General features: G+C 62.4%; 47 protein-coding genes and 4 pseudogenes. 32 read left to right on the top strand and 19 right to left on the bottom strand.

All coding sequences use genetic code 11. From position 1 onward, the window contains the following. Positions 1 to 85: 85 nt before the first annotated feature. Positions 86 to 478 (bottom strand): tautomerase family protein, encoded by a 393-nt coding sequence (locus AWB82_RS14635; protein WP_086968237.1) that lies wholly within the window; start codon positions 476 to 478, stop codon positions 86 to 88. Positions 479 to 582: 104 nt separating this feature from the next. On the opposite strand from AWB82_RS14635, the gene AWB82_RS38980 reads away from it, so the two are divergent. Both AWB82_RS38980 and AWB82_RS38300 read left to right on the top strand, forming a co-directional pair. Beyond that, positions 583 to 867: a LysR family transcriptional regulator gene (locus tag AWB82_RS38980; RefSeq protein WP_327344799.1), complete on the top strand. Its 285-nt coding sequence runs from the start codon at positions 583 to 585 to the stop codon at positions 865 to 867. Further along, the gene (locus tag AWB82_RS38300) at positions 842 to 1,243 is read left to right on the top strand and encodes a LysR substrate-binding domain-containing protein (protein ID WP_235023288.1); all 402 of its coding nucleotides are present in this window, start codon (positions 842 to 844) and stop codon (positions 1,241 to 1,243) included. Before AWB82_RS38980 ends, AWB82_RS38300 begins: the two co-directional genes overlap by 26 nt. 27 nt (positions 1,244 to 1,270) lie before the next feature. Here AWB82_RS38300 and AWB82_RS14625 read toward each other — a convergent pair whose 3' ends face one another. After that, entirely contained in the window at positions 1,271 to 2,662 is a 1,392-nt protein-coding gene (locus tag AWB82_RS14625; RefSeq protein ID WP_086968235.1) for an aminotransferase-like domain-containing protein, read from the bottom strand. Between the two features lie 381 nt (positions 2,663 to 3,043). Here AWB82_RS14625 and AWB82_RS14620 point away from each other — a divergent pair, with 381 nt between their 5' ends. From AWB82_RS14620 to tnpC, 10 genes and pseudogenes are all read left to right on the top strand, one after another. Next, the gene (locus AWB82_RS14620) at positions 3,044 to 3,526 is read left to right on the top strand and encodes an MSMEG_0572/Sll0783 family nitrogen starvation response protein (protein WP_016348771.1); all 483 of its coding nucleotides are present in this window, start codon (positions 3,044 to 3,046) and stop codon (positions 3,524 to 3,526) included. A 5-nt stretch (positions 3,527 to 3,531) separates the two neighbouring features. Next, complete coding sequence (locus AWB82_RS14615; protein WP_200818110.1) at positions 3,532 to 4,539, top strand: Nit6803 family nitrilase; 1,008 nt, start codon at positions 3,532 to 3,534, stop codon at positions 4,537 to 4,539. Then, on the top strand, positions 4,532 to 5,602 hold the full coding sequence (locus AWB82_RS14610) for an MSMEG_0568 family radical SAM protein (RefSeq protein ID WP_086968233.1): 1,071 nt from the start codon (positions 4,532 to 4,534) through the stop codon (positions 5,600 to 5,602). Before AWB82_RS14615 ends, AWB82_RS14610 begins: the two co-directional genes overlap by 8 nt. Before the next feature lies 1 nt (position 5,603). Beyond that, positions 5,604 to 6,164, top strand: a complete 561-nt coding sequence (locus tag AWB82_RS14605; RefSeq protein ID WP_086968231.1) for an MSMEG_0567/Sll0786 family nitrogen starvation N-acetyltransferase — start codon at positions 5,604 to 5,606, stop codon at positions 6,162 to 6,164. Further along, complete coding sequence (locus AWB82_RS14600; protein ID WP_086968229.1) at positions 6,161 to 7,111, top strand: sll0787 family AIR synthase-like protein; 951 nt, start codon at positions 6,161 to 6,163, stop codon at positions 7,109 to 7,111. The genes AWB82_RS14605 and AWB82_RS14600 overlap by 4 nt, the downstream gene beginning before the upstream one ends. 48 nt (positions 7,112 to 7,159) lie before the next feature. Further along, the gene (locus AWB82_RS14595; protein WP_086968227.1) at positions 7,160 to 7,444 is read left to right on the top strand and encodes an MSMEG_0570 family nitrogen starvation response protein; all 285 of its coding nucleotides are present in this window, start codon (positions 7,160 to 7,162) and stop codon (positions 7,442 to 7,444) included. A gap of 25 nt (positions 7,445 to 7,469) precedes the next feature. Beyond that, on the top strand, positions 7,470 to 8,768 hold the full coding sequence (locus AWB82_RS14590; RefSeq protein ID WP_086968225.1) for an MSMEG_0569 family flavin-dependent oxidoreductase: 1,299 nt from the start codon (positions 7,470 to 7,472) through the stop codon (positions 8,766 to 8,768). Next, positions 8,768 to 9,592 (top strand): Pnap_2097 family protein, encoded by an 825-nt coding sequence (locus tag AWB82_RS38295; protein ID WP_235023297.1) that lies wholly within the window; start codon positions 8,768 to 8,770, stop codon positions 9,590 to 9,592. Before AWB82_RS14590 ends, AWB82_RS38295 begins: the two co-directional genes overlap by 1 nt. Next, complete coding sequence (gene scpA, locus AWB82_RS14585) at positions 9,589 to 11,706, top strand: methylmalonyl-CoA mutase (RefSeq protein WP_235023287.1); 2,118 nt, start codon at positions 9,589 to 9,591, stop codon at positions 11,704 to 11,706. The genes AWB82_RS38295 and scpA overlap by 4 nt, the downstream gene beginning before the upstream one ends. Then, positions 11,630 to 12,545 (top strand): annotated as a pseudogene (gene tnpC / locus AWB82_RS14580) (IS66 family transposase); the annotation flags it as partial. The gene scpA and the pseudogene tnpC, both read left to right, overlap by 77 nt. Before the next feature lie 269 nt (positions 12,546 to 12,814). Here the strand turns inward: tnpC and AWB82_RS14575 are convergent. The 7 genes and pseudogenes from AWB82_RS14575 to AWB82_RS14545 all read right to left on the bottom strand — a co-directional run. Continuing rightward, a complete protein-coding gene (locus AWB82_RS14575) occupies positions 12,815 to 13,540 on the bottom strand; it encodes a GntR family transcriptional regulator (protein WP_086968221.1) in 726 nt (241 codons plus the stop codon). A gap of 75 nt (positions 13,541 to 13,615) precedes the next feature. Further along, entirely contained in the window at positions 13,616 to 14,518 is a 903-nt protein-coding gene (locus AWB82_RS14570) for an allantoinase PuuE (protein ID WP_200818109.1), read from the bottom strand. Between the two features lie 29 nt (positions 14,519 to 14,547). Continuing rightward, positions 14,548 to 15,306, bottom strand: coding sequence for an SDR family NAD(P)-dependent oxidoreductase (locus AWB82_RS14565; protein ID WP_086968219.1), 759 nt, complete (start codon positions 15,304 to 15,306; stop codon positions 14,548 to 14,550). A gap of 34 nt (positions 15,307 to 15,340) precedes the next feature. Continuing rightward, positions 15,341 to 16,261, bottom strand: coding sequence for an NAD-dependent epimerase/dehydratase family protein (locus AWB82_RS14560; protein WP_086968217.1), 921 nt, complete (start codon positions 16,259 to 16,261; stop codon positions 15,341 to 15,343). Continuing rightward, positions 16,258 to 16,956, bottom strand: a pseudogene (locus tag AWB82_RS14555) (ABC transporter ATP-binding protein); the annotation flags it as partial. The gene AWB82_RS14560 and the pseudogene AWB82_RS14555, both read right to left, overlap by 4 nt. Before the next feature lie 73 nt (positions 16,957 to 17,029). Beyond that, positions 17,030 to 18,100 carry an SDR family oxidoreductase gene (locus tag AWB82_RS14550; RefSeq protein WP_086968215.1) on the bottom strand — a complete coding sequence of 357 codons (1,071 nt, stop codon included), beginning with the start codon at positions 18,098 to 18,100 and terminating at the stop codon, positions 17,030 to 17,032. A gap of 128 nt (positions 18,101 to 18,228) precedes the next feature. After that, positions 18,229 to 18,699: pseudogene (locus AWB82_RS14545) on the bottom strand (maleylacetate reductase); the annotation flags it as partial. 204 nt (positions 18,700 to 18,903) lie between these two features. Between AWB82_RS14545 and AWB82_RS14540 the strand changes: the two are divergent. Together AWB82_RS14540 and AWB82_RS14535 are read left to right on the top strand one after the other, a co-directional pair. Beyond that, the gene (locus AWB82_RS14540) at positions 18,904 to 19,809 is read left to right on the top strand and encodes a LysR family transcriptional regulator (protein ID WP_159462588.1); all 906 of its coding nucleotides are present in this window, start codon (positions 18,904 to 18,906) and stop codon (positions 19,807 to 19,809) included. Between the two features lie 196 nt (positions 19,810 to 20,005). Further along, a complete protein-coding gene (locus AWB82_RS14535) occupies positions 20,006 to 20,335 on the top strand; it encodes a YciI family protein (protein WP_086968211.1) in 330 nt (109 codons plus the stop codon). 507 nt (positions 20,336 to 20,842) lie between these two features. Here the strand turns inward: AWB82_RS14535 and AWB82_RS14530 are convergent. From AWB82_RS14530 to AWB82_RS14515, 4 genes are all read right to left on the bottom strand, one after another. Continuing rightward, on the bottom strand, positions 20,843 to 22,381 hold the full coding sequence (locus AWB82_RS14530) for an efflux transporter outer membrane subunit (protein ID WP_086968209.1): 1,539 nt from the start codon (positions 22,379 to 22,381) through the stop codon (positions 20,843 to 20,845). After that, positions 22,378 to 23,454, bottom strand: a complete 1,077-nt coding sequence (locus tag AWB82_RS14525) for an HlyD family secretion protein (RefSeq protein ID WP_086968207.1) — start codon at positions 23,452 to 23,454, stop codon at positions 22,378 to 22,380. The genes AWB82_RS14530 and AWB82_RS14525 overlap by 4 nt, the downstream gene beginning before the upstream one ends. 12 nt (positions 23,455 to 23,466) lie before the next feature. After that, on the bottom strand, positions 23,467 to 25,086 hold the full coding sequence (locus AWB82_RS14520) for an MFS transporter (protein ID WP_086968205.1): 1,620 nt from the start codon (positions 25,084 to 25,086) through the stop codon (positions 23,467 to 23,469). Positions 25,087 to 25,483: 397 nt separating this feature from the next. Further along, a complete protein-coding gene (locus AWB82_RS14515; RefSeq protein ID WP_086968203.1) occupies positions 25,484 to 26,158 on the bottom strand; it encodes an antibiotic biosynthesis monooxygenase family protein in 675 nt (224 codons plus the stop codon). A gap of 355 nt (positions 26,159 to 26,513) precedes the next feature. Between AWB82_RS14515 and AWB82_RS14510 the strand changes: the two genes are divergently transcribed. Next, complete coding sequence (locus tag AWB82_RS14510; RefSeq protein ID WP_086968201.1) at positions 26,514 to 27,461, top strand: LysR family transcriptional regulator; 948 nt, start codon at positions 26,514 to 26,516, stop codon at positions 27,459 to 27,461. A gap of 5 nt (positions 27,462 to 27,466) precedes the next feature. On the opposite strand, the gene mug is transcribed toward AWB82_RS14510, so the two are convergent. Further along, the gene (mug, locus tag AWB82_RS14505) at positions 27,467 to 28,003 is read right to left on the bottom strand and encodes a G/U mismatch-specific DNA glycosylase (protein WP_086968199.1); all 537 of its coding nucleotides are present in this window, start codon (positions 28,001 to 28,003) and stop codon (positions 27,467 to 27,469) included. 24 nt (positions 28,004 to 28,027) lie between these two features. After that, entirely contained in the window at positions 28,028 to 29,056 is a 1,029-nt protein-coding gene (locus AWB82_RS14500; RefSeq protein WP_086968197.1) for a GlxA family transcriptional regulator, read from the bottom strand. A 230-nt stretch (positions 29,057 to 29,286) separates the two neighbouring features. Here AWB82_RS14500 and AWB82_RS14495 point away from each other — a divergent pair, with 230 nt between their 5' ends. From AWB82_RS14495 to AWB82_RS14475, 5 genes are all read left to right on the top strand, one after another. Then, positions 29,287 to 32,085, top strand: coding sequence for a 2-oxoglutarate dehydrogenase E1 component (locus tag AWB82_RS14495; protein WP_086968195.1), 2,799 nt, complete (start codon positions 29,287 to 29,289; stop codon positions 32,083 to 32,085). Between the two features lie 368 nt (positions 32,086 to 32,453). Beyond that, entirely contained in the window at positions 32,454 to 34,256 is a 1,803-nt protein-coding gene (gene ilvB / locus AWB82_RS14490; RefSeq protein ID WP_086968345.1) for a biosynthetic-type acetolactate synthase large subunit, read from the top strand. A gap of 18 nt (positions 34,257 to 34,274) precedes the next feature. After that, on the top strand, positions 34,275 to 34,571 hold the full coding sequence (locus AWB82_RS14485) for an ArsR/SmtB family transcription factor (protein ID WP_086968193.1): 297 nt from the start codon (positions 34,275 to 34,277) through the stop codon (positions 34,569 to 34,571). Between the two features lie 177 nt (positions 34,572 to 34,748). After that, a complete protein-coding gene (locus AWB82_RS14480; protein WP_086968191.1) occupies positions 34,749 to 35,780 on the top strand; it encodes an alpha/beta fold hydrolase in 1,032 nt (343 codons plus the stop codon). Positions 35,781 to 35,795: 15 nt separating this feature from the next. After that, positions 35,796 to 36,188 carry a DUF3331 domain-containing protein gene (locus AWB82_RS14475; RefSeq protein WP_086968189.1) on the top strand — a complete coding sequence of 131 codons (393 nt, stop codon included), beginning with the start codon at positions 35,796 to 35,798 and terminating at the stop codon, positions 36,186 to 36,188. Between the two features lie 23 nt (positions 36,189 to 36,211). On the opposite strand, the gene AWB82_RS14470 is transcribed toward AWB82_RS14475, so the two are convergent. Next, entirely contained in the window at positions 36,212 to 36,985 is a 774-nt protein-coding gene (locus AWB82_RS14470; RefSeq protein ID WP_086968187.1) for a response regulator transcription factor, read from the bottom strand. Between the two features lie 604 nt (positions 36,986 to 37,589). On the opposite strand from AWB82_RS14470, the gene AWB82_RS14465 reads away from it, so the two are divergent. The 8 genes and pseudogenes from AWB82_RS14465 to AWB82_RS38290 all read left to right on the top strand — a co-directional run. Beyond that, positions 37,590 to 38,267: a type 1 glutamine amidotransferase domain-containing protein gene (locus AWB82_RS14465; protein ID WP_086968185.1), complete on the top strand. Its 678-nt coding sequence runs from the start codon at positions 37,590 to 37,592 to the stop codon at positions 38,265 to 38,267. 27 nt (positions 38,268 to 38,294) lie between these two features. Continuing rightward, positions 38,295 to 39,134: an enoyl-CoA hydratase/isomerase family protein gene (locus AWB82_RS14460; protein WP_086968183.1), complete on the top strand. Its 840-nt coding sequence runs from the start codon at positions 38,295 to 38,297 to the stop codon at positions 39,132 to 39,134. 135 nt (positions 39,135 to 39,269) lie between these two features. Continuing rightward, positions 39,270 to 45,230, top strand: a complete 5,961-nt coding sequence (locus AWB82_RS14455; protein WP_086968181.1) for an AAA family ATPase — start codon at positions 39,270 to 39,272, stop codon at positions 45,228 to 45,230. Positions 45,231 to 45,396: 166 nt separating this feature from the next. Further along, on the top strand, positions 45,397 to 45,756 hold the full coding sequence (locus AWB82_RS14450; RefSeq protein WP_086968179.1) for a BON domain-containing protein: 360 nt from the start codon (positions 45,397 to 45,399) through the stop codon (positions 45,754 to 45,756). Between the two features lie 42 nt (positions 45,757 to 45,798). Continuing rightward, positions 45,799 to 46,365 (top strand): VOC family protein, encoded by a 567-nt coding sequence (locus tag AWB82_RS14445; protein WP_086968177.1) that lies wholly within the window; start codon positions 45,799 to 45,801, stop codon positions 46,363 to 46,365. A gap of 75 nt (positions 46,366 to 46,440) precedes the next feature. Continuing rightward, positions 46,441 to 47,763, top strand: coding sequence for an epoxide hydrolase family protein (locus AWB82_RS14440; RefSeq protein WP_086968175.1), 1,323 nt, complete (start codon positions 46,441 to 46,443; stop codon positions 47,761 to 47,763). An 84-nt stretch (positions 47,764 to 47,847) separates the two neighbouring features. Continuing rightward, positions 47,848 to 48,783, top strand: coding sequence for an aldo/keto reductase (locus tag AWB82_RS14435; protein WP_086968173.1), 936 nt, complete (start codon positions 47,848 to 47,850; stop codon positions 48,781 to 48,783). 117 nt (positions 48,784 to 48,900) lie between these two features. Beyond that, positions 48,901 to 49,092: pseudogene (locus AWB82_RS38290) on the top strand (hypothetical protein); the annotation flags it as partial. Positions 49,093 to 49,228: 136 nt separating this feature from the next. Here the strand turns inward: AWB82_RS38290 and AWB82_RS14430 are convergent. The 3 genes from AWB82_RS14430 to AWB82_RS14420 form a co-directional block, all read right to left on the bottom strand. Continuing rightward, the gene (locus tag AWB82_RS14430; RefSeq protein ID WP_407643002.1) at positions 49,229 to 50,461 is read right to left on the bottom strand and encodes an MFS transporter; all 1,233 of its coding nucleotides are present in this window, start codon (positions 50,459 to 50,461) and stop codon (positions 49,229 to 49,231) included. 8 nt (positions 50,462 to 50,469) lie between these two features. Continuing rightward, entirely contained in the window at positions 50,470 to 51,666 is a 1,197-nt protein-coding gene (locus AWB82_RS14425; RefSeq protein WP_086968169.1) for a YbfB/YjiJ family MFS transporter, read from the bottom strand. A gap of 108 nt (positions 51,667 to 51,774) precedes the next feature. After that, positions 51,775 to 52,698: a LysR family transcriptional regulator gene (locus AWB82_RS14420; protein WP_086968167.1), complete on the bottom strand. Its 924-nt coding sequence runs from the start codon at positions 52,696 to 52,698 to the stop codon at positions 51,775 to 51,777. A gap of 456 nt (positions 52,699 to 53,154) precedes the next feature. Here AWB82_RS14420 and AWB82_RS14415 point away from each other — a divergent pair, with 456 nt between their 5' ends. From AWB82_RS14415 to AWB82_RS14400, 4 genes are all read left to right on the top strand, one after another. Next, positions 53,155 to 53,943, top strand: a complete 789-nt coding sequence (locus tag AWB82_RS14415) for an enoyl-CoA hydratase/isomerase family protein (protein WP_200818107.1) — start codon at positions 53,155 to 53,157, stop codon at positions 53,941 to 53,943. A gap of 51 nt (positions 53,944 to 53,994) precedes the next feature. After that, the gene (locus tag AWB82_RS14410; protein WP_086968162.1) at positions 53,995 to 54,792 is read left to right on the top strand and encodes an enoyl-CoA hydratase/isomerase family protein; all 798 of its coding nucleotides are present in this window, start codon (positions 53,995 to 53,997) and stop codon (positions 54,790 to 54,792) included. Further along, positions 54,792 to 56,426 (top strand): class I adenylate-forming enzyme family protein, encoded by a 1,635-nt coding sequence (locus AWB82_RS14405; RefSeq protein WP_086968160.1) that lies wholly within the window; start codon positions 54,792 to 54,794, stop codon positions 56,424 to 56,426. Before AWB82_RS14410 ends, AWB82_RS14405 begins: the two co-directional genes overlap by 1 nt. A gap of 128 nt (positions 56,427 to 56,554) precedes the next feature. Continuing rightward, positions 56,555 to 57,535, top strand: coding sequence for a LysR family transcriptional regulator (locus AWB82_RS14400; protein ID WP_086968158.1), 981 nt, complete (start codon positions 56,555 to 56,557; stop codon positions 57,533 to 57,535). Positions 57,536 to 57,671: the final 136 nt, after the last annotated feature.

The raw sequence follows: 57,671 nt of genomic DNA, 5'->3' as shown, positions 1-57,671 counted from the left end.
TCGGCGCCACCCCGAGGAATTCAAGGCCCGGGTGGTCGCCGCTTGCCAGGTAACCGGCGTGTCCGTTGCCGCTACCGATGCGAGGCTAATCGGCAGGCGCGTATTGCATTTCCCCGTTGCCAAAAGACCAGTTCTCCCGTGCGACCTCGACCAGGCTGATCCAGACATCTTCCTTTCGCATTCGCGTCTTTGAAGAAACGCCGTTGGCGATGGCGGCGTAGAAAGCCTCCTTGACATCGATCGAACGACCGATATTCCAGGTGATCTGGATGAAAACAATCGACGGAGAGTAGGAGATGCCGAGATAGCCATCGGCCGGATAGACGAGTTCGTCAACGTGATGTCGGGTGATGATCTGAAACTTGTCGTTGGCGGGGATGCCGGCGATCGAGGTCATCGCCTCGTAGACGGTGTCGCTGACAGCCTGAACGACGGCGGGTGCCGCGGCTTTCGAAAGGTCGATTCGGACGAGTGGCATAGTGGCCTCAAGACGAGAGTGCGTGATAACGCCCACTAGGCTAGACTCAGTCGACGCTTTCCAAAAGCGAATGTTCATACTGCTTTAAATGACGGAATGGAATAATGATCGAGGAACTGAAATCTTTCGTGACGGTGGTCGAGGAAGCCTCTCTGACGCGTGCCGCACAAAAGCTGTTCGTGACGCAGTCGGCGGTATCGAAGCGCATCCAGCGACTGGAAGATGTGCTCGGCGCGCAACTGCTCGACCGCAATTCCAAACCTCCGCGTGCAACTGCGCTTGCGCATCGTATTCACGAGCATGCCGTGCCATTGCTCGCTGCCTTCAACCCGTCGACTATTACGTCCGTCGAACGTCTCGACCATGGAACTCGTCGTCGTCCAAAGTAAAAGGCGCCCGCTGGTTTCGAGTCGTGCGACGCTGCCTGCCATCGCGGACGGTGGACGGATTCTGAACCCGGAAGGATGCGGTTATCGGGCGGCGCTGCAACACGCAGTCGAAGCGGCCGGCTACGCCCTGCGCGTCAAAGCGGATACGTACGGCAGCGAAATGCAATTGCAACTCATCGCCTCCGGCTTGGGACTGGGTCTGGTTCCGCGAAGCGTGCTGACTCATAGTGCGTGGCAGCGGCGGCTCGAAGTCGTGAAGGTCGGACGTTTCGCGCCTCAACTAGACGTGTGGCTTTTGCATCCGCCTCACCTCGGCAATCTCAGCCGCGCGGTGGCGCACGTCGGAGACAGGATGGAAGCGTCGTTCAAGTCTTGAGGTCTCCGTCCCGATTCTCCAAACGCTTCAAAGCGTCGGCATATGCAGATGATGCGGATCGTCCATCATATCGGCGACGCGCCTTAGCGCCTCGCGGCAATCTTCCCGGTTCTGAGGTCCGCCGAGGCACACCCGCAGCGCATTCGGCGGATTCCCGTCCGCGGAAAATGCGGCACCGGCCACCGCGCCGATGCCTTGATTCCGCAACTGTAGAGCCAATTCCGGCGCACTCCAGTCACACATCGAAGGCACGGGCAGCCAGAGATGAAAACCGTGCGGGTCGGCGTCGAACGCGAAGCCTCGAAGCTCGTGGGACGCGATCGCCTGTCTGGCCGATGCCTCTTCGCGAATAGCTTCGAGCACGTCTGAGGCCGTGCCGTCGTTGACCCATTGGGTCGCGAGGAGGACGGTGAAAGGACTCGGCATGACCGTCGTCGCACGCAATGCTCCCGCGATCCGCTGCGTCTGCCGCAGTGTCGGTGCTTTGAGATATGCCACGCGCAGCCCCGCACCCAGGGTCTTCGATAAACCGGTCACGTGATACGTCAGTTCGGGCGCGAGTTCCGCGAGCGTGGCGGGCGCATCGAGAGGCAACATGCCGTAAGGCTCATCTTCGATGATTGGCACGTTGTAACGCAAAGCCACGTCGGCAAGCGCTTCGCGCCGCTGCCGCGTCAAGGTCAATGTGCTCGGATTCTGCAGCGTCGGATTGCAATAGAACGCCCCCGGCTTCTCCGTCTTGCACAACGCTTCGAACGCATGCGGCAACGGCCCTTCGTCATCGCGGGCCAGAGCCTGCAAGCGCACGCCCAGTTGCGAAGCAATCGCCTTGATTCCGGGATAGGCGAGCGAATCCAGACAGATGATCTCGGCTGGCCGCGCAAGCTGCGACACCAGCGCAACGAGCGCGCCATGAATGCCCGGACAAACGAGCACGTGATCGACATCGCAATCCGCAACGCGTTTCCGAAGCCATTCGCGTCCCGCCGCGCGATCCGCCGCCGTACCGCCGAAATCCTGATAGCGCAACAACTGGAACGGATCGGCGCGCTCCATCAGATTCGCCGCCGACGCGCGCAGTCGCGCTGCCACGAGCGGCGGCTCGGGCGGCATGTTCATCGACATCTCGACGCTGCCGCCGCCGGCGAGCGGCAACGTCTGCGTCCTGCCGCGCGCGAAGGTTCCGCTACCCGCGCGCGCATCGAGCAGGCCGCGCTTGCGCGCTTCGGCGTATGCACGCGCGACCGTCGTGTAGTTGAGGCTGAGCAGGTCGGCGAGATCGCGCAAACCGGGCAATCGATCGCGCGGCCGCAATCGTCCGGTCGCAAGGTCCTCTTCGATCAGATCGGGAATCGTCAGGTAAGCGGGCTTTCTGCTCTCTTCAAGCTTTCTGATCCAGTGATGCGCCGGCTGATTCATGACCGCGATGTCCTCGGCAAAGGTTCGATTCACCTTAGCATGACAAATCAATCAAAAGAAAAGAGATCGCATACGCTGATCGAAGTTGATTGCATTGATCGCTTTTATGCACGGCTTCGGTGTGCTACGCACCACGCACAGGATCCGCTGCGCTGAAAGTGTGCGCGCATCGCTCGTGCAAGGCTCCCGCGCATGACGGCGAAAGCCCGCCCGGCATGGCTTGCACGAAAATTTTTCGCGTCGCACATGCAAGTTCGTTTTGCTTGATTGCAAAGTGATTGCATTTTACGGGCCAATCATTGGCATATCCGTTGCGTTTGAGCGTTCGCCGTCGCGATGAATCGAGACGGTAGAGACGTGAACCCCACATCGGAGAATGCCATGCCCGCAGTCAATCAACCGCTTCACAAGAACGGCGACTATCTGGTCGACTACGAAGAGAAAGTTTTCGAGGACGTGAAGGCCGAACCTGGCGAGAAAGCGCTCGTCACGTTTCATACGGTTGCATTCGAAGGCTCGATCGGCTTCGTGAATCTGCTGCAAGCCACGCGTCTGCAACGCAAGGGCTTCGACACCTCCGTGCTGCTCTACGGACCGGGTGTGACGCTCGGCCTGCAACGCGGCTTCCCGACGCTCGGCGACGAAGCGTTTCCCGGCCATCTCAACTTCAACAAGCAACTGCAGAAGTTCATGGCCGAAGGAGGGAAGGTCTACGCATGCCGCTTCGCGTTGCAGGCTCTCTACGGACACGGCGAGGCGTCGCTCATCGAAGGCATTCGTCCGATCAACCCGCTCGATGTGCTCGATCTTCAGTTGCTTCATCGCAAGGAGAACGCGCTCGTCATTCATACGTGGACCGTGTGACGATCATGGCCGATGCCCTGACGACGAAGCGCGTCGTGCGCGCCGCCGCCGTGCAGATCGCGCCGGATTTCGAGCGCCCGAACGGCACGCTCGACCGCGTCTGTACGGCCATCGACGAAGCCGCCGCGAAAGGCGTGCAGCTGATCGTGTTTCCCGAGACCTTCGTGCCGTATTACCCGTACTTCTCGTTCGTGCGCGCACCGGTTGCCTCGGGCGCGGATCACATGAAGCTCTACGAACAGGCAGTGGTCGTGCCGGGTCCGGTCACGCAGGCAGTTGCGGAACACGCGCGGCTCGCGAACATGGTGGTCGTGCTCGGCGTGAACGAGCGCGATCACGGCAGCCTCTACAACACGCAGCTCATCTTCGATACGGACGGCCGTCTGCTGCTCAAGCGCCGCAAGATCACGCCGACGTTCCACGAACGGATGATCTGGGGACAAGGCGATGCCGCGGGGCTGAAGGTCGCTGAAACGCGCGTCGGCCGCGTGGGCGCGCTGGCGTGTTGGGAGCACTACAACCCGCTCGCGCGGTACGCGCTGATGACGCAGCATGAAGAGATTCATTGCAGCCAGTTTCCCGGCTCGCTGGTCGGCCCGATCTTCGCCGAGCAGATCGAAGTGACGATCCGGCATCACGCGCTGGAGTCGGGTTGCTTCGTCGTCAATGCGACAGGCTGGCTGACCGATGCGCAGATCGAAGCCATCACGCCCGATCCGAACCTGCAACGCGCGCTGCGCGGAGGCTGCAACACGGCGATCGTCTCGCCCGAAGGCCAGCATCTGGCCGAGCCGCTGCGCGAAGGCGAAGGCATGGTGATCGCCGATCTCGACATGTCGCTCATCACCAAGCGCAAACGCATGATGGATTCGGTCGGCCACTACGCGCGGCCCGAGTTGCTGAGTCTCGCGATCAACGACCGGCCCGCCACGCCCGTCACTTCTTTCAAGGACACCTACGACGATGAGCGCAAGAGAGAACCTGCCGGCGTCGAGCCGGCAATTGATGACTGAGCTTCAGTCGAGCGGCCTGCGACTGGTCGATCCGCGCGCTGGTGTGTCCAGCCGGCGCGGCGGCGCGGGACCATCGGATCACAAGGCGGTGACCGTCGATGGCGTGACCATCATGGTGCCCGTGCATACGAGCACTGCATGGGATTCGCCGTTCGTCGCGGGCCAGCCGGACGCGAACGGCAACAGCGCGCTGATGCGCAACACGATCCCGATCGCGAGCATCAGTTTTCCAAAGACGCCGCGCTTCTACGCGATGCAGACACTCGACGGCGTGCCGTATTCGCACATAGCGACGCTGCACAGTGCCGACGTGCTTGCGACGACCGTGCTGCAAACCTGCATCCGTTACGAAAGCCGCCGCAAGTCGTGCAAGTTCTGCGCGATCGGGCAATCGCTCGCGGCGAGACGCACCATCGCCCGCAAGACACCCGAGCAGCTCGCCGAGGTGGCGCGCGCCGCCGTGTTGCTCGACGGCGTCAAGCATATGGTGCTGACCACCGGCACGCCGCCGACGCCGGATCGCGGCGCGCAGATCCTCTGTGAGAGCGCGTTCGCGATCAGGGCAGCCGTCGATCTGCCGATCCAGGCGCAGTGCGAGCCGCCCGATGACGACCGCTGGTTCGAGCGCATGAAGGCGAGCGGCATCGACACGCTCGGCATGCATCTCGAAGCGGTGACGCCCACAGTGCGTGAGCGCATCATGCCGGGCAAGGCGAGCGTGCCGGTGTCGCGCTACATGGAAGCGTTCGAGGCGGCGGTCGCGGTGTTCGGGCGCGGGCAGGTGAGCACGTACATCCTCGCGGGACTCGGCGACAGCGCACAGGCCATCGTCGATATGGCGCGCGATCTGATTGCGCTCGGCGTGTATCCGTTCGTCGTGCCGTTCGTGCCGATCAGCGGCACGCCGCTCGAGGACCATCCCGCACCCACGCCCGATTTCATGCGCTCGGTGCTGGCGCCGATCGGTGCGATGCTCGCGCGGGCGAGCATGCGTTCCGCCGATATCAAGGCGGGCTGCGGCAAATGCGGCGCGTGTTCGTCGCTTTCTTCGTACGAGGTGTGACATGTTCGTCGAAGCCGTCGAAGGCGATGCGTTCGATCTCGACTACACGCCGGTCGAATACCGCGTGAAGTGGGCGACGCTGCCGTGGGAAGAGGATGAAGCGTACAAGCTGCGGCGCGCGGTGTTCTGCATCGAGCAGGGCGTGTTCGTCGGTGACGATCGCGACGAGATCGATGGGCGTGCGCAACTGCTGGTCGCGCTGAGCTGTGTCGCAGGCATGCCGGAGCAGGTCGTCGGCACGGTGCGCATCCACGAGACGGAGCCGGGCGTGTGGTGCGGCTCGCGGCTCGCGGTGCACGCGGCCTTCCGCTCGCACGGCAAGATCGGCTCGACGCTCATCCGGCTCGCGGTATCGAGCGCGCATGCGTTGGGCTGCGAAACGTTTCTCGCGCATGTGCAGGCGCAGAACGTGCCGCTCTTTCGCCGTCTGCGCTGGGACACGCAGCAGGAGGAAACGCTCTTCGGCCGCCCTCATCATCTGATGCGCGCGCAACTCGACGCCTACCCGCCGTGCATCACCCCGCAAAGCGGTTTCGTCGCGCTGGCGCGGAGGCTGCCGTGAGCGCGCTCGCCGGACTCGTCGAACGCCTGCGTGAGAGTCGCGGCTTTCGTCACAAGAGCGATATCTCGCATGTGCTTTCGCGTCTTCCTCCGAACGCGCAATCCGTGGCGATCGGCGATGACTGCGCCGCGATCCCCGATGGCGACGGCTACCTGTTGTTCGCGATCGAAGGCATGGTGAGCGATTTCGTTCATGCGATGCCGTGGTTCGCCGGCTACAGCGGCGTCATGGTGAACGTGAGCGACATCTACGCGATGGGCGGCCGCCCGCTCGCCGTCGTCGATGCGCTGTGGAGCGGCAGCGCGGACGCCGCCGGCGATGTGCTTGCCGGCATGGCGGCGGCATCGGAGGTGTATGGCGTGCCGGTCGTCGGCGGTCACAGCAACGTGCGCAGCGACGGCGCGCAACTCGCGGTGGCGATCGTCGGACGGGCGCGCAAGCTGCTGACCAGTTTCGACGCGCGCCCGGGCGATGCGCTCGTGATTGCCGTCGATCTGCGCGGCAGGTTCGAGGAGCCGTATCCGTTCTGGAATGCATCGGTAGGGTCGCCCGAAGGCCGCGCACGCGCCGATTTCGAACTGTTGCCCGCGCTCGCCGAAGACGGTCTGTGCGATGCGGCGAAGGACATCAGCATGGCGGGCGCGCTCGGCACCGCATTGATGCTGCTCGAATGCTCGGCGGTTGGCGCGCGCATCGATCTCGATGCATTGCCGTGTCCCGCCGATGTCGATATCGAACGCTGGCTCACGGCGTTTCCGAGCTTCGGTTTCGTGCTTTCCGTGCGTCGCGAGCATGTCGGCGAGGTGCTGGCGCGTTTCGCCGGGCGCGACCTCGCGAGCGCGGTGATCGGTGAAGTCGATGCTTCGCGCGAAGTGATCGTGACGCGCGGCAATGAGACTGCCTTGCTGTGGAATCTGCGTGAGGAGCCGTTCATATGTGCGCGATGAACCCATTGCGCGCGCCGCATGCGCTCAACCCATAACGGAGGCTCGGACATGCCTGTCATGCACTTTCGAATTCGCTGGCCGGACGGCGTCGAGGCGAATTGCTATTCGCCCTCGACGGTCGTCGGCGAGTACTTCGCGGCGGGCGAAAGCTATGCCGTCGGCGACTTCGTCGCGCGCTCGCGCGAGGCGCTCAACATCGGCTCGCAGCGCGTGCGCGAGAAGTACGGCTTCGCGTGCTCCGCGGCGCTCGATCAGCTTGCACGTATCGAAGAGGATGCCGGACGGTTCAGCGAGGCGCACGATGCGCGCGTGACCGTGCTCGCGCTCGATTGACCCATTTGTCGAAGAGGAAGCGGATATGTCGAACATCGAATTCACTCAGGCGGCGCCGGAGCATGTCGGCGTGATCGTCATCGGCGGCGGCCAGGCCGGACTCTCGGTCAGCTACTTTCTGCAACAGGCGAATATCGGGCATCTCGTGCTCGAAAAGCACAGCGTCACGCACACGTGGCGCACTCAGCGCTGGGACACGTTCTGTCTCGTCACGCCCAACTGGCAATGCGCGCTGCCGGGCCATGCATACGATGGTCCGGACCCGCACGGCTTCATGAAGAAGGACGAGATCATCGCCTATCTCGATGCGTTCATCGCCAAGGTGAACGCGCCGGTGCTCGAAGGAACGGCAGTCACGCGGGTAACACGCGACGCCGGTGGCGGCTACGTCGTGCAAAGCACGCGCGGGACGTATATGGCCGATCAGGTGGTCGTCGCGTCGGGCGGCTATCACACGCCGATCGTGCCGCGCATGGCGGAGCGCCTGCCGCTGGGCATCGTGCAGGTGCAGTCGTCGGAATACCGCAACGCCGACGCGCTGCCACCCGGCGCGGTGCTCGTCGTCGGCTCGGGGCAGTCGGGCGCGCAGATCGCGGAAGATCTGCACCTGGCGGGCCGCAAGGTGCATCTCGCGGTCGGTGAGGCGCCGCGTTGCGCGCGCTTCTATCGGGGCCGCGACGTCGTCGACTGGCTGGCCGACATGCGCTACTACGACATGCCGGTGACCGATCATCCGCTGCGCGAAGGCGTGCGCGACAACACCAATCACTATGTTACGGGCCGCGACGGCGGACGCGACATCGACCTGCGCCGCTTCGCGTCCGAAGGCATGGAACTGTTCGGGCGGCTGGAGGACTTCCGCGACGGAAAGCTACGCTTCGCGCCGAACCTGCGCGCCAATCTCGACGATGCCGACGACACGTACAACCGCATCAACGCGAGCATCGACGGTTTCATCGAGAAGCATGGTATCGATGCACCGGCTGCCGCGCGGTATGAGCCGCTGTGGCATCCGCCGGGCGAGCGCGCGGAACTCGATCTGCAGGCGAGCGGCATCACGTCCATCGTCTGGTGCATCGGCTTCACGCCGGACTTCGCCTGGCTGGACGCGCCGGTGTTCAACGGGCGCGGATATCCGGCGCATATGCGCGGCGTGACGGCCGTTCCGGGCATTTATTTCGTCGGCCTCCCGTGGCTGCATACATGGGGCTCGGGACGCTTCTCCGGCGTCGCGCGCGACGCGCAGTACGTCGTCGACGCGATCTGCGCGGAGCGCTCGAACGTGCCCGATCATGTGCGATTGCGTGTGCGTGAAGAAGCATGATGCCTCGTCACGACGACACTTACCGCGCTGGCATGCCGCAACTCAACTACGCGGGCCTGTCCGAGAACTGGCTGCTCAAGGAATGCGGCGATCGGCACTGGGGCGCACTCGCGCAAGCCACCGGCAGCGACTTCGTCGCCGATGAAGGCACGCGCGCCTATGCCGCGTTCACGTCGATCCGGCTGCGCGCGCACGGCATGCACGAGGTGCGCGAGAACGACGCGTTCCGCGTTCGCACCGAGCTTGCGCGGATCGGCTCGGCGCGGCATGTCAGCGAGCATCGCGTGGAGCGTGAACATGGCGCGATCGCCTCGCTGTCGATGATGTCCACCTTCGTGCGGCGCACTGAAGCGCGCAACAACCGCTCGGTCGCGCGAGCGAGCTTTGCGAAATTGAAGGGCGACATTGCGCCGATGAACCCGGCGATCACCGACATGCAGGACGCCGCGCGCGAACTGCGTCTGTGCGAAGCGGGGCCGCGCCTCGCTGAAATGGGCGTGCGCGCGGCAGACTGCGCGCCGGTCGAGTTTCTGCCGTGCCCTTACAACGATTTCAACGGCGCGGATTTCCTCTATTTCGCGAGCTTCCAGGGCTTCGTCGATCGCGCGGAATGGCAGACCTGGCGTCTCGCGGATACCCCCGCGCTCGTCTCGCGCGAACTTCACTATCACGGCAACATCGATGTCGGCGAGCGCTTGCGGCTGACTTTTCGGCACGCGTTCGTCGACGAGACGCGCGTGGCGCACTGGTGCGAGATCGAACGCACGAGCGACGGCAGGAAGATTGCCGACGTCCTCACGCACAAGGCACGGAGGCGCGCATGAGCCGTGCGCGACGCGTTCCATTGAAGCCGCTTTACACGTCGGCGGATCTCGACGGCATCGAGCATCTCGATTCGCAACCCGGCGCACAACCGTTCGTGCGCGGACCGTATGCTTCGATGTACACGTCGAAGCCCTGGACCCTTCGCCAGTACGCCGGTTATGCGGACGCCGCGGATTCGAATCTCGCGTTTCGCAAGGCGCTCGCGCACGGGGCGCAAGGCCTGTCCGTGGCCTTCGATCTGCCGACGCAGCTCGGCTACGATTCCACCGATCACCAAGCGCGCGCGGACGTCGGCCTCGCAGGCGTGGCGATCGATACCGTGGACGACATGGCGCGTCTTTTCGAAGGCATCGCGCTCGATCGCGTGTCCGTCTCGATGACGATGAACGGCGCAGTGCTGCCGGTACTCGCCGCTTTCATCGTCGCGGCCGAAGAGCGCGGCATTGCGAGGGATTCGCTCTCGGGCACGGTGCAGAACGACATCCTCAAGGAGTTCATGGTGCGCAATACGTATGTGTTCGCGCCGGAGCCGTCGATGCGCATCGTCGCGGATGTCGCGCAGTTTCTGAATGAACACATGCCGCGCTTCAAGGCGCTTTCCGTGTCGGGCTATCACTTTCAGGAAGCGGGCGCGGATGCTTCGCTGGAACTTGCGCTCACATTCGCGAATGCCCGCGAATATCTTCGCGCGTTGCGTGCGCGCGGCCTGGAGGCCGATGCCGTTTGCGAGCAACTGAGCTTTTTCTTCGGCGCCGGAACGGACTTTTATACGGAGATCGCGAAGCTGCGCGCGGCGCGCCTGCTGTGGTCGAGAATTGCGGCGGAAGAAGGGGCGAGCACGGCCAAAAGCCGTGCGCTGCGCGTGCACTGCCAGACTTCGGGCTGGTCGCTCAGCCCGACACGCACGCATAACAACATCGTGCGTACGACCGTCGAGGCGATGGCGGCGGTGTTCGGCGGAACGCAGTCGCTGCACACGAATGCGCATGACGAGGCGCTCGCGCTGCCATCCACATCGGCCTCGCAACTCGCCCGCGACACGCAACTGATTCTTCAGCACGAAATGGGCTTGTGCGACGTGATCGATCCGTGGGCCGGCTCGTACATGATGGAATCGCTGACGGCGGAGCTTGCCGGGCGCGCGCGCGAAATGATCGATGAAATCGAGGCGGGCGGCGGCGCGCGCGAGGCGATCCGCACGGGCTGGGCTCGGCAGCAGATTCACGCAAGCGCGGCGGCGACGCAGGCGCGCATCGATGCGGGGGAACAGATGATCGTCGGCATTAACGCCTTTCCGGCGATCGAGGCAGATGACGATGCTTCCGAATGTGTCGCAGTCGATGGCGAGCGTGTGCGCGTGCAACAGTCGCGCAGAATCTCCGACATCAAACGCCGACGCGACGAATATCGCGTGAACACCACGCTCGCGGCATTGACTCGCGCCGCGCACGACGATACCGGCAACCTGTTGGCACTGACGATCGACTGCATGCGCGCGCGGGCGACAGTGGGGGAGTGTACGCGTGCCCTTGAAGCAGTTTGGCCGCGCTATGTGCAGACATCGGGCGTTACATCGAATGCGTATCGAACACAATGCGCAGAGGACGAGGCATGGGATGCATCGAGCGCACAGGTTGCGCGACTCGCGAAGAAGCTAGGCAGAAAGCCACGCCTGCTGATGGCAAAGCTCGGACTCGACGGACACGATCGCGGCGCGAACGTGGTGTCAGCGGCGCTGAAGGACGCGGGCTTCGATGTAGCGATGAGCGGCCTGTTTGCGTCGCCGACGCGCGCAGCGAGGTTTGCCGGGGAAGAAAGATGCGACGTGATCGGCGTTTCGTCGCTTGCGGGAGCGCATGGAAGTCTGGTACTTCAATTCATGCGCGAGCTTGGAGAAACGGACGTATGTGCGCCGGTCGTCGTCGGCGGGATCGTGCCGGATAAAGATGCGCTTTATCTACGCAACATGGGCGTGGCAGAAATCTTCGGACCGGGGACAACCGTACACGAGATCGTCGCGCGGCTCGTGCGACTGATTGAAACGAGCCGCTTCGATGCGTCGGCCCGTCGCGTGCCAGAACGCACACGCGTCCTTGGATATCCGCGAACTTGAGACCCGCAACCAGCAACTCACTCAACGCGTCGAGCAGCTCGAGGAGTTGTTTCGTCTCGCGCAACTCAAGCGCTTCGCCCCGAGCAGCGAGAAACTCAAAGACCGAGTGTTCGACGAAGCCGAGGAGGTGGCCCTGGCGGAACCCGTTGAGGACGATCCGGACGGCGTCTTTGCGCTGCCCGACACGGGCCTGCCAGCCGTAGACGGCTCAGGCCACCAGAAACGGGGGCGCAAGCCGCTGCCGGCTGATCTGCCGCGTACGCGTATCGAGTACGACCTGCCTGAAGATCAGAAGGTCTGTCCGTGCTGCCAGGGTGCGATGCACCGGATGGGTGAGCAAACCTGCGAACAGCTGCATATCCACGTTAAGGCGTCAGTGCTGCAACACGTGCGCTTCAAGTACGCGTGCCGCCATTACGAACGCCATGCGGAGCACACGCCCCATCTTGATCGCGCCCATGCCGGCGCAACCGCTGCCAGGCAGCAACGCGAGTGCGGCGATGATCGCCACGGTGATGACCGCCAAGTACGCAGATGGCACGCCGCTCTACCGCATGGAAGATGCGTTGGGCCGCTCGAATATCGCGGTCAGTCGCGGCACGCTGGCGCACTGGATCATCCGGCCTGCCGAACTGCACCTGTCCCGGCTGTACGAGGCATTGCGCGGCACGCTGCTCGCGCAGTCGCTGATCCATGGCGACGAGACGACGGTGCAGGTGCTCAAGGAGGAAGGCACGAGTGCGCAGAGCAAGTCGTACATGTGGGTCTATCGCAGCGCCGAAGCATCTGCCGAGCCGGTGGTGCTGTTTGAATACCAGCCAGGGCGTGGGCAACAGTACGTGACGCTTTGCCTCACCCGTTCGACGATCAAGTTATCGTGCCAAATTCCCGCCGTCCGCGTCGGTAAGGGTCGGTTACGGCTCGTTCGCAGTTCCACAAAGCCAACATTTGACCGCGCACCATCGAGGATGACGGCAGTCCGTGAAGTGGCTTTGATGTATCGTGCTCGGCCGCAATCGCTCGGTGAAAGACCGGGAAGGAGACCAGCTCCGCACGTGCGGCACGCCGGGCCAGGCCTGAATGTCGGCGACCGACCGCGGCGCGGGCCTCAATCGCGCCGCCTGAAGATCTCCTCGAGATCGACCTCTTCTTCGACGACATCGAGATTCAGCGAGCTTTCGATGTGGTCTAGATGATGAAGCATGAGTTCGACCGCCCGTTCGCCTTCGCCATCGGAGATCGCGTCCACGACAGCGGCATGCTCGTCCGCCCGGCAACTCGCGCTGATCGGTGCGTCGTAGAGCAGGATCACCAGGCAGGTAAGCGTCGTCAGCTCACGCATGCTGCGCGTGAAGGCGGAATTGCCCGACAACGTCGCGACGAGGTTGTGGAATTCCCCGGAGAGTCGAATGACCGCGCGCTTGTCGGAGCGCTCGCGGGCATCCATTTCGAGCCGTAAGTGGTTGCGCAGTTGCGCGAGCTTGTCCGGCGTGGCGGCACGCGTAAGCCGACGTATGACGGCCGGTTCGATGACTCTGCGCGCCTCGAAGACATCTCGCGCCTGATCGACGGACGGCTTCGCGACGAACCAGCCTTTCTTTGGATAGACCTCGACGATCTGCTCATAGGCGAGACGGCTGAGGGCATCGCGCACGCGCGCGCGATTCACGCCGAAGATGCTTGCAAGCCGCTCTTCGGCGAGTTTCGTGCCGGGCAACAGACGGTGTTCGAGCAGCGCGACGTAGATCTGCTCGTAGATGTCTTCGCTGGTATTGTCGCCCTCGCGCGTCTTGCGGGGTTTGCCTGTCTGCTTTTCGCCGACTGTTTTTAGCATGTGCTGCACTTCGAGAAATAGCGCATGTCGAGGTCGACATGCCGTTGAATTGGTGTTCGCGAGCGCTGGTCGGTGTTACGCCATGAACGGGTGTTGCGCGATCCAGTGACGCGCAATGTCGATACGCCGCGTAACCCATACGTCTTCGTGCTTCATTACGTGGTCGAGGAATCGCTCGAGCCCGGCCGCGCGCGCCGGATGACCGATCAGACGCATATGCAGTCCGACCGACATCATCTTCGGCTGCGTCGCGCCTTCGCGATACAGCATGTCGAAAGTATCGCGCATGAATTCGAACCACTGACTGCCGGTGCCGACCGAACCCGCGTACTGCCCGTCGTTCGTGGTGAGCGAGTAGGGTATCACCAAATGCGGACGGTTCCCGACGACCTTCCAGAACGGCAATTCGTCGCCGTAGTAGTCGGAATCGTAAAGGAAACCACCTTCTTCGGCGAGCAGGCGGCGCGTGTTCACCGACGGCGAATAACGGCAGTACCAGCCATAAGGGCGTTCGCCGATGGTGCGGGTCAGCGACTCGATGGCGCGGCGAATATGCTCGCGTTCGGTGGCTTCGTCGAGTTCGTAATGCTTGATCCATCGCCAGCCGTGACTGCATACGTCGTGGCGTGCCTGGCGGATAGCTTCGGCGGCTTGCGGATTGCGCTCCAGCGCGAGCGCGCAGCCGTAGACGGTGAGCGGCAGGCCGCGCTCTTCGAAAAGCCGCATCAGGCGCCAAAAGCCGACGCGGCTGCCGTATTCGAACAGACCTTCCGCGGCGAGATCGCGGCCGCGCACGCCCGAGTTCAACCCGTGCGATTCTGTGAACCAAGTCTCGGTCGCACTTTCGCCATCGGCGATAGAAGGCTCCGAGCCTTCTTCGTAGTTCATCACAAAGTTGATCGCGATACGGGCCTTGCCCGGCCATCGCGGGTTGGGCGGCGTCGCCCCATAGCCGATGAAGTCGCGCTCCAGTTCCATACGTCGCTCCCGTTCAGTTAAATGAGTCGTCAGAGCATCACGTCGCCGCCGTTGGGCGAGAGCGTCTGGCCGATGAAATACGCACCGCCCGTCTCGGACGCGAGCAGCAGCGCCGTGGGCGCGATTTCGTCGCTTTCACCGAAACGGCCGGCGGGAAGCTGCGCGAATTTCATTGCGCGCCAGGCGTCCGTGAAGCTCGCCAGCATTGCGGTTTCGACGGGCCCCGGCGCGATTGCGTTGACGGTTACGCCGTGCGGCGCGCCTTCATACGACAGAGCGCGCGTGAACCCGACGACGCCCGCCTTCGATGCGCAGTAGTGCGCCATGTCGTGCGTGCCCTTGTAGGCGAGCTGCGATGCAATGTTGATGACGCGCCCATACTTGCGCGCGATCATGGCGGCGAAAAACTGCTTCGTCACGAGGAACGTGCCGCGCAGGTTCACGGCCATCATGCGGTCCCATTCGTCGATGGACAGGTCCACGAACGATGTCTCGCCGCTGATTCCGGCCGCGTTCACGAGAATATCGACGGCGCCGAGTTTTTCGCGTCCCCAGGCGCCGAGGCGGTTGACGGACGCCGCATCCGTCACGTCGCATTCGGTCGTCGCGACACGCGTGCCGTTCGCGCCGAGCTCATCGGCGAGCGCCTGGGCGCCGGCTGCATCGCCGATATGCGAAATGCCGATGCTCGCGCCCTGTGCCGCGAAGAGCCGCACGATGGCGCGGCCGATGCCGCTGTTGCCGCCCGTCACGAGCGCGGTACGACCTTCAAGCGAAAACGATTCCATTAACACTCCCTGTCAAGAGGAAACCGGCGCCGCGTCAGCGGGCGGCTGTTTCGGCAAGCCATTGCGCATACGCCCGGATGCCGGTCTCGATGTCGTGGCGCGGGCGAAAACCCAAATCGGTGGCTGCGGCCGAGATGTCGAACTGCTCCTGAAGTTCGTCGAGCGGGTCGGGCCCGCGTTCGAGTTCGATATCGGCGTCGGGCATCAAACGGCGCACGACCTCCGCGACTTCGCCGAGCGTGAGGCGGGTGCCGCCGGTGATGTTGTAGACGCGCCGGCGAAGCACCGGCGCGTCGAGGGCCGCGAGCAGAGCGGCGGCGGCATCATCGACATGGATGTACTGGCGATGAAAGTCCGCGCCGAACGGCACGCGCGTCGGCTGCGCGCGCATTGCGTCGGTGAGCATGCGGCGGATCATGCAGTCGGTGGTGCGATGCGGACCATAAACCCACGACAGACGCAGACTCACGCCGTCCACGCCGTATTGCTTCGCGTAGGCGCTGACCAGTTGCTCACCGCAGACCTTGCTCGCGCCATAGAGGCTCGCCGGCGCCATCGGCACGTCCTCCTTCACGGGTCCGGGCGGCGTATCGCCGTAAGCGCTCGTCGACGAGCAATAGACGAAGCGCCGCGCGCCGTGGATGCGTGCGAGTTCCAGCATGTTCGCAGTGCCGCCGATGTTTACATCGAACATGGCGACAGGATCGTCGCGCGCAACCATCGGCCCGGAAAACGCGCCGCAATGTATGACGGCATCCAGCCCGTCGCGCGCAAGCGCATGCAGCCGATGTACGTTGCGCAAGTCGCCTTCCAGTACGGTCATCTGGCCGATGCGCAGTCCGCCCTCGCGATCCACCGGAATCACCGCGTCACCGCGTGCGTGCAGCAAGCGCGACACGGCGCGTCCGACCAGACCGGCCGCGCCAGTCACCATGATTTTTTGCGGCTGGCTCATTGTCGTGCCCCTGCGACGTCGAGATGATGAACGGTTCTCGCCACTTCCTCGATCGGAAGCTCGGCCTGCAACAGCTTGCGCGTGTAATCCTCGACGGGCCGCTCGAACACGGTGTCGGCGGTGCCCGTCTCGATGATCTTTCCGTGCCGCATCACCGCGACATAGTGCGCGAGCGAGCGCACCGAGTTCAGGTCGTGCGTGATGAAAAGCGCGGACAGCCCCATCTCGCGCTGAAGATTGCGCACGAGGTCGATGATCTGCGCGCGCACGCGAATGTCGAGCGCGGTCGTGCACTCGTCGAAGACGACGAAATCGGGGTTCGCGGCGAGTGCGCGCGCAATGCCCACGCGCTTCTGCTCGCCGGCCGTGAGGTCGTGCGGATACGCGCTCGCGCGGCGCCGCGAAAGATTCACGAGATCGAGCAAATGCAGAATGCGAGCCTCCCGATCGGCGCGGCTCAGCTTGTCGCCGAGCGCGAACGGCTCGGCGATCAGATCGCGCACCTGCCAACGCGGATTCAGCGACACATACGGTTCCTGAAACACCATCTGCATCCGTCGCCGCACGCTGCGAAACGCACCAGGCGTCATGTCGAGCGTACTCACGCCGTCGAAGCGCACGACACCCGAGTCCGCGTCGAGCAGACGCAGAAGGCATTGCCCGGTCGTCGTCTTGCCCGAGCCGCTTTCGCCGACGAGCGCGAGCGTCCCGCATCGTCATCATGATTTGCTAACGCGCTTGAATGCCGCCGCTCTCCGGACCAGACGTCTAAGAAGGAATGATCCGTTCGCGCTTCAATTTATCGAAGAGCGCGAAAAACGCATCCGACGTGGGCTGATAATCGAGGAAGCCGGCTTTACGGCTCTTGCTCATGTCAGTCAACACTTCCATCGGACGTCCGAGATCGGCATCCGTATGCCACCACGACACGAGCCTGTCGATATCCGGTTCTTTCAATTGGTAGCGACCCGCGATGTCCGCCCATTGCCTCTTCGCATCCTGCATGCGATGTTCAAGGGGGCGCGTCTCACCGTCGAAAGGCGCGGGGTCGATGCCGAAATACTGCGCGAGCTGTGACCACATCCATTTCCACCGGAACACGTCGCCATTGACGACGTTGAAGTCCTCGTTGCGCGCGCCGGGCGAGGTGGACGCCCACTCGAGATGCCGCGCGAGCAGGCGGGCGTCGGTCATATCTGTGAGACTGTTCCATTGGGCGACTGAGCCAGGAAACACGAACGGCTGCCCCGTTTCCTTGCACAGCGTCGCGTACACGGCGAGCGTGACGCCCATGTTCATCGCGTTGCCGAGCGCGAAACCGATGATCGTATGCGGTCGATGCACGCTCCAGCCGAAGTCATGTCGACGCGCGGCTTCGAATAGCCGGTCTTCCTGCTCGTAGTAGAAGTTATCGACGGGTTGCCGGCCTTGTTCCTCCCGAAACGGCGTGAGCGGGACATTGCCCTGCGCATACGCTTCAAAAGGCCCAAGGTAATGCTTGAGGCCTGTGACGAGCGCCGCGTGTTCGAGCTTGCCGGATGGGCCGAGCGCATCCAGCACGTGACGGACCATTGCGCCGTTCACTTCGATGTTCTCGCGCTCGGTTGCCTGTCGCGACCATGCGGAAAAGTAGACGTGACTGAATCGCTGCCCTTGCAGCGCATCCTTAACGGATTTCGCGGAAGTGAGGTCGGCGATGACGGATTCGACGCCGTCGGGCGCTTTTGTGCGTCCGCGCGAGAGACCCGATACCTTCCAGCCTCCGCATGCCAGCAGATGTTGCGCGAGATTGCCGCCGACGATGCCCGTCGCGCCAATGATGAGTGCCCGTTTGTCCATGAAAGTAAATATCGAAAGTAGTCGTGTTGGCAGGAAGAATCTTCGGAGCGCGCTTCGCCAGGGGAAGCGAACCATACGCTCTGGAAGGTCCGGCTGTCGGGCCGTGTGCCGTCGAAAGCATACGCCAGCAAGCGATGTACCGCTTCATGGGAGAGCGCCCTGGGGTTGTAGTAGGGAGCCTGCATTGCTGCCGTGGCGGCAACACGAATATCGATTGAACGAAGGCCTGGCGCATCGAGAGACGCGGGGGCATCAGGCGAGCGGCCAAGGTCGTGTAGCGCGGCGGCGGGTTCTTGCGTCTCCAGTGCCTTGCACAGGCGTTCGTGGGCGGCTGGGGCGGCCGGCAAATTGAACGCCATCGAATAAAGCAGAATCACCGCATGGGTTTCCGCGTGCGGCAGATTAAACATTCCGCCGAGCGTGTGGCACAGCTTGTGATGCAATGCCATGCCAAGACTGCCCGGCACGGTTTCGCACAGCGAGGCACCATACTGGGCGGCTTCGCGTGCCGAGATATCGTCCGGTTGACTGACGATGCGCGGCAACGCATGTGCGAGGGTGCCTTGCAAACGACACGTTAGGTGTTGTTCCGGGTTCACCGCCGTCACGTTCCCGCCGCGGATATGCCTGAACTGCCGGTCCCGCCCGACATGACGACATCCGCGCCAGGAGGCGGTTCTTGCAAAATCGAGTTGCTTCGTAAGCTTCCTTCGCCAGTCGAGGCTCTGCACGCTGTAAAGTTTGCGAGGAGAGGGGCGCGTGACGTCAGTTCGCTCTGCCACAACCCATTCTGGGGGATCGAAATGGACCGGATTGAAGTGATGCGCATGTTCATCCGGGTGGCTGACTCCGGCAATTTCTCAAAAGTTGCCCGTGTGACGGGCGTTAGCCAACCGACTGTCAGCAAGCTGATTGCAGGACTGGAGGAAAGATTGGGGGTGCAACTGCTGCGGCGGACGTCTCGCGGCCTGAGCCTGACCGATGCCGGCGAGGATTTCTACGACTCCGCATCTGCCATCGTGGAGAGCGTGGATGATGTCGAAGCGAGGGTTGGCAAGAGAGAAGCGTCGCCGTCTGGCATGATTCGGGTCGCTCTTTCGCCGGCATTCGGAAGGATGGAGATCGTGCCGCATCTCCCCGAATTCCTGTCCCGCTACCCCGACGTTAGCGTGGAATTCGATGTATCCCAACGCTACGTTAATCTCGTCGAAGAAGGGCTGGATGTGGCGATCCGGGTGGGGCCGTTGAGCGATTCGGCGTTGATGGCGCGGCGCATTGGCAGCATGACATATCTCACGACCGCTGCGCCCTCGTATCTGGAGAAGGCAGGCGCGCCTCGTACACTGGACGACCTGAAAGGTCACAACTGCATTGCGTTCATGTCGCGTGATGCGGCCCGACCGTGGGAGTTCGTCGGACCCGAGGGTCCAGTCGAATTCATTCCACAAGGGCGAGTGCGCAGCAATGACGCTGAATATCTACGCGCGGCCGTGCTGGCGGGCCTTGGCATTGGACACAACGCAGGATGGCTGTACGCACGGGACGTCGCTGACGGGCGTCTCGATTCGTTGCTGGAGGAGTTCGCGCCGCCACCGTTCCCGATTCATGCCGTCTGGTCAGGCAGTCGGCGGCTGGCGGGGAAGACTCGGGTCTTCATCGACTTTCTGGCCGAGCTATTCGCTGACAATCCTCTTCTGAGAGTGCGCTAAACGCGATCGCAGACGTATTCAAGGACGGCATAGCACGTATACCGCCACCTCGTCTTCCCGACGCCCGCCGCGAGGCCTATCTTTCGTCTCAAGGCGCCACGTAAAAACCCGGTGCCGTTTAACGACGGAAGGGCTTGGCAAAACACGCTGAAACCTTTTCGAATACTTACACAGACTTTCCAAAGGAGCAGCAATCATGGTTGACGAAAATGGTCCTCATTATTTTGTAGCATTCCAGAGCCCGGGGCCGAAATGGCTTCAGGGCGTGAAATACAACGAGCAGCCGGACTTCATGAAGCACGTGGCTTATATGGTCGAGATGCAGGAGAAGGGACTCACGGTGTTGAGTGGCCCCTTCATGGAAAAGGCAGGCGGCCTCTCCGGCGTCCTGGCTGATGGTGGGATGACAATCTTCAAGGCTGCCGATCTGGCAGAAGCTCAAAAAATCGCGAAGGACGATCCGACTGTGCAGTCAGGGTTGCTGAGCGTCGAAGTCAAGATGTTTTGGGTTCCTTTTCATACGTAAAATCCGGCCACCATTGCCATGAGCCAGAGGCCAGTGTGATGACGGACGCCGAGTACAAAGGCGTTCTTCATCGCGAGCCCAGGAGGCGAATCGCAAAGATGTGGTCACATATGACCGTGCCGAGCCGTTGAACTCAAACACCAAATTTGGCCCGGAAAACATCGTTTGTGGCTCTGCGAATGGCTGATCAGCCCTGAAACCAAGCCCCTTGCTGCAGTATCAAACCGAGGACCGCTTAGGGTAGACAATCACGGCACGCACAAGCGTCGCAACCCGGTCCGGACTATTTTCTACGCCGACGGAGTGTTGCAAAACAATCGCTCGGCCTGATTAATCCACGAGGCGGATGCGTCGCGAGACTCACGTTGGTCGGGGTGCAATGCACATGAAAACGCGGATGGTGTGCCACCCATGCATGATCGAGGAGGTCCAACGCGCGCGCGATGATTCTTGCGTCGGGGCTGGATCAGGCGACGTCGGCCTGATACGCGTGGTGCATCGCGCGCGTCAACGGCCGGCGATATTTCTGTCGAAGGTCGTTTCCCATCCGCCGCCGAGCGCCTTGCAGAGCGAGATGAGATTCGAGGCGGCCGTCGCCTTGCTCTGTTCGAGATTGCTCTGTGCTTCCAGCAATTGCTTTTGCACGTTGAGCACGTCGAGATAATCGAGCGCCCCTGCCTTGTATCGTTGTCGCGCAATGCCGAGTGCCCGCTGATTGAAGGCCACCACCGCGATGAGACGGTCGCGACGCCGCTGTTCGGCGTCGTAGACGGCGAGTGCGTCGTCGACCTCACGCCATGCATCGAGCACGGTGTGTTTGTAGACGATCGCGGCTTCCTCTTGTTGCGCCTCGCGCAGTTGCAACGTGCCCTTGAGACGGCCGCCTTCGAAGATGGGCAGCGTGATCGAAGGTCCGACGACGAACTGCCCCGACGCCCAGTCAGCCAGATTGGAGAGCTGAAGGCTTTGGAACCCGGCGCTGCCGTTGAGCGAAATGCGCGGATAGAAATCGGCCTTCGCCATGCCGATCGAAGCGGTAGCCGCATGCAGTTGCGCCTCGGCCTTCTTGATGTCCGGCCGCCGCTGCACGAGCTCCGACGGAAAGCCGATGGGCACCTGCTGCGGCAACTTCGGCACCTCGCCCGCCTCGGAGAGAATTTGCCGCAGCGCGCCGGGCTGTTCGCCGAGCAACACGCCGATCGCGTTGATTGTGGTGCTGCGACGCGATTCGAGCGTCGGAATCAGGCTCTCGATCGTCTCCACTTGCGCGGCAGCATTGGCGACGTCGAGATCCGTCGTGACGCCTTCGCGCACGCGGATCTGCGTGAGCCTCAACGCATCGCGACCGATGTCGAGGTTTTGCCTCGCGATTTCGAGAAGCGATTGCGTATCGCGCAACTCGATGTATTCGCGTGCGAGTTCGGCTCGGGCCGACAGCAAGACCGCATTGCGATCTTCGTATGACGCTTCCGTCAGCGCGCTCGCGGCTTCGACGCCGCGTCGCGCGCGACCCCAGATATCGAGTTCCCAGGATGCATCGAAGCCGAACTGATACAGGTTATAGGCGGGCGATCCCTTTGAACCGGGTATCGCCGAGACGCCGAGCGGCGCGTTGCCCGCAGCCGATTGCGGCTGACTCTGCGATGGCGTGACGCCAAGCAGCGACAGAATGCCGTTCTCGCTGCCGCGTTCGCGGTTATACGATGCGGCGGCATCCAGCGTCGGCAGTTCCGCTGCACCGGCTACGCGTTGCGTGGCCCGGCTTTGGCGCAATCGGGCCGACGCCGCGGCCACGTCGAGGTTTGCGCTGGCGAGCCGCTGCTCCAGCGCATTCAGCACGGGATCGTTGAACAAGGTCCACCACTCCGGATTGAACTCGGCTTGCACGGCCTTGCTCGCTGCCGCAGCGGAACGAGTCTGCTCGAACACATCCAGCGTCGCCGTTTTGGGATGCTCGAAGTTGGGTCCGAGCATGCAGCCCGTCATGGCGAAGCTTGCCAATATCGCGAGCGCCAATGCTCTCAGGGAAGATTCGCTTGCATTCATTTCGCGTCTGCTCCTTGTGCAAGCCTCTCGCCGTGGCGGCCAACAACCACTTCCGCTTCGACGGAAAGTCCCACGCTCAACGCGGATGCCGCCTGCTGACCGTGATCGATCGTGATCTTGACCGGCACGCGCTGAACCACCTTCGTGAAGTTGCCGGTCGCATTGTCGGGCGCGATGGGCGCGAAGCTCAAACCCGTGGCAGGAGCGAGGCTGTCCACACGCCCTTTGATCACTACGCCGGGAAAGCTGTCGACCTTGATGCGCACGCTTTCGCCCGGACGGATGTTGGTGATCTGGTTCTCCTGAAAATTTGCGACGACATAAGCGTTCGAGAGCGGAACGATCGCGAGCACCGGTGCGCCGGGCGTCACGAATGCGCCGAGGCGCGCCGAACGCCGCCCGACCTTGCCATCGACGGGTGCGTGAATCTCCGTGTACGACAGATTGAGCCTGGCCTGCTCCAGTGCCGCTTCGGCGCGTGCCAGTGCCCCGTTAGCCCTGTCACGCTGGGTGCGCAGCACATCGAGGTTCTGCTCGGTCGTCTTCAACGCGGCGCGATCGTGCGCTTGCTGCGCCAGTTGCTGCGCGAGCGTGCTCGATGCGCGTTGATGTTCCTGTGTGGTGCCCGCGCCGGTCTCCGAAAGATTCTGGTAGCGCGAGGCGTTTGTGCGTGCGAACTCGATCGCGGCGTCGTCGGAACGCAGCGTCGCGCGAGCCTGTTCGACGAGCGAGGGCTGCCGTGCAATCTCGGCATCGAAGTTCGCGACGGAAGCGTGCGCCGCGGTCACGTCGGCTTGTGCGCTCAACAACGCGGCGCGAAAATCGCGGTCGTCGATGCGTACCAGCAGTTGTCCCGCCTTGACCGATTGATTGTCTTCGACCAGCACATCGGAAATCTGACCGGCTATGCGCGGCGCGACAAGCGTGAAATCGGCCTGTACGTAGGCATCGTTGGTGGTTTCCGTCGACGAATCGGAAAGAAGTCTGATGCACGCCCACGCCACAATGGCGAGCACGACGACCAACGCCGTGATGCGAAGGAGTGTGAGATTGGAACGGATGAAGGTTGACATGGATTTCGTCCCTTAATGGGAAGGGGGCGGCGTAACGGTCCACGGCGGATAAATGCGCACAGGAAACACCGGAACAAGGAGAAGAAGGGCGACGGCGACACAGGCCATCGCGCGGTAGAGATCTGCTGACATCAGCACCAGCGCCTGCTCGTGCACGCGGTGCGCGAGTTCGCCGATGCTATAGCCCGAGTCGATGCTTTGATTCGTGACGAGCGCGCGATTGCCCAATTGATCGACAAGCATGTTTGAGTGGAAGCGTTCGCGCGCCGTGCCGATTCCTTCGATGAGCGCGGTCGCGATGGCGGCGGCGAACGTCTTGATCGAATTGAACATGGCCGATGCGAACGGGCCCTCGGTGGGAGGCAAACCTGTCGTGACGCCCATCAGGATGCCGAGAATGACCATCGGTTGCGCGGCGATCTGCAAGGACTGAAGCCAGTAGAAGTTCTCGCGGACCCATTCGGACGTAATGTAGCTTCCCATCACGCATGTCGCGATCATGAGACACAGTCCGGTTGCGAGAATCCAGCGGAAATCGACGCGTTTGAGGTTCAGCACGGCAGCGGTCAGAGGAAGCGTGAGCAACAGCGGAATCGCGACGAGCAGCGACAAGGGCGTGGTCTGCAGCGCGCGATACGTGTGAATCCTCGCGAGATACTGGCCAGGTATCGCAGCAACGCCGACCAGCAGGATCACCGCGCCTACGAGCGTCGTCAGTCCGTGCGCGAAGTTTCTGCGTTCGAGCAACTGGAGCTTGAAAAACGGAAGCGGATGAAACCATTCGTTGACGAGAAACGCCAGGAGCAGCATAGATCCGCCGATGAGCATCACGCGGATCAATTCCGAATTCAACCAGTCGAGACGATCGCCTTGCAGGAGGCCGATCACGAGCATCGCGACCGCCGGACATCCGGTGAGAAAGCCGGTCCAGTCGAACGAACGAAAGCGTTCGAGCTTGAGCGGATCGGAAGGCAGGCCTTGCTGAATCGCAACGCAACTCAGCAGACCGAGTGGCACGATCTGCCAGAACGCCATTTTCCAGCTGACGTACTCTGTCCAGAGCGCCGCGAGCGGCGTACCAAGGGCTGGACCGAAGGTCGCCGTCATTGCATACCCGGCGAGGCCGTAGAGCTTGACCTTCGGCGGAAGATAGCGGAGCGCGACGATGATCAGCATCGGCGGAAGGCAGCCGCCGGCGATGCCTTGGAGTACGCGCAACGCGTACTGCGTCGGAAGATTCGGCGCGAACGGGCAAAGAATGCCGAAGAACATCGTGGCGATCACGGCGCCGATGGTGAATCGCTTGAGCGTGAAAGTGATGCCGAACCACGGCGCGAACACCATGGTTGCAACGTTGGCCGCCTCGAACAATGTGGTAAGCCAGGTGCCGTCGTCGTGTCCTATCGACAGCGCGCCCTGAATATCGGTCATCGCCAGCGCGGTGACCTGTTCGTTCAGGATGGCAAGCAACGAGGCGAGCAGCATGCCGATCAGACCCATCGCAAGACCGAGCGAAAGCGCAGCCTGTGGCGGTGCCGGTGAGGGCGCGGCTTCCTGCGGTGCGACGGGCATCGGCGCGGCTTCGACCGTGGCGTCTTGCTGATCGGTGGTCGTGGGGTTGGCGGTGGTCATATGGGTTCGCTGGCTGCTCGTGTTCAATCAGGCATCGCCTGTGGCCTTTGCCGGCTGAGGCCGCGCGCGCTTCAAGAAATCGGGACCAGCTTTTTATTTATTCTTTGCACTCGACCGATTGCCGCGTCGCAACCACTTAACGGCTTAGGGAATTCTAGAAGCGAGTGACGCATGCCGCGGGTGAAATGAGCCACTTTTCAGGCCATCTCATGTGCGGAATTTGCCAAAGCGTGGCCTCAAGGGCGGCGCAACGCCGTAAAGCAAATCGTGTATTCGTTTGTGGACGAAGACGTCGTTATTCTGGAATGCTTTGGAGTATAGTCGCGCCTAGTTGAACTTGCAGTTGACGCGCTTGCCGTTCCAGACGAGCGGCAAGCGACGTATGGTCAAGACGCCATCATGCGTTGCGCTGCACCTCTTCGAAGTATTGCGGTGCTTCTCGCCGGTCGAACATGCCATATTCACGAATCACGCGAATGTGCCGCAGGCGCACGCCAGCCGGAAGGGCGGCATCGCGTTCGAAGGCTTCGGCAGTTGCCTGATCGGGCCACGTCGCCACAACGACGACGTCGCCGGGGTCGAGCAACGCATCGAATGCGTCCCACGCGACCAGACCGGGTGCATCCGTCCTGAGCCCGAGCGACGCCGCGACACCCTGCGCGCCGGCTTCTTTCGGCCAGCCAGGCGCACGCTTCGCCTCGAACAGGGTGACAGCCTTGCCCAAGCCTGTTTCAGTGGCGTCCATACGCTGGTCGAACAAGGTTTGTCCGTCAGGCACACGCGTGTCCGCGACGATCTGCCCGATGCGCAAGCGGTAATCGGCAAATACTCGATCGCGCGCCGCCTGCTGGATCTTATGATGCTTCGTCGAAGTACGCCAACGGACCAACGACTTCTCGTCGCGCCAGCTCGACAGCGAGAGCAGCCATCCGTCGCGCGTCAGGCTTGCGTAGCGGGTGTTATCGATGAATCCATTAATCTTTTCGAGCTCTGGACGTAGCATCTTCGCCATGCCGAGATAAGCATCGAATTGATCGGGAATAGGATTGACTTCGAGCATTGCAGAGAACATTGGAAGACTCTTTGGTTTAGTGCGCTATACGATGTGATGTTGAAAAAACGCGTGTTGTGGTTTAGCGCTTGTTCACCACGATTCGCCACGCGCCCGTTCAAATCATTGTCGGGGACGAGACGCCTTTGTTGAAGTCTGGGCAGTATGTAAATCGGGACAATGAAGGCGGCGCGTCGGCCACTGGCGCCGAGGCAATCGGCGAGATATTCATACAGCGCAGCAGGGCGCTCGCTGTCGGCCAATTTGTCTTTGTTTTGGGTCATTCGAAGACAAGGGCCATTCCAATCGTAAATGTCACGCATAAACTCGCGGCTTGCGGCGTTGCACGCGGAGCGGCTAGGGTTTGGGAGCTGGAATGGACAGATTGCGCGAGATGGAAGTTTATGTGGCCATCGTCGATCGCGGTAGTTTGACCGGCGCATCGGACAAGCTTGGATTGTCGACTGCCGCGGTATCGCGCGCGCTCAATTCGCTCGAAGCACGCATTGGCGCTCAACTGCTCGCGCGGACCACGCGATCCGTGCGCCCTACGGATGCGGGCGTAGCGTACCTCGAATCCTGCCGCAGGGTGCTTGACGCCATCACGGATGCCGAAACGAACATCGCGGCCTATCACGTCAACCCGGTTGGGACGCTTACCATTTCGGCTCCGGTGCTGTTCGGCCAGCGATTCGTGGCGCCGCTCGTGAACGCTTTTGCGCTTCGTTATCCGGACGTCAACATCAACGCGGTATACGCGGACCGCACTACGCGGTTGCTCGAAGAGGGCGTCGATATCGCGATTCGCATCGGTCATCTCGGAGATTCGACGACCTTCGCGGTTCCGCTAGGTTTCGTGCAGCGCCGGACGTACGCGGCGCCGGGGTATCTCGACGCGCGTGGCGAACCCGTTCATCCGCGGGAACTGACGCGGCACAATTGCGTGTCTTTCACAGGGGCAACGCATCCGCTGGAGTGGGTATTCAGGGATCAGGGCGCAAGGTTGCCGGTGAGACTTCAGCCACGCATGATTGTCGATCTGGCGCCCGCCGCGGTTTCGGCGGCCGTCGACGGAGTGGGGATCACGCAATTGCTCTCGTATCAGGCGACACCCGAGGTACTGGGCCGCAGACTTCGGCCCATCCTCACGGCGTTCGAAACTGAGCCCGTGCCGGTGAATGTGCTTCATGTGGAGCGTCGGCGCGTAAGCGGCAAGGTCCGCGCTTTTCTCGAATTCGTGACGGAGACCTTGCGTGAGAACGCGCATCTGCAAGGCACGGACAGCGCCACCGCCCGCCTGAAGAGCAAGGCATCGCCCGGATGAAGCGATCAGTTCTCGTCAGGTGAAGCAACCTCAATGCGAAGTTCGCGATAAGCGACCACGAGTGCGTCGAGGCTGAATGAACGATTCAGTCCGCTCGGGTTGGGCAATACCCATGCACGAACGCCGCCGAACGGCTCCGCTTGAAGACCCCATTCGATATCCCGCTTTCCGGTGATCGCGGACAGCGCCATTTTCCCGAGAAAAGCAACGTATCGCGGCCCGTGGTGTGCGATCTTTTGTTCGAATGCCGACGCAGCCGCTTTGATTTCGAGTGACGTCAACTGATCCGCACGCGCGGTCGGACGCGATACCGCCGTCGTGAGCCCGCATCCGTATCGAAGGAACGTCTGGTCGTCTTCCGGGCAAAGCTGGACGGGCGTGAATCCGGCGAGATGAACCACTCGCCAGAAGCGATTGTTTCGACCTGCGAAATGGTGGCCGGTCGATGCTGCAAGCATGCCCGGATTGATTCCGCAGAAGACGACCGACAGATGCGGCCCGAGAATATCCGGAAGGCATTGCGAGGAAACGGCTTGGGTCACGAATGGGTGATTTCCGGGAGCGCGTTAGTCGATCTCGGCAAGCTCTTGCAGCTCGACAAGCTCGTTGACATCGATATCCATCGCGGACTGCGGGCTCGGCGCCACACGGAACCGCTGACGATACTGCTTGGGCGTGACGTTCAGACGTCGCGAGAAAGTCGTGCGCATGTGCGTGGCACTATGAAAGCCGCACTTGAACGCGACGGTCTTGAGCGGCGCGTCGCTATCTTCGAGCAGCTTTCTCGCCGTATCCACACGGACCTGCTCGACGTAAGCCGATGGCGTCACCTTCGCATACTTCGCGAACACACGGGAGAAGGTTCGCCGGCTCACGGAAACAGCGCTTGCGAGTTGTTCGATGGAAAGCGCATCGGCGATATGCTCCGTCACGTACTGATGCACCTTGTCGATGATCGGCGCTTCGTCCTTGCCTGCGCCAATATAAGGACTGTACTGAGACTGCCCGCCTTCACGCTGGATATAGACGACGAGCCGCTTGGCGACATGCACGGCCAGCTCGTGGCCCCAGTCTTCGGCCACGAGTGAGAGGCACAGATCGATGCCGGCCGTCACGCCCGCGGAAGTGAAGAGACGTCCGTCGCGGGTGAAGATGCGGTCGGGCTGCACATCGGCGCGTGGAAATTCGCGGGCAAGACGCGCGGCGTCGGCCCAATGGGTCGTCGCCTGTTTGCCGTCGAGCAGGCCGCCGCGTCCGAGCAGGAACGCGCCATTGCAAACGGAGCCGAAGCGCGTCGCGCCGCGGGCCTGATCTTGCAGCCATGCGAGAAACCCGGCGGGCGGCTCCCAATCGGGTAACTGCGGGCCACCGGCAACAAGCAGCAGGTCGAACTGAACATCTGAATCGACGAAACCGAACGGCACATGCAGTTGCATACCGTTCGAGCACGCCACGACGCCAGCCTTGTATCCGACGAGCGAGACTTCATATCGTTGATGCAAGGCGAGATGCGTGTTGGCTTCCGCGAATACGTCGAGCGGACCAGCAACGTCGAGTGCCTGCACACCGTCGAACACAACCATGGCGACTTTCATGCCGTGACCTTCATCAAGTACGAGCGTCAACTTCGAGCGATGACCCAGTCTATAACAACGGGTGCCCGCGAATGACGCCGTGACCGGTAAATGACTTTTGCGTTCATGTAACAAACGTCCATGGCCCAAAAGCCGAATCAGTTGACCTGAAAGCGTGCGACATACGCGCGCTCTCTCGGCGTCTGCTGCATAGACTTGATTCAACACCGCTGCCGAGTGAGGCAATCATCATGCTAGTCCGGGAACATCAAGCGTCCTTCCTGTTCGGAGGCAACGCCCCCTATGTCGAGGAGCAGTACGAGCAATACCTGAGCAACCCCGAGTCGGTCACGAACGAGTGGCGCGACTATTTCGATGCACTGAGCGAGACGCCCGCCGTCGACGGGAGCGATCGCGATGACGAGCCACATGCGCCGGTCGTCAGCAGCTTCGTCGAACTTGCCAAACGACCGTATGACCATTCGGTGCCACACGATGGCGGCTTGGCGCTTGCAAGAAAACAGGTGGCGGTGCAGACGCTTATTGCGGCGTTCAGAACGATCGGTACGCGCAATGCCACGCTCGATCCGCTGCTCTGGACGCCGCCGCGTCCGCTGGCCGAACTCACGCCCGCCTACTATGGATTGACGGCGACGGACATGACCACGAAGTTCAGCACGGCCGATACGTATTTCTTCGACGAAGACGCGACGCTGCAAGAGATCGTCGCAGCGCTCGAACAAACCTATACGGGCACGCTGGGCGCGGAATTCATGCATCTCAGCGATGCCGGCGAGCGGCGCTGGTGGCAGATGCGGCTCGAATCCACGAGAGCGAGGCCGTCCTTCACGAGCGCGGAAAAGAGCCGATTTCTCGACCGTTTGACAGCGGCGGAAGGGCTCGAAAAGTATTTGCACACACGTTATGTCGGGCAGAAGCGATTCTCGCTGGAAGGCGGCGAGTCGCTGATCGTGCTGCTCGACGAACTCGTGCGTTATGGCGCTTCGAAGAAGTTGCGCTCAGTGGTGATGGGGATGGCGCACCGCGGGCGCCTGAACGTGCTGGTCAACATCGCAGGCAAGCCCTTGCATGCGCTCTTCGATGAGTTCGACGGCAAGAACGCAGACAAACTGCCGGAAGGCGATGTCAAGTATCACAAGGGTTTCAGCAGCATCACGCAAACCGAAGATGGCCCGGTCGAAGTCGTGCTCGCATTCAATCCGTCGCATCTCGAGATCGTGAATCCGGTCGTGCAGGGCATGGCGCGTGCGAAGGCGGATGCTTCGGCATCGCGAGACACGGACAGCGTGCTGCCCGTCGAAATTCACGGCGATGCGGCGATGTCTGGTCAGGGAGTCGTGATGGAGACACTGAGCCTTTCCTATACGCGTGGGCATGGCACGGGAGGAACCGTACATATCCTCGTCAACAATCAGATTGGCTTCACCACTTCGGACCCGCGCGATACGCGCTCGTCGTTTTATGCCTCGGATATCGTCAAGATGATCGAGGCGCCGGTGCTGCATGTCAACGCCGACGACCCGGAGGCGGTGGCCATGGCCGTGCGCCTCGCACTCGACTATCGCACGGAGTTCCGGCGCAGCGTGGTCATCGATCTCGTTTGCTTCCGCAAGCACGGGCATCAGGAACAGGACACACCCGCGATCACGCAGCCTTTGATGTATCGGGCGATTGCGGCGCATCCCGGCGTGCGCACGCTCTATGCGCAAAAGCTCGTTCGCGAAGGCGCGCTCACGACGGACCAAGTCGAGGCCTACATCGACGCGCGCAGAAAGCTTCTCGATGATGCTCACATAGATGATGCGTCGCTGCCGCAACGCTCCGATGTCCAATCTTTAACGCAACGCTATGACGTGCCGTCGCGAGAGCAATTGCGCATTCTGGCGCAACGCATATCGAGTGTGCCTGAAGGCTACGAGCTTCATCCGCTCGTCAACAAGATGATGAACGCGCGCCGCGACATGGCGAATGGAAAGAGGCCGCTCGACTGGGGCATGGGCGAGCATCTTGCATTCGCTTCACTGCTCGACGTGGGGCTCGACGTGCGACTGAGCGGACAGGACAGCGCGAGAGGCACATTCAATCATCGTCATGCGGTGCTCCATAACCAGAAGCGGACGAACCGTGCGCAAGGCGTGTTCATCCCGCTCGAACACGCGGGCGATGCGCAAGGCCGCTTCACGGTGACGAATTCGATTCTTTCGGAGGCAGCCGTGCTCGCCTTCGAATACGGCTATTCGACGGTGAATCGCGATGCGCTCGTGGTGTGGGAAGCGCAGTTCGGGGACTTCGCGAACGGCGCGCAGGTCGTCATCGATCAGTTCATAGCGGCGGGCGCGGCGAAGTGGGGGCAACGCAGCGCATTGACGATGTTCCTGCCACACGGACAGGAAGGACAAGGCCCTGAACACGCTTCGGCGCGGTTGGAGCGGTATCTGCAATTGAGCGCGCAGGACAACATGCGCGTGACGCAGCCGACATTGCCCGCACAGTTGTTTCATCTGCTGAGGATGCAGATGCTGGCCTTCGACCGGCGGCCGCTCATCGTGATGACGCCCAAGTCGCTGTTGCGTCATCCCGAAGCAATCAGCAGCTTCGATGAGCTGGCAGAGGGCGCGTTTCGTGAAGTACTGCCGGACGCGAATGCCGATTCATCGCGTCATGCGAACGTCGAGCGTGTGATCGTAACTTCAGGCAAGGTGTATTTCGATCTGCTCGACTACCGCCGAAAGAACGGCTTCGACGATACGCCGGTCATTCGCGTTGAGCAGTTGTATCCGTTCCCGTCGCAGCAGATGGCTGCGGAATTCGCGCGATACCCCGCTCTGAAGAACGTCGTCTGGTGTCAGGAGGAGTCGCGCAATCAGGGCGCCTGGAGTTTCGTCGAACCGCAATTGCGCGCGCTATTGCCTTTGCACGCGAAGCTGTCGTACGCGGGAAGCGCCGCGTCCGCATCGACGGCACCGGGTTATCAGTCGGTGCACGCGGCGAGACACGCGAAAAGCGTCGCGAGCGCGTTCGCGAAGTAACGATGCATGAATGCCGCCGGCGACGATCCGGATCTCATGGCCAAAAACCGTGTGGTTTTGGCCAGTGAACAAGCGGGATGATCGCCCGCGCGGCATGGATCGTTGGCAGAATGAATCAGCTCCCTCACAATTCTTCCGGAAGCGCATCGACAAGATGCTGATTGGACTTGACCCAGTGCGATGAACTCGTCGGGATGATCGTCTGTCAACGGGTGCCGAACATACGCTGTTCTCGAGTTGGAGGGGAAATCGTTTCTTGATTTGGGCGCCGATGTCCTCGGCGCTGATTTCCTTGCGAGTCGGATATGAGCCGAGACCCGAAAGTTATCCCGCAGCTTCTCCCGGAAGCGAATTCCAACGATGCGTCGATGTCCGGCGCCGACATCATTCTGCGCGTGCTCGCCGAACAAGGCGTCGATACTTTGTTCGGATACAGCGGCGGCGCAATATTGCCGACGTACGATGCCGTGTTCCGCTTCAACGAACTGCACGCGGAGCATCCCGAGCAGCAGATCAGGCTCGTCGTACCGGCCAACGAACAGTCGGCGGGCTTCATGGCTGCGGGTTATGCGCGGGCAAGCGGCAAGGTCGGTGTATTCATGGTGACGTCGGGGCCGGGCGCCACGAACGCCGTGACGCCGATCGCCGATTGCAACGGCGATTCCGTGCCCGTCGTGCTCATCTGTGGCCAGGTGCCGCGTGCCGCCATCGGCAGCGATGCGTTTCAGGAGGCGCCGGTCTTCAACATCATGTCCGCGTGCGCCAAGCAGGTCTTCCTCGTGACGGACCCGGACAAGCTCGAACAGACGCTGCGCAGCGCATTCGAGATCGCGCGTAGCGGACGGCCCGGCCCGGTCGTCGTGGATGTGCCCAAGGATATTCAGAACTGGAAGGGCCCTTTTCGCGGACACGGCTCGTTGCATTTTCGCGGCTATTCCGACCGTCTCCGTCTGGTTGCGAAGGGCGCTCGTCTCGAAGAAGGCAAGTGCGCCGGATTCTTCGACCTCCTGGCGCAACACAGACGGCCGCTGCTTTATGTGGGCGGCGGCGTGATTGCATCCGGTGCGGCGGAGGAGTTGCGCCGCTTCAGCGAGCGTTACCGGATTCCGGTCGTATCGACGCTGATGGGTCTCGGAACCATGTCTCCCCGACATGAACTGTGGCTGGGAATGCTCGGCATGCACGGAGCCGCGTGCGCCAATTATGCGGTCGAGGATTGCGACTTCCTGATAGCCGTTGGCGCGCGATTCGACGATCGCGTCGCGGGCGGCCGCCCTGAAACGTTCGCACCGAAGGCGCGATATGTGGCGCATATCGATATCGACGAGGCGGAGATCAACAAGGTCAAACGCGTGCATTGGAGTCACGTGGGTGATGCTAAAGAAACTCTGCGTTCCCTGATGGCCCTGGGTCCCGCCGCCTCACCCGCTACCGGCTGGACGGAGCGTGTGGCGGACCTCAAGCGCAAGTACGGCATGAACTATGACCGGGACAATGCAGCCATTCAGCCGCAATGGGTCATCGAAAAGCTGAGCGAGATTACCGGCGGCCGCGCGATCATCAGTACAGGCGTGGGTCAGCATCAGATGTGGGCCGCGCAGTTCTTCGACTTCGTCGAGCCTCGCAGCTTGCTCACATCGGGCAGCATGGGCACGATGGGATTCGGCTTGCCCGCGGCCATCGGCGCGCAGCTCGCGCGGCCGGATGCTCTCGTGATCGACATCGACGGTGACGGCAGCATCCGGATGAATATCGGCGAACTGGAAACGGCGACCACGTATGACGTTCCGGTTAAGGTGTTGCTGCTCAACAATGGTGGCGACGGCATGATTCGCCAGTGGCAGCGTCTCTTCTACGACGGGCGCATGGTCGTGAGCGACAAGGCGCTGCATCGCAAGGACTTCGTGCTGGCGGCACAGGCCGATGGATTCACATTTGCCCGCCGCGTCGAGGCGTCGGGCGAACTCGAAGCGCAACTCATGGCGTTCGTCGCATTCGACGGTCCTGCGTTTCTCGAAGTAATGATCGACCGGAACGCCGATGTGTTTCCGATGGTGGGACCGGGGCAAAGTTATTCGAACATGATTACCGGACCGTTCATACCGTCTCGCCCGGGGCCAGAAACCGAATTGTCCCGTGCGTCGGGCCAACCCGCTACGGATATGTTCTGACATTTGACGAGCGGCATCATGAACGCGAATCTTATTCATAAGGCGCTCGCCAGTCCTGTGCGGCGCGACATTCTCGCCTGGCTGAAAACGCCCGCCGATGCCTTTGCGCAAGAGCGAATCGAATTTGGCCAGGGTGTTCCTTCGAATGCGATTCAGGCGCGCAGCGGTCTTTCTCAATCGACCATGTCGGCCCATCTTTCATTGCTCGTCGACGCTGGGTTGCTCGTATCGACGCGCGTCGGTCCGTTCGTGCTCATGTCGCGAAACGAGGAAGTCATACGGGCGTTCGTCACGCAAATGCATAGCAGCCTGTGAATGGCGGCGCGCAAGCATACCTTTAGGTAGGGCGAGCAAATCATTCGATATCGCGCGCATACGATGGTACGACTGCGCATGGCCTTCTGGCTTCATAAAATATCCATTAGACGCGAGCGGTGATACACGAAGCGCAAGCCATGGCGCTTCCCGCAGCATCGAACTGGAGAACGGGCCATGGACGATTCGGTCGACCTGCAACGCCGCCGCATCGTCGGCGCGACCATCGCGATGATCGGTCTGGCCGATGCAGGCGTGATCGGCCGCGCCTACGGACAATCGCTGCAAGCTGCATCGCCGGGTGGCGACGCGAGCCTCGCGCCGATTCGGCAAATCGACGCGGGCGTGCTCGATGTGGGCTACGCGCAGAGCGGTCCGAGCGGCGGCCCCGCGGCGATATTGCTGCATGGCTGGCCCTACGACATCCACAGTTATGGCGAAGTCGTGCCGTTGCTTGCGGGCGCGGGTTATCGCGTGATCGTGCCGTATCTGCGCGGCTACGGGTCCACCCGGTTTCTTTCGGCGGACACGCCGCGCAACGGACAACAGGTCGTGACCGCGCTCGACATCGTCGCATTGATGGACGCGCTCAAGATCGATCAGGCCGTGCTCGGCGGCTATGACTGGGGTGCGCGTACGGCGGATATCATCGCGGCGTTATGGCCCGAACGCGTGAAGGCGCTGGTGTCGGTCAGCGGCTATTTGATCGGCAGTCAGGCGGCGAACAGGAAGCCGTTACCGCCGCCGGCTGAATTGCAATGGTGGTACCAGTACTACTTCGCGACGGAACGCGGCGCGCTCGGTTATGCGGCAAATCTGGATGCCTTCAACAAGCTGATCTGGCAGCTCGCTTCGCCCAAATGGCAGTTCGACGATGCCACGTATCGGCGTTCCGCCGCGTCGTTCCGCAACCCGGATCACGTGGCCATCGTGATCCACAACTACCGCTGGCGTCTCGGTCTCGCGCAGGGCGAAGCGCGATACGATGCGCTCGAACAGCGTCTTGCCGCAGCGCCCGCGATTTCCGTACCGACCATCACGCTCGAAGGCGACGCCAACGGCGCGCCGCATCCCGAGCCCGCCGCCTATGCGAAGAAGTTCAGCGGCATGTACTTGCACCGGACCATCGGCGGCGGTATCGGTCATAACTTGCCTCAGGAAGCGCCCAATGCTTTCGCGCAAGCCATTCAGCAAGCCGCGCATCTGTGATCAAGGAGCCTCGACATGCACCGCACGCTCAACTTTCCGGACCCGTGGTCGCAGATCATCGTCATGTTGAACGGACGAGCGAATGCCTTTGTCGCGAGCACGCCACGACAGTTTCCGCGCGAACGTACCGCGATTCCTACAGGCGTATTCGATCGCGCGCCGATGGTGGACGTCGTAGAACGGCCGACCTCGACAACCGCTACGATCTACTGGCGCGACGCTACGTGTGGTTGTTATGGGCACCAGACATGGCGAACGTCGCGAGCGCGCGCGGCCGGCGTTTGTGCGATGAGCGGCAAGCGGATCGCGCCCGGTGATTTAGTCTATCGACCGAGCAGCCGCTCATCCGTGTGCAATGGCCATTCGATGATTCTCGCGTCGGTACTCGAGAGCGGAGCGCCGGTTTGATTATCGCGCCCGATCAAGCAACTTCAGTTTGTCCGGCGAGTGGTCGACGAGGGCATGACGTTGAGCACGACGGGAGACGCGGCGGCATCATCGTCGGCGTCATTGCGTGACAGTGGCGCAAGTTTCAACGGCGCGACGGACGGCGACTCGATGCCGAGCGCCTCGGCCTTTCTCACGAGATCGGGCAGACTGCGCGAGGCCATCTTTTTCATGACCTGGCCGCGATAGATCTTCACGGTGATCTCGCTCAAATTCATCTCATAGGCGATCTGCTTGTTGAGCAGGCCCGCGACGACGTGCGTCATCACTTCTTTCTCGCGAACCGTGAGCGATGCGAACGCGGCGAAGACGCCTGCAAGCGCCTCCTCGGACGCACGGCGTCTGGCATCGCGCTTCAGCGCATGCGCGATGGCGTCGAGCATGTCCTGCTCGCGAAACGGCTTCTCGAAGAAGTCGAGCGCGCCCGCTTTCATCGCCTTGACCGTCATTTCGATGTCGCCATACGCGGTGATGAAAAGAATGGGCATGCGCAGACCGCGGCGGGCCGCGTCGGCCTGAAACGTGAGGCCGCTTTCGCCGCGCAGCCTGACGTCGAGAATCAGGCAACTCGGCGCGTCGTGCTTTGGAAAGGCGAGGAATGCACCCGGCGAATCGAAGGTCTCGACCCGCAGTCCAACGGAACGCGCGAGGCTCCCGAGCGTGAAGCGGATCGATTCGTCATCGTCGATTACATACACTACGGGCGTCGTGTTCTCGGTCTTCGTCCTATTCGGCGTTGAACGCAATCCGGGGACCATGATTCCTCCAACTAGGTTGGTAACGCATGATCAATGTCAGTCGAATGCTTCGCTCGATAGAGCAGGCATCGCAGAGATCAGGTGATTCAGACGTTTTGAAGAGGCGCCCAAAAACCGCGCGATTCAAACACATGACCGGAGATCGGTTCAGGGCGGTGACGCGGACGGGACGAATAGAGGACTTTCGAAGCCATGTTCACAGCGCGTCGACAGGCCGTTTGGCCGGCGAATCGGTTTCTCCCGCTGATGAAATTTTCTTCACTTTTTCGGGAGTCAACTTTAGCAGATATCTGCAGGGAGAATTTTCCGGTTCTCGACTCGGCAGTTATTGACTGCGCCAAAGAACCTGCCCTAAGCAGGATAAAGCGCCAGGACGTCGCGGATGCGCCCGAGGGTCCAAGTGATGCGCATCCTTTCGACTCACTTAAGTGCATAGTGACGAAATGAAACCGCGGCGGCCCTGGTCGAGTCGATCGCCTCGTCGTATAGAACCCTATACCTTGGTATGTGCGCGCCGGTGCGCATGACGCCTGAGCGCCTATAGTGCTTTGACCACGCCCTTGCGTGGATCAATAAACGAGTCCTTTTGATATGGGTGCGGACCATGAAGATATTGATGGTGATGACTTCGCATGACCAGCTCGGCAATACGGGCAAGAAGACCGGTTTCTGGCTCGAGGAATTCGCGGCGCCGTATTTCACTTTTCTGGATGCTGGCGTCGATATCACGGTGTGCTCGCCGAAGGGAGGCCAGCCGCCTGTCGATCCTAAGAGCGATACGCCGGAAGGCAAAACAGAATTGACCGAGCGTTTCAAGGCCGATGCCGCGGCGCAACGCGTGCTCGCGACTACGGCCGCGCTTGCCGACATGAAGGCCGAAGACTACGACGCCGTGTTTTATCCCGGCGGTCATGGACCTATGTGGGACCTGGCGGAAGATCCGGTCTCGATCGCGCTGATCGAACGCTTCTACAACCTCGGCAAGCCGGTCGCCTTCGTATGTCATGCGCCGGGCGTGCTGCGTCACGTCAAGGTGAACGGCGAACCGCTCGTCAAGGGAAAACGTGTGTCGGGTTTCACCAATTCGGAAGAAGAAGCCGTGCAACTCACGAAGGTCGTGCCGTTTCTCGTCGAAGACGAACTCAAGCGGCTCGGCGGCCTCTTCGAGAAAGTGCCTGACTGGCAGGTGCTGTCGATCATCGACGGGCGTCTGATCACGGGGCAGAACCCCGCCTCGTCGAAGTCCGCCGCGCAGGATCTGCTCAAGGTGCTGCGCGGATAGTCCGATGTTGCTTCCATGGAGATCGAGATGGCTCAGGACAGCGCGCACGCGCAGATCAGAATCGAACCTCGCAGTCCTTCTTACTGGCGGATCATCATCGACAATCCGCCCTTCAACATCTTCGGGCCGGACACGACGCCGCAACTCAATGCCGTCGTGACCGCGCTCGAAAGCGACCCGCATGTCAAGGTGGTCGTCTTCGAAAGCGCGGTGCCCGGCTTCTTTCTCACGCACTACGATTTCGTGCCGCCGCTGGACGCCACCACGAGCATGCCGCCGGGACCGACGGGCTTGCCGCCGTTGCCGGACATGCTGGTGCGTCTCGGCAGGACACCGGTCATTTCCATTGCCAAGATTCGCGGCCGCGCGACCGGCGTCGGCAGTGAGCTCGCACTCGCGAGCGACATGCGCTTCGCGAGCAACGAAGGCACGCTGCTGTCGCAATGGGAGATCGGCGCAGCGCTCGTTCCGGGCGGCGGACCGATGACGCGGCTATCGCGGCTGATCGGCCGGGGCCGCGCGCTGGAAGTACTCGTCAGCGGAAACGATATCGACGGCCCGCTGGCTGAGCGCTATGGCTACGTGAATCGCTCCTTTCCCGACGCCGAGCTCGACGGCTTCGTCGATGCGCTCGCCACACGCATCGCTTCCTTCGACAAGCAATCGCTCGCGGCGATCAAGCAGCAGGTCAACACGCAAACCCTGCCGCCGGATTCGGCCGTCGCGCCCGAATGGGATGCCTTCATCGCGTCGGTCGGCCGTCCCGCGGCGCAGGAGAAAATCGCCCAATTGATGGAACTCGGTCTGCAAAAGAATCACGATGTCGAGGCCAGACTCGGCTATTACACGGGTACGCTTTGGCGCTAGCGTCTACGTGAACTGATCCACCGGAGGTGCATCGCGCTCCTCGCGTGCTAGGCTACCTTTCGATTCGGAGAGCGATCCGTGCCGTGCGACGTTTCGCTTTCCTCGGAAGAGAGCAGCGAGACAAGGAGCATCGTGATGGATCTCACTGGCTTTTCGCTTGAGCCGCTGCACGACGACGGAGAGTTGTCGCTGTGCCGCGCGCAGCGGCCCGGCTCGCCCGTCTCGGTGCTTGCGCTGATCGCCACGCAGCCCGCATCGCACAGCATCATGCGTCTCGAACACGAGTACGGCCTCGCCTCGCTGCTCGATCCGGAATGGGCGGCGCAACCGCTCGCGCTCGATCTGGGGCGCGTGCCGCCGGCACTGATCCTCGACGACAGCGGCGGCGCTCCGCTGATCGGCATGCTCGGACGTCCGCTCGAACTCACGAGCTGTTTGCGAATCGCGGCGAATCTCGCGCAGGCAATCGGCGAGGCCCATGCATGCGGCATCGTGCACAAGGACATCAAGCCCGCCAACGTGCTGGTCGATGCCGAAGACCACGTGCGCCTCACCGGCTTCGGCATCGCGTCGCTGCTGCCGCATGAGCATCAGCCGCCCGCGCCGCCGGAAATCATCGCGGGAACGCTGGCCTACATGGCGCCCGAGCAGACCGGCCGCATGAACCGCTCGATCGACGCACGCAGTGACCTCTATTCGTTCGGCGTGACGCTGTACGAGATGCTCACCGGAGCGCCGCCGTTCAGCGCAACGGATGCGATCGAATGGATTCATTGCCATATCGCGCGCAAGCCCGTTCCGCCCGGCGAACGCGTGCAAGGCATTCCCGCGACGGTCGGGCAGATCGTCGAGCGGCTTCTCGCGAAGACCGCGGAACAGCGCTATCAGACCGCGTCAGGCGTGCAGGCGGATCTGCTTATGTGTCTGTCCGAGTGGGAGGCGCGTCATGAAATCGCGCCATTCGTGCTCGGCACGCGCGACGCCTCCGATCGTTTGCGGATACCCGAAAAGCTATACGGACGCGATGCGCAGATCGGCGAACTCATCGCGGCGTTCAATCGCGTCGTGATGCACGGCGAAACCGAACGCGTGCTGATTTCGGGCTACGCCGGCATCGGCAAGTCGTCGGTAGTCAGCGAATTGCACAAGGTATTGGTGCCAATGCGCGGGCTGTTCGCGTCAGGCAAGTTCGACCAGTACAAACGCGACATACCGTATGTGCCGCTCGCGCAGGCATTCCAGTCGCTCGTGCGCGAACTCCTCAACAAGACCGATGCGGAAGTCGAGCACTGGCGGCGCGCACTGATCGATGCGCTCGCGCCCAACGGCCAATTGATCGTCAACCTGATTCCCGAACTCGCGCTGATCATCGGTGAGCAGCCCGCGGTGGCGGGGTTGCCGCCACAGGACGCGCACAACCGCTTCCGTATCGTGTTTCGCCGCTTCGTGAGCGTGTTCGCACGCCCCGAGCATCCGCTCGCGCTCTTCATCGACGATCTGCAATGGCTCGATGCCGCCACGCTGGACCTGCTCGAACATCTCGCCACGCATGCGGAGGTAAAGCATCTGTTGCTGGTCGGCGCGTATCGCGATAACGAAGTCGATGCCGGGCATAGACTCACGCACGTGCTGAACGATATCGGCGACACCGGCGTGAGGTTGGAGCGTATCGATCTCACGCCGCTCACGGCCGCGAACGTGACGGAGTTCGTCGCCGACTCGCTGCGCTGTTCGATTGCGGCGGCCGGGCCGCTCGCGCAACTCGTGCATGAGAAGACGGGCGGCAACCCCTTCTTCGTGATCCAGTTCCTCACGGCGCTCGTCGATGAAGCACTGATCGCGTTCGATCACCACGCGGGAATCTGGACCTGGAACTTGCCGCGCATCCACGGCAAGGGCTTGACCGAAAACGTCGCCGAGCTGATGGCGATGAAGCTCAACCGCTTGCCCGAAGCCACGCGCGACGCGCTCGGCCAGCTCGCGATTCTCGGCAACGTCGCGAAGATCAATGCGCTTGCATTGATCGACGGCCAGTCCGCAGCATCGATCGACAGGAAGCTATGGGGCGCCGTGAGCGCCGGCCTCGTGCGTCGGATCGACGATACCTACGTGTTCGCGCACGATCGCGTGCAGGAAGGGGCCTATGCGCTGATTCCCGCTGACGAACGCGCGGCGGCTCACTTGCGAATCGGCCGTGCGCTGGCGTCGGCGGCATCGGCGGACAAGCTCGACGAGCTGCTCTTCGAGATCGTCAATCACCTAAACCGTGCGACGTCGCTCATGACCGACGCGGCCGAGCGCGAGCGCACGGTTTCGCTGAACTTTGCGGCGGGACAGCGCGCGATGAATTCGGCGGCGTTCGCATCCGCGCGGGCCTATCTCACGCATGGCGCCGCGCTACTCGCGCATGATGCGTGGACGCGCCAATACGAGCGCACTTTCGAGCTGTATCTGGCGCTCTCCGAATGCGAGTACCTGGCGGGCGATTTCACGCAGGCTGACGCGTTGTTCGACATGCTGCTCGAACGCGCGCGCTCCACGCTCGACCGTGCGAAGGTGTACGGCTTGCGTATGGAGCTGTACCAGGTCGCCGGACGTTTCGACGAAAGCTTCGACGTAGCGCGCCTCGCGTTGCGCGAGTTCGGCGTGCTGCTGCCGCCGGACGATGCCGCCGTGAACGCCGAAGTCGAAGCCGGGTTGCGCGACGCGGCGCTCAATCTCGGGGACCGCGCTATCGGCACGCTCGTCGATGCGCCGGTGGCGTCCGATCCGGCGATCTGGGCGATCGTAGACTTGCTGGTGGAATCGATGCCGTGCGCGTTCATCGCGCGGCCCGCTTTTTATCCGCTCATTACACTGAAGGCGGTGAATCTCTCGCTGCGCGCGGGCAATACCGACAAGTCGAGCTTCGCCTACGGCAACTACTCGCTGATGCTGGTGTCGAGCCTCGGCGATATCGCTTCGGCCGTTCAGTACTCCGAGATGTCGCTAAAGCTCAACGAGAAGTTCGGCAACCGGCGCTTTCAGGGCAAACTGCTGCATCTGCATGGCAATCACATTAACTTCTGGCGCCGCCACATCATGACCGATCTGCCGATCCTCGAACGGGCGAGCGTCGCGTGCCTGGACGTGGGCGATCTGGCCTTCGCGGGATATCTCGCCTTCACGACGGTCTGGCAGACGATAGAAAAGGGCACGCCGCTCGCCGACGTGCTGAGCATGTCGGAGCGCCACGCTTCGTTCGCGCGGCAGAGCCGAAACGACGCGGTCTATGAAACGATCCGCCTTGAGCAGCATTTCGTCGCGACGCTGCAAGGACGCGCCGGCGGCGCGCAGCAAGCGGGCGCGCATGCTTTCGATGCGGAAGCATCCTTTGCGGTCGTCGCGCGGGCCAATTTCGGCTGCGGGATCGCGTTTCATCACATCATGCGTCTGATGCTCGCGTATCTGGACGCGCGCTATAGCGATGCACTCGACGCCGCCCGCCAGGCGCGTTCGATACTCGATGCGGCCATGGCGTTGCCCATCGAGGCCACCTTCCACTTCTTTCATGCGCTGACGCTTGCCGCGCTTCATGCGTCGGCGAGTGAAGAGCAGCAACGCGAGTGGCGCGATGCGATTCATGCGACTTGCGAGAAATTCGCGCTTTGGACGAAGCATTGTCCCGAGAACTTTCGTCACCGGCACGCGCTCGTTTCAGCGGAACTGGCACGCGTGGAAGGCCGCGACCCGGAAGCCATGCACTTCTACGAGGAGGCGGTGCGATCGGCGCGCGAGCACGGGTTCATCCAGAACCAGGCGCTCGCGCATGAACTTGCCGCGCGCTTTCATGCGGAGCGCGGCCTGGAAACGATCGCGGATACCTATCTTCTCAATGCGCGCTCATGCTACGACCGTTGGGGCGCAAGGGGCAAGGTGAGCCAGATGGTACGCAGCCATGTGCAATTGCGTCACGAGACGTCGAAGTTCGACAGCACGATCGCGACGTCCAACGAACAGCTCGATCTCGCGACCGTCGTCAACGTGTCGCGCGCCATCTTCAGCGGGGTCGATCTGAATGAGCTGATCCACACGTTGATGAGGCTGTCGCTCGAGCATGCCGGCGCCAACCGCGGCGTGCTGATCCTCAAACGGCGCAAGGAACTGCGTGTGGAAGCCGAGGCGACGACCCGTGCCGACGTCGTCGAAGTGCGCCTGACGAAGCAGCGCGCGGAAGATGCCGATCTGCCCGAATCGGTGCTGCGCTACGTGATGCGCACGGGCGACAGCCTGTTGCTCGACGATGCGTCGTCGGTGAATCCGTACTCGTCGGACGAGTACATCCGCCGCAACGATTGCCGCTCGATCCTCTGTCTGCCGCTCGTGAAGCAGACCCGGCTGATCGGCGTGCTATACCTCGAAAACAGTCTGGCCTCGAACGTCTTCACGCCGGCCCGCACGGCGGTGCTCCGCCTGCTGGCATCGCAGGCGGCGATGTCGCTCGAAACCGCGCGCCTCTATGCGGATCTTCAACATGCGCAAGCGCTGCTCGCGGACGCGCAGCAACTGAGCAGTACGGGCAGTTTCGACTGGCACGTGGCGCGCGGCGAGCTATTCTGGTCGAAGGAAAGTTTTCGCATCTTCGAATACGATCCCGCGACCGTGCCGACGCTCGATCTGATGCTGGCGCGCGTGCATCCCGACGACGTGACGTTCGTGCGCCTCATGCTCGATCGCGCAACGCACGACCGGCAGCCCTTCGACGTGGAGCACCGTCTGATGATGCCGGATGGCTCCCTCAGGCATCTGCAACTGGTCGGGCACGTGATCGCCGACGTCGACGCGGGCATGCGTGTGCTCGGTGCACTCAAGGACATCACCACGCGCAAGCAGGCGCATGCGGCGCTCGCGCGCAGCGAACATCGCTATCGCAGTTTGTTCTTCGACATGCCCGTCGGGCTCTGGCAGCTCGACGCGCAACCGCTCATCACGTTGTTGTCGGAACTGCGCGCGCAAGGGGTGGAGGATCTCTCCGATTACATTGACAATCATCCGGGATGGCTCGATCGCGCGATGGAGTTGCTCGTCGTCGAGGAAGTCAATCACCATGCCGCACAGATGTTCGGCGCGCGCGACAGGAGCGTGCTGCTCGGTCCGCTGCCCTGGGTTTGGCGCGATAGCCCCGGCACGTTCCGGCGGGCGCTGGAGAGCCGCTATAGCGGCGCGCCGCTGTTTCAGGAAACCACCAGGCTGCCGACGCTCGACGGCCGCATCATCGACGTGCTGCTGACAGTCGCGCGGCCGGGGGCGACGGAGGAGCTGGGAATTGCGCTGATCAGTCTCGTCGACCTGACGGAACGCATTCGTGCGCAGGAAATACTGCAGCGCCTTCAGGCGGATTTTGCGCATGCTGTGCGCATCTCGATGCTCGGCGAACTGAGCGCGTCGATCGCGCACGAACTGAAGCAGCCGCTCGCGGCGATCACGATGAACAGCGCGCTCGGCGCGCGCTGGCTCGACCGTCCGGTGCCGGATGTCGCCGAAGCGCGGCTCATCGGGCAGCGCATCGCCATCGATGCGCAACGCGCGGTCGATATCGTCGATCGCATCCGCGCGATGGCGGTGCGCCGCGATGCGAAACGCGTCGTGGCGCCGCTCGGTACGCTCATCGACGAAGCACTCGTTTTTCTGCAGCACGAAGTGCATGCGCATGGCGTGACCATTGTGCGCAGGAGTGCGGCGACCGAGCCGGAAGTGCTGGTGGACCGCGTGCAGTTGCAGCAGGTCATCGTGAACCTGCTCGTCAACGCGATGCAGGCGATGGAGTCGGCGGGGCATCCGCGCGGCGAGATCACGATCCGCACTGCCATGCCCGACGCGTCTTCGGTCACGTGTTCGGTGGAGGACGGCGGGCCGGGCATCGACCCGCAGGTCATGAATCGCGTATTTCAGAGCTTCTTCACGACGAAGGAGAACGGCATGGGCATGGGACTCGCAATCTGCCGCTCGATCATCGAGGCGCATGGCGGGCAGATCGCGGCGGATAACGCGTCTGCCCATGGCGGCGCGCGCTTCTTCTTCACGTTGCCGCTGGCGCCGCCGGCGGATTCTTCGTGAGCGGCGCGGAAGGTGGTTGCGTTGTTCGAGCTTGCCTAAAAGATATACCGATGTATGGGCGAGCATACCTGCGGATGATTGAAGCGTTGAGCGCGAACTCCTCTAATGAAGACTGTCGTGCAACGTTGCGACGACCGTCGTGGCTTCACATCATCAGGAGACAGGCATGCAGATCCGAGCATCGATTCTTGCAATCACAGCCGCGACGGCACTCGTCGCCGCTTCGCTGGCGGCCCCGCCGAGCGCATCGGCGGCCGATTCTTCGTCAGCCGGCACCGATGCCGTCAGCAAAAAACAGGAGCGGGCGAACAACCGTGCGCTGAGTCACTCGGTGCGTCAGTCGCTCACGCACGTCAAAGGGCTCGATTCCTCGCACATCAATGTGCTCGCGCGCGGGGGCAGTATCACGCTGGAAGGCACCGTGCCCGATCCGTCCCAGATCGACTCCGCAGCGGGGGCCACGAGGAAGGTGGCGGGCGTGAGCAGCGTGGATAACCGGCTCACGGTCGGTGAGGCGGGGAACTGAGCGGCATCGATTCGCCAATACACGGTTTTCGCGGGAGATGCGATGAGCAACCATCCGGTGCAGCGCGAACAGGCAGCGGGGTCCGCGCGCGCGGGCGCGCTCGACATGAGGCTTGAGATCGCCGTGATTCCGGTCTCGGACATCGACCGAGCCAAACGCTTCTATGGCGATCTGGGCTGGCGGCTCGATCTCGACTACCAGGCCGAAGAAGGCTACCGCGTGATCCAGTTCACGCCTGCCGGTTCGGCATGCTCGGTGATGTTCGGCGAGAACGTGACCACGGCCGCGCCCGGCTCGGCGCAGGGACATTACCTGATCGTCGCCGATATCGAGGCGGCGCGTGCCGAGATGCTCCGTCGCGGCGTCGAGGTCGGCGCACCCTTTCACAATGAAGGTGGCGTGTTCCATCACGCGGATGGCAAGGATCAGGTCAGCGGTCTCAATCCGCAGCGAAAAAGTTATGCCTCGTACGCCTGTTTCAGCGATCCGGACGGCAACCGCTGGATCCTTCAGGAAGTCACCGCGCGCCTGTCGGGCGATGTCGAAGCGGGCGACAGTCGATTCACCAGTCAGATAGTGAACGCGATTCGTAGTGCGACGGCCGCGTAGCCGCTGTCGCGACATCGATTGCGCCTGGCGTTGCCTGCAGTTGCAGCGAGCCCCACGCGCCAAGCAGGAGTGTGTATGTCAAACGATATGCTTTGCGGGACCGCATCGCGCCGGCGCTTCATCGGTATGGCCGCTGCGGCCGTGGCTGCCGGTTCATTGAGCCGCGTCGCTTTCGCCGATACGTCCGTCACCGATATCGCGCAGCCCAAGGGCGGCGACAAGACCGCTATCCGCGCCTTGCGCGTGCATGTGCCGGACGCGCAGATCGCCGATCTGAAACGGCGCGTCAAGGCGACAAAGTGGCCCGAGCGAGAAACCGTCACCGATGCATCGCAAGGCGTGCAGCTCGTCACGATGCAAAGCCTCGCGCGTTACTGGACGACGGACTACGACTGGCGCAAGGTCGAGACGAGACTCAACGCGTTACCGCAGTTCGTCACCGAAATCGACGGCCTCGATATCCACTTCATCCATGTGCGCTCGAAACAGCCAAACGCGCTGCCAATGATCATCACGCATGGATGGCCGGGCTCGATCATCGAGCAAATGAAGATCATCGATCCGCTGACCAATCCGACAGCACATGGAGGCACTGTTGCAGATGCCTTCGACGTCGTGATCCCTTCGCTGCCGGGCTACGGATTTTCAGGCAAGCCGACCACGACCGGCTGGGATCCGGGCCGCACTGCACGCGCGTGGGTGACGCTGATGCAGCGTCTCGGCTATACGCGCTACGTGGCGCAGGGCGGCGACTGGGGCAATGCAGTCACCGAGCAGATTGCGCTGCTGACGCCGCCGGGATTGCTCGGCATACACACCAACATGCCGGCCACGGTTCCTGATGATATCGACAAGGCGCTCAAGTATGGCCAGCCCGCGCCGGCAGGTCTTTCGCCCGATGAGCAGCATGCGTTCGAGCAACTCGATTACTTCTACAAGCACGGTCTCGGCTATGCGCTCGAGATGGCGAATCGCCCGCAGACGCTCTACGGCATCGAGGATTCGCCCGTCGGCGCCGCCGCGTGGATGCTCGATCACGATGCCGCCAGTCAGGCGCTGATCGCACGCGTCTTCGCAGGCGGCTCCGAAGGGCTGACGCGAGACGACATTCTCGACAACGTCACGCTTTACTGGTTGACGAATACGGGCGTGTCGTCGGCGAGACTCTATTGGGAGAACAAGCTCAACTTCTTTGCACCGAAGCACGTGACGCTTCCGGTCGCGGTCAGTGTCTTTCCCGATGAGATCTACGCCGCGCCGCAAAGCTGGACCGAGAAGGCTTATCCGAAGCTGATTCATTACAACCGCCTGCCCAAAGGCGGCCACTTCGCCGCCTGGGAACAGCCGCAAGCCTTCACGCAGGAAGTTCGCGCGAGCTTTCAGTCGCTTCGCTCATAGGCTTGACGCGACATCTGATGCTGGTATCGCGCGCCTACGCACTGGTCGTCGTCGCTCACCAAGAGATGTAGCGGAGGTATCGCCATGATTGAGTCTCTGGATTTTCGCACCCGCACCATCACGCTCGATCATGGCGGCGGCCGCATGCCCGCGCTCGGATTCGGCACGCTGATACCCGACCCCGCGACGACCATCAGCGCGACCCGCGACGCGCTAAAAACGGGCTTTCGCCACTTCGATTGTGCCGAGCGCTATCAGAACGAACGCGAAGTCGGAGAAGCGTTGCGAAGCGGGCTTGCGGAAGAGATTTCGCGCGAAGACGTCTTCATGACCACCAAACTGTGGAACACCAACCATCGGCCGGAGCGCGTCAAGCCTGCTTTCGATGCGAGCCTCGACAGACTCGGACTCGGCTATCTCGATCTATATCTCATGCACACGCCCTTCGCGTTTCAACCGGGCGAAGAGCAGGACCCGCGCGATGAAAATGGCAATGTGATCTACGATGAAGGCGTCACCTTGCTCGATACGTGGAGGGCCATGGAAGATCTCGTCGGCGATGGCAGATGCCGCGCGATCGGGCTGTCTGATATCGGACTGAACGAGTTGCGGCCGCTGTACGAAGCGGCACGCATCAAGCCGGCGGCGGTGCAGATCGAAGCGCATCCCTACCTGCCGGAAACGGAGCTGCTGGACTTCTGCAAGGAGAAGGGCGTCGCTTTTCTGGCCTTTGCACCGCTGGGTCATGGAATCAGGCCGGGGCCGCTCGAAGATCCGGTCGTCGCTGCAGTTGCCGGGCGAACCGGCAGGACGCCCGCGCAAGTGCTTCTTGCGTGGGCGGTTCAGCGCGGCGGGGCGCTGCTGACTACGCCCAAGACGGCGGCCCGTGCGCGCGAGAACTTCGACGTCGGCGCGCTTCCCGCCGACGCCTTCGACGCGATCAATAACATTCAGACGAGGCAGCGGTACAACGAGGTCGTGAAGACCGGCAGCCCGGGCTTCATTCCTCAACGCAAATGATGTTGCATCCCAAACCGTATCCCGGAGGCAATCGATGTCGAAGGAAGTAATCCGTCACGCGCTGGATGCTCACTGGCATGCGTCGGCAACTGGCGATCCAGATGCGGAACACGCACTTATCGGGCGATCACGCGACTCATGCGGACGATTCTCGGCTTCAAGAATTTTCATTGCGCCCGCATCTTGTTGAGCGGCATCGAGCTCATGCACATGATCGGCAGGGGCCAAATGCAAGACCGCTGCATCGGATACACCTACTTATACTGTCGCTTGTTCGCCACCAATCCTTACCGCGATAAAACCGCATGACGCCATCAGGGACGCGTCATGCGAGAGAGTGGCAATGGTTGCAACGGCATAAGGCAACGGCATAAGGCAGCGGCAGGCGAAAGAGCCCGTTACCGTAGGACGTCAGCCTTAAGCGGGACTAAGACAGGCATCGGGTTCAGCGCGTGCGCGCCCGACATTGCGCCAGACGCGCGAGCCCGGCGCAGGCGATCAGCAGCGTGCCCGTCGCGAAGAACACCGAGTGCAGCCCGAGCATCACGCCGATCTGTCCGCCGATCAGCGGGCCGATCACCTGACCGCTGAACTGCGCGGATTGCAGATAGCCGAGCATGGTGCCGCTGTGGCTTTCATCGACGGCGCCGCGCGCGAGCTTCGCGATCGACGGCAGCAGGCCAGCGAGCGTCATGCCCATCAGCACGCGCAACGCGGCGAGCTGCCACCACTGATGCACGAACGCCTGCGGAATCATCGCAATGCCGGTAAGCACGAGGCATCCGACGATCACGTTCCAGCCGCCGATGCGATCCGCCAGCGCGCCGAGCCGCGCCGCCGTCAGCATGCTGCCGAGCGCGGAGCACGCCATCACCACGCCGGCGATGCGCGCGACGTGGTCGCCCGGCACGCCGAGGCTGCCGATATAGACCGTGATGATCGGCTCGATCGACATGTTGGCGAGCAGGACCATCATCGCGGTGGCGAGCAGCGCCCCGACCACCGCATAGTTGGTGCGATGCGCCGGCGTCGAAGCCGTGTGCGCGGTGCGCTTCTTCACATCGTCCGGGTGAAAGTCTTCCTTCACGAGCAGGATGGTCAGCAAGGCGGCCACGGCGATCATTCCCGCGCCCGCGAAGAACGTGCCGCGAATGCCGATCAGGCCCGGCAGCAGCCCGCCGATCAACGGCCCGGCGAGATTGCCGGCGAGCGCGCCCGTCGACAAGATGCCCAGCGCCCAGCCCGCGCGCTCGCGCGGCGCCTGCGTGCCGATCATTACCGTCGAGGCCGACGCGTAGCCGCCCACCAGCCCCGCCAGCAGCCGCAGAGCGACCAACTGATGCACGGTATGCGCGACGCCGATCAGCGACATCACGATGGCCATGCCGACGGCCGCGCGCATCAGCATCGGCTTGCGGCCGTAGCGGTCGGCGAGCCGTCCCCACAGCGGCGCGGTGACAGCGGTGCCGAGAAACGTCGCGCTGAACGCGACACCGGACCATTCGATCACCGCTGCCTGCGATTCGACGCCGAGCTGCCGCACATAGAGCGGCAGGAACGGCAGCAACATGCTCAGACTCACGAGCGTCGTGAACGAGCCGAACACGGCGACGGCAAGATTGCGCCGCCAGTATTGCTGGTTGCGTTCGGCATAGCCGAGGGGTATGGCGGCTTGCATGATCTGGCTCATTTCGACCTCAACGCGACAGACAGATCGACGGCGAGCGCGAGCATGAGCGCCGCCACGCCGATCGCGAACAACATCCGGTAGTCGCCGCCGCTGCTCGAGAACAGGAACGAGAGCCCGTAAGCGGCGAGCGCCTGCAATACGGCGAAGCCGGTCGTCGCGCGGCTCCACGCGCCCTTTTGCGCTGCCGGATGATGCGCCAGCAGTTCGTTCACGCGTCCCAGCACGAGCGGCACGATGCCCGGCGTGAATGCGCCGACCACCACGCTCGATACCATCAGCAGCCCCGCATTCGACGTCACCGCAGGAATCGCGACCGCGATCAACTGAAGCAGAAAGGCGACGCGCAACGCCGGCCCGAACCCGGTGCGATCGGCGAGATGGCCGGCCAGCAGCGGACCCGCGATCGCGCCGAGCCCGTACAGCGTCCAGAACTCCGCGCCCGCGTCGACGCCCTTGCCGAGACCGCGCGCGACAAAATCGACGAGAAAGATCATGTGCGGCACCAGACCGACCGCGTTCAGCGCGTATTCCGCGAACAGCGCGCGCAGCGCGAGCGGCGCCGACGCCTTTGCGTGGGCCTTCACGGGCGCGGGAAGCGGCGCGTCCTGCGCCGGCCATCCATTCCACGCGACTAGCGTCAGCAGCAGCGACACGAGCGCCAGAGCGATCCACGTCTGCGTAAGCCCCTGACGCAGCAGCAGCGGCACGATCGTCCCCGAGGCGGCGATGCCGAGGCCGATGCCGCTAAAGATCACGCCGCCGGCGAAGCCGCGTCTGGATGGCGCGACATGCGCGAGGACCGTCGGCGCGGCGAGCACCATCAGCGCGCCGCCCGCGACGCCCGACAGAAAGCGCCACACAAAGAACCACAGGAACGAGACAGGAAACGCACACGCGACGAAGGCGAGGGTGGCGGCGACCATCATCGCGCGCAAAACCGTCGCGGCGCGCGCGTGTCTGGCCAGCCATCCGGCCGTGAGCGCGCCGGCAAGATAACCGCCGAGATTGGCCGCGCCGAGATACGCCGCCGTCGAGGCCGGAAACCAGTGCGCGCCGATGATAGCCGGCAGGAGCGGCGTGTAGGCGAAGCGCGCCAGCCCGATGCCGACCAGACTCGCGCTGGCGCCGGCGAGCACGCCGCGCCACACCTGGAACGCACCATGTTCCCTTCGATTGATGACCGCGTGTCGCATGCCGCCTCCGTGCCGCGTCGGGCGCGCCGGGCGCGCCCCTTCGATGAACGAAGTCTAAATTCGATCGATCTTCGAGAGAATCCGCGCGATCCGGAAGATACTCTTCCGCTATCCGGTCGAATCGAGCTGCAATTCGGCGAACAGATGGCGCAGACGCGGCGTGGCGAAATCGACGAAGGCACGCACCTTCGGCACGGAAAGACGCCCGTGCGGCGTCAGCAGATGCACCGGCAGCGGCGCGTGCTCGCTGTCGGTGAGCACGATCCGCAGCGTCGCGTCCTTCACTTCCTTCGCGACGTGGTAGGAAAACAGCCGCGTCAGCCCATGCCCGTCCACCGCGGACGCGACCGCCGCCCGCACCGTGTTGACGATGAAACGCGGCGCGAACTGCACGACCTGCGGAATCGCCGAGCCGCTCGCGGTCGGGAAACTCCACGAATCGAGGCCGAAATGCGTCATCGAGATGACCCGATGCTGCGCGAGATCGGCGGGCTGGCGGATCGGCGGATGCGTCGCCAGATAATCCGGCGACGCAGCCACCACGCGCCGCACTTCGCCGACGGGAATCGCCACCAGCGTCGAATCCGACAGATGCGCGATGCGCAATGCGACATCGATGCCTTCGTCGATCAGGCTGACGGGCCGGTCGAGCAGTTGCAGGCGCACGGAAACGGCGGGAAAGCGCGCGATGAAGTCGTCGAGCATCGGCCGCAGCAGGTCTTCGCCGGCGGCGACGGGCGCGGTGATCGTCAGCAGCCCGCGCGGCGCGGAACGCTCGTGAGCGATCAACAGGTCTGCTTCTTCGAGATCGGTGAGGATGCGGCGACACGCGGCGGCATAGCGCTCGCCGGCGTCGGAAAGCTTGATCGTGCGGGTCGTCCTATGCAGCAGCGCCGTGCCGGTGTGTTCTTCGAGAAACGCGATCGCGCGGCTGACGGCGGCGGGCGAGCGGCCGAGCCGCCGCCCCGCGGCCGCCAGGCTGCCTTCGTCCAGCGTGGCGATGAAGACTTTCATCGCGTCGATTCGGTCCATGTCGGCTCGGCGTTCGCGGATTCGGTGAAGCGCCAAGTCTAACGCGGGCGTCTTCGGCGCCGCAGCGAAGCCGGTGAAGCGTCAGACCACCGCGATCGTCACGTCGATGTCGCTCTTCAGCGCCTTCGAGCACGGGCAGGTCTGATACCCCATCTGCGCGATCTCCCGGCCAGGCGCGCTCGTCATCAATCATCGCTCCAGGCGCTTCCCTTGGGAAAAGCGCAGTTGATGACAATCTCGTTCCTTCCAATAGGCCCACTGAAGCCGTTGAGAAAGCTTTTGAGCTAAGGAGCTGGAGATGATTGAGCCGATCCTTTCTGCGACGCTGCGAACGCAATCGCAACTGACAAAGCGGGGCTGTTCATAAATGTACAGGTGTCCTGCGCCGGTGAGCGTTCTTGTGGCGGGGCTGCCCCGATAACATCATCCGTACCCCGTAAGCCAATTCAGGAGACGATGATGGCAGTGGTTAGTTTTTCCCGAGACGGTGATGTTGGCGTCCTGACGCTGAACAATCCCCCGCTCAACCTGTGGGACCGAGAACTCCTCGCAGACTGGAAGACGGCGGTTGACGCCGCGTACCAGTCATCGATTCGCGCGTTGGTCGTACGTGCCGAAGGCCCTTACTTCTCCGGCGGAGCCGACGTGAAGATCTTCCGTGGCGTGTCGACCAAGGCCGCACGCGAGATGTTCGATCTGTACCTGCCGGTCATCAGAAAGCTCGAAACGCTGCCTTTCCCCACGATCGCAGCGGTACAGGGGCTGTGTCTGGCCGCGGGAATGGAATTGGCGCTTGCCTGTGACCTCATCTGGGCGGGCGAGTCGGCACGACTGGGGCAAACGGAAGCGATGATCGGCACGAGCACGCTGCTCGGCGGGATTCAACGAATCACTGCGCGGGCCGGTGCAGCGCGCGCCAGGGAAATGGTCTTCAGCGGCGCGCAGTATGACGCGCGCACGCTCGAGCGCTGGAACATCGTGAACCGTGTCGTTCCCGATGACCAGCTGCACGACGAAGTCATGAAATACGCCAGGGTTCTCGCGGCCGGCCCAACCGCGTCGCATGCGGTCGGCAAGGAACTTATCAGGAAGTACCTCACTGCGGGGCTCGACGAAGCGGACCAGCATCTCCTCGACGTTGCCACGCCGCTGTTCGAGTCGACCGACATGCAACATGCCGTCGATGTAATTGTCGAGCACGGTGTTCGCAGCCTCACGGAACGCGCGAAATTCATAGGTAGATAGTCAGGACACCTTGAATACACTGCAACGACTTCCTATATCCTGGAGACACAAATGAACTTCGAAGCGTACAAGAACCTTTCCTTTTCCCGCCGGGGCCGCATTCTCACCATTGCGCTCAACAGGCCCGAAGCGCTCAACGCGGTCGACGGCGTCTTGCACGAAGAGCTGAGCCGCGTTTTCTTCGATGCCGCACGCGATGAGCAATCCGACATCATCATTCTGACGGGTGCGGGACGCGCTTTCTGTGCAGGCGGCGATTTCGACTGGTTGCAGGAAATGATCGACGTTCCTGCCGAATATCACAAAGCAGGAACAGACGCGCGTCGCATCATCATGTCGATGCTCGAATGCGACAAGCCGATCATCGCCAAGGTCAATGGCGCAGCGGTGGGCCTCGGCGCGACCCTCGCGCTGTTCTGCGACGTCATCTTCGCGCAAGACAGCGCAAAGTTTGGCGATCCGCACGTCAGCGTGGGATTCGTCGCCGGCGACGGCGGCGCCGTAATCTGGCCGCAGCTGATCGGTTATGCCCGCGCCAAGGAATATCTCATGACGGGAGACCTGATCCCCGCATCGGACGCGGCACGGATGGGGCTGATCAACCATGTCGTTCCCGCGGCCGAACTCGACGCGCGTGTCGACGAATTCGTAGACCGACTGCATGCTGGAGCGCGTCAGGCGATTCGATGGACCAAGGCGTCGGTCAACATCGGCTTGAAGCAGCTTGCCTCTTCGATTCTCGACGCGAGTCTCGGGTATGAACTGCTGACTAACTACACGGAAGACCACCGCGAGGCCGTTGCCGCATTTCGCAGCAAGCGCAAACCCGTTTTCAACAAGGCGTCGTGATGGCTACCCAAGACAACCCGCATGACGCTGTTGTGCCGTTGCCCGAGGACATTGAGTGGGAAACGACGGTCGAGATCATTTGGGGGCATGCGAGCCGGCAGCCGCACAAGCTCGCGCTCGTTGCATGCTCGCTCGATGGCACGATCAAGCGGCTGACATACGAGCAACTCACCAGTCGGGCCGAGGACGTGGCGGCTGGACTGCGCGACCACGGCATCGTACCGGGCGATCGCATCGCCATCGTGCTCGGCAACGCCGCAGCCTATGAATTCGTGCTCACGGAACTCGCGTGCGCGCGCCTAGGTGCGGTCGCGGTCCTGATCAATCCCGGCTCGAAGCGCGACGAATTGCGGCACGCGCTGGATCTGACCGAATGCCGGGCGGTCGTTGCCGGGAAAGAAGTCGTCGCAGAGATTCGTGCATTGGGTTCGCAGTTGCCGGCACTGGGACCGATTTTCGAAGTTCATAGGCAAGGCGAGACGGGCATCCTTGACTGGCAACTGCTCCTTGCGCCAAAGCGGGCTTTGGGAGCATCCCATCCCCGCCCCAAGCCGTCAGATGACGCCTATATCGTCATGACGTCGGGCACGACCGGAAAACCGAAGGCGGTCGTGCTGTCACACGCGAACAGCGTCGCCGGTGGCGCTGCAATGGCCAGGGGGTGGGGCATCCGTGCCGATGACATCGTGCAAACGCCCATTCCGCTCACCACGAGTGCCGGGGCGTTCGTCTCGCGCATGGGTCCCTTCTTTGCCGGCGCGACGTTGATCATTGATCCGCCCTTCGACGCGGAGGTAACGTTCGCACGGGTTAGCGCTGAAGGGACCACGGTGCTGGCGGTGGTGCCGTCAATCATCATCTTCATGACGGAGCAGTTCGTGCCAGAGCGACATTCACTCGATACGGTCAGGCTGTTCTGTTTCGGCTCTGCGCCGATTACCGTATCCACACTGGAGCGCGTCAACAAGGTGTTTCCGTGGATCAAATTGGGGCAGATCTATGGAATGACCGAGTCCGCAACGGTTGGATCCTATCTGTCTCCCGATGAGTTTGCGGAGCATCACGGTTCGATCGGGAAGCCTGTCTTGAGCCAGATGAGGATCGTGGATGAGAAGGATGCCGATGTCGAACCGGGAACACGGGGACAGATTCTCATTCGTGGACCCAGTGTGATGAAGGGTTATCACCGGGATCCCGAGGCAACCGCGAGTGCCTTGTCGGGGGGATGGCTTCACACGGGTGATATTGGGTACAGGGATGACAACGGCTACTACTTTCACGTCGATCGTTCAAAAGACATGATCGTAAGAGGAGGGCACAAGGTCGGATCGGTGGAGGTCGAGAACGTTCTACTTCAGCACAAGGCCGTGAAGGATGCGGCAGTCATTGCGGTGCCACATCCGAAACTTGGGGAAGACGTCTTTGCGTTCGCGGTGGTCAGGGATGAAGCAGGCGTTGACGTCCAGGAGTTGGTGCAGTTTTGCCGCGAGAAGCTGATTGACTACAAGGTCCCGAGGCGGATCGCATTGATCGGAGCGCTGCCGCGAAATTTGGCCGGGAAAATCGACAAACGCAAGCTGAGGCAAGACGCGCAAGACATCCTGACCAGCGTCACATCGTTTCCTGAAAGGTGAAAGAATATCTCTCTGAGCACTTGCCCGGCACGGAAAGGAGGGTTCCGTGCCGGCGCATGCGTTAGTCGGTCGACAGGCAGCCGGTGACGTCAGCTCCGGGGGCGAGGTGCAATCGGGAACAACGATCCATGTCATCAGTTTCAGGCGGTTCAGGCGGCAGCGATTCCGCAGGCGCGGCGCTTGCGTCGTCGAAGCGGCCGCTTCGTGAACGAGCGGTCGATTGGGATTTGTACCGTTTTTTCGTCGCGGCAGCGGAGGCTGGCAGCCTCTCGGGTGCGGCAGAGCGGTTGGCGGTCAGCGAGCCCACGGTTGGTCGAAAGATCACCGAACTGGAAGGGCTGCTGGGTTGCTCGCTCTTTCTGCGTTCGACACGTGGCCTGGTCCTCACCCAGGCCGGGCGACATATTTGCGATCGTGCATCAGTCATCGAAACGAGCATCGTCGAACTTCATAGACTGGCGTCGGGAGCATCCGATATCGGCGCCGGCGTAGTTCGACTGTCCACCAGCGAAGGCATCGGGCAATACTGGATCTGCGGCCTGTTGCCTGGCTTTCTGGAGGCCAACCCCGGCGCAAGAGTCGAGTTGATCATCAGCAATCAGTCGATCGACCTTGGCAAGAGCGAGGCGGACGTGGCACTTCGGCTCGGTTCTCCAGGTCCGGACTCTCTTTATGCGACACGAGTGGCCAGCGTTGGATTTGGACTCTATGCGTCGAAGGAATACGTCCGCGTACACGGGCTACCTGGAAGTGACCGCGATCTGGCGGAGCATCGCTTCATAGGGATGTCCGGCAAGCTTGCCAGATTCGAGCCATCGGTCTGGTTGAATGGTTTCGCGCCGCACGAATGCATGGCGATATCGTCCGATAGCTTGGGCTTCGGTTATCTTGCGGCTGAGAATGGGTTAGGTATCGCGCTGCTGGCGTGTATCGTGGGTAACAGCTCGGCGAACCTTGTGCGGATACCGTTCATGTCCCAAGCGCCTGTGCTGCCTCTATGGCTGGTCACGCACGCAGGAACCCGCAAATTGCCCGGTGTCAAGGCGCTGGCGCAGTACATTCGGACGCAGGCGCAGCATAAGGCTGCCGACTTCGGCGGCAGTAACTGAACTGAGTGTACGGACTCGAGATACCGTAAATGTCACGGCCAGATACAAATGTCGGGGTTGGGGGTGCGGCGGAATTCTTGGACTATCAGGAGCTAGTCCATGTATTCGTACGAAGACCGCATCCGAGCAGTGAAGC

Origin of the sequence: Caballeronia glebae, from assembly GCF_001545035.1 — a bacterium.
Lineage (GTDB): Bacteria > Pseudomonadota > Gammaproteobacteria > Burkholderiales > Burkholderiaceae > Caballeronia > Caballeronia glebae.
The sequence above is the reverse complement of the archived record's forward strand: the minus strand, read 5'-3'. Positions and strand labels throughout refer to the sequence as shown.

Excerpts from the sequence above, each read along its gene's own strand:
- AWB82_RS14530 (WP_086968209.1), bottom strand. The coding sequence starts at position 22,381 with ATGAATGCAAGCGAATCTTCCCTGAGAGCATTGGCGCTCGCGATATTG.
- AWB82_RS14620 (WP_016348771.1), top strand. The coding sequence starts at position 3,044 with ATGCCCGCAGTCAATCAACCGCTTCACAAGAACGGCGACTATCTGGTC.
- AWB82_RS38980 (WP_327344799.1), top strand. The coding sequence starts at position 583 with ATGATCGAGGAACTGAAATCTTTCGTGACGGTGGTCGAGGAAGCCTCT.
- AWB82_RS14635 (WP_086968237.1), bottom strand. The coding sequence starts at position 478 with ATGCCACTCGTCCGAATCGACCTTTCGAAAGCCGCGGCACCCGCCGTC.
- AWB82_RS14615 (WP_200818110.1), top strand. The coding sequence starts at position 3,532 with ATGGCCGATGCCCTGACGACGAAGCGCGTCGTGCGCGCCGCCGCCGTG.
- AWB82_RS14445 (WP_086968177.1), top strand. The coding sequence starts at position 45,799 with ATGAGCAACCATCCGGTGCAGCGCGAACAGGCAGCGGGGTCCGCGCGC.
- AWB82_RS14460 (WP_086968183.1), top strand. The coding sequence starts at position 38,295 with ATGGCTCAGGACAGCGCGCACGCGCAGATCAGAATCGAACCTCGCAGT.
- AWB82_RS14410 (WP_086968162.1), top strand. The coding sequence starts at position 53,995 with ATGAACTTCGAAGCGTACAAGAACCTTTCCTTTTCCCGCCGGGGCCGC.
- AWB82_RS14495 (WP_086968195.1), top strand. The coding sequence starts at position 29,287 with ATGCTAGTCCGGGAACATCAAGCGTCCTTCCTGTTCGGAGGCAACGCC.
- AWB82_RS38295 (WP_235023297.1), top strand. The coding sequence starts at position 8,768 with ATGCCTCGTCACGACGACACTTACCGCGCTGGCATGCCGCAACTCAAC.
- AWB82_RS14525 (WP_086968207.1), bottom strand. The coding sequence starts at position 23,454 with ATGTCAACCTTCATCCGTTCCAATCTCACACTCCTTCGCATCACGGCG.
- AWB82_RS38300 (WP_235023288.1), top strand. The coding sequence starts at position 842 with ATGGAACTCGTCGTCGTCCAAAGTAAAAGGCGCCCGCTGGTTTCGAGT.
- AWB82_RS14570 (WP_200818109.1), bottom strand. The coding sequence starts at position 14,518 with ATGGAACTGGAGCGCGACTTCATCGGCTATGGGGCGACGCCGCCCAAC.
- AWB82_RS14470 (WP_086968187.1), bottom strand. The coding sequence starts at position 36,985 with ATGGTCCCCGGATTGCGTTCAACGCCGAATAGGACGAAGACCGAGAAC.
- AWB82_RS14455 (WP_086968181.1), top strand. The coding sequence starts at position 39,270 with ATGGATCTCACTGGCTTTTCGCTTGAGCCGCTGCACGACGACGGAGAG.
- AWB82_RS14405 (WP_086968160.1), top strand. The coding sequence starts at position 54,792 with ATGGCTACCCAAGACAACCCGCATGACGCTGTTGTGCCGTTGCCCGAG.
- AWB82_RS14560 (WP_086968217.1), bottom strand. The coding sequence starts at position 16,261 with ATGAGCCAGCCGCAAAAAATCATGGTGACTGGCGCGGCCGGTCTGGTC.
- AWB82_RS14435 (WP_086968173.1), top strand. The coding sequence starts at position 47,848 with ATGATTGAGTCTCTGGATTTTCGCACCCGCACCATCACGCTCGATCAT.
- AWB82_RS14400 (WP_086968158.1), top strand. The coding sequence starts at position 56,555 with ATGTCATCAGTTTCAGGCGGTTCAGGCGGCAGCGATTCCGCAGGCGCG.
- AWB82_RS14480 (WP_086968191.1), top strand. The coding sequence starts at position 34,749 with ATGGACGATTCGGTCGACCTGCAACGCCGCCGCATCGTCGGCGCGACC.
- AWB82_RS14420 (WP_086968167.1), bottom strand. The coding sequence starts at position 52,698 with ATGGACCGAATCGACGCGATGAAAGTCTTCATCGCCACGCTGGACGAA.
- AWB82_RS14520 (WP_086968205.1), bottom strand. The coding sequence starts at position 25,086 with ATGACCACCGCCAACCCCACGACCACCGATCAGCAAGACGCCACGGTC.
- AWB82_RS14430 (WP_407643002.1), bottom strand. The coding sequence starts at position 50,461 with ATGCAAGCCGCCATACCCCTCGGCTATGCCGAACGCAACCAGCAATAC.
- ilvB (WP_086968345.1), top strand. The coding sequence starts at position 32,454 with ATGTCCGGCGCCGACATCATTCTGCGCGTGCTCGCCGAACAAGGCGTC.
- AWB82_RS14625 (WP_086968235.1), bottom strand. The coding sequence starts at position 2,662 with ATGAATCAGCCGGCGCATCACTGGATCAGAAAGCTTGAAGAGAGCAGA.
- AWB82_RS14485 (WP_086968193.1), top strand. The coding sequence starts at position 34,275 with ATGAACGCGAATCTTATTCATAAGGCGCTCGCCAGTCCTGTGCGGCGC.
- AWB82_RS14540 (WP_159462588.1), top strand. The coding sequence starts at position 18,904 with ATGGACCGGATTGAAGTGATGCGCATGTTCATCCGGGTGGCTGACTCC.
- AWB82_RS14535 (WP_086968211.1), top strand. The coding sequence starts at position 20,006 with ATGGTTGACGAAAATGGTCCTCATTATTTTGTAGCATTCCAGAGCCCG.
- AWB82_RS14595 (WP_086968227.1), top strand. The coding sequence starts at position 7,160 with ATGCCTGTCATGCACTTTCGAATTCGCTGGCCGGACGGCGTCGAGGCG.
- AWB82_RS14575 (WP_086968221.1), bottom strand. The coding sequence starts at position 13,540 with ATGCTAAAAACAGTCGGCGAAAAGCAGACAGGCAAACCCCGCAAGACG.
- AWB82_RS14550 (WP_086968215.1), bottom strand. The coding sequence starts at position 18,100 with ATGGACAAACGGGCACTCATCATTGGCGCGACGGGCATCGTCGGCGGC.
- AWB82_RS14475 (WP_086968189.1), top strand. The coding sequence starts at position 35,796 with ATGCACCGCACGCTCAACTTTCCGGACCCGTGGTCGCAGATCATCGTC.
- AWB82_RS14500 (WP_086968197.1), bottom strand. The coding sequence starts at position 29,056 with ATGAAAGTCGCCATGGTTGTGTTCGACGGTGTGCAGGCACTCGACGTT.
- AWB82_RS14425 (WP_086968169.1), bottom strand. The coding sequence starts at position 51,666 with ATGCGACACGCGGTCATCAATCGAAGGGAACATGGTGCGTTCCAGGTG.
- AWB82_RS14415 (WP_200818107.1), top strand. The coding sequence starts at position 53,155 with ATGATGGCAGTGGTTAGTTTTTCCCGAGACGGTGATGTTGGCGTCCTG.
- AWB82_RS14440 (WP_086968175.1), top strand. The coding sequence starts at position 46,441 with ATGTCAAACGATATGCTTTGCGGGACCGCATCGCGCCGGCGCTTCATC.
- AWB82_RS14515 (WP_086968203.1), bottom strand. The coding sequence starts at position 26,158 with ATGTTCTCTGCAATGCTCGAAGTCAATCCTATTCCCGATCAATTCGAT.
- scpA (WP_235023287.1), top strand. The coding sequence starts at position 9,589 with ATGAGCCGTGCGCGACGCGTTCCATTGAAGCCGCTTTACACGTCGGCG.
- AWB82_RS14450 (WP_086968179.1), top strand. The coding sequence starts at position 45,397 with ATGCAGATCCGAGCATCGATTCTTGCAATCACAGCCGCGACGGCACTC.
- AWB82_RS14565 (WP_086968219.1), bottom strand. The coding sequence starts at position 15,306 with ATGGAATCGTTTTCGCTTGAAGGTCGTACCGCGCTCGTGACGGGCGGC.
- AWB82_RS14590 (WP_086968225.1), top strand. The coding sequence starts at position 7,470 with ATGTCGAACATCGAATTCACTCAGGCGGCGCCGGAGCATGTCGGCGTG.
- AWB82_RS14510 (WP_086968201.1), top strand. The coding sequence starts at position 26,514 with ATGGACAGATTGCGCGAGATGGAAGTTTATGTGGCCATCGTCGATCGC.
- AWB82_RS14465 (WP_086968185.1), top strand. The coding sequence starts at position 37,590 with ATGAAGATATTGATGGTGATGACTTCGCATGACCAGCTCGGCAATACG.
- AWB82_RS14605 (WP_086968231.1), top strand. The coding sequence starts at position 5,604 with ATGTTCGTCGAAGCCGTCGAAGGCGATGCGTTCGATCTCGACTACACG.
- AWB82_RS14610 (WP_086968233.1), top strand. The coding sequence starts at position 4,532 with ATGACTGAGCTTCAGTCGAGCGGCCTGCGACTGGTCGATCCGCGCGCT.